Origin of the sequence: Pseudomonas sp. LFS074 (assembly GCF_047978165.1) — a bacterium.
Classification (GTDB): domain Bacteria; phylum Pseudomonadota; class Gammaproteobacteria; order Pseudomonadales; family Pseudomonadaceae; genus Aquipseudomonas; species Aquipseudomonas putida_P.
Genome location: NZ_JBFPFV010000001.1, coordinates 3,246,446 through 3,302,646, shown reverse-complemented (window position 1 = coordinate 3,302,646; position 56,201 = coordinate 3,246,446). Strand labels below are relative to the sequence as shown.

Sequence of the window (56,201 nt, the reverse complement as noted above, 5' to 3'; positions counted from 1 at the left end):
AGCTCCGGGGGCAAGGCTCGCACACTGCCGCCAATCGGGTTGAGCTGGGTGTCGAACAAGCCATAGGCATCGAAGCTGCGCTCCTCGAAGGCCTGGCTGGCGATCAGGGCGTCGTCCAGTTGTTTGCCGCTCATGTGCGCGAACAGGTGCTGACGCTGCAGCATGGAGTGGCGGGTGAGTTTGTTCAGGTAGCTGGACACCTCGAAGTACAGCACCCCCATGAGGATGCTGCTCCAGGCCACGAACAGAAAGCTGTACAGCGCCAGCAGGCGGCTGGTCGAGGAACTCCAGCCTTTAGACGGGTTCAGCAATGGCATAGCCGGAGCCCCGTACCGTACGGATCAGCGGCGATTGGCCGGGGGAGTCGATTTTCTTGCGCAGGCGGCCGATGTGCACGTCGATCAGGTTGGTGCCCGGGTCGAAGTGGTAGCCCCAGACTTCCTCGAAAATCATCATCCGCGTGATTACCTGGCCGCTGTGGCGCATCAGGTATTCCAGTAGCTTGTACTCGGTGGGCAGCAGGTTCAGCGTGTTGTCACCGCGACGCGCTTCGTGGCTGATCAGGTCCAGTTGCAGGTCGGCGACCTGCAGGCGGGTCTGGGTCATGGGCACGCTGTTGCGGCGCAGCAACACCTCGACCCGCGCGGCCATCTCGTCGGAGGCGAACGGTTTGGTCAGGTAGTCGTCACCGCCGGCACGCAGGCCGCGCACCCGCTCATCGACGTCGGAGAGGGCGCTGATCATCAGGATCGGCGTGGCGATCTTGAGGCTGCGCAGGGTGGTGACGATGGTCAGGCCATCGACCTCGGGCAGCATGCGGTCCAGGGTGATCAGGTCGTAGCCGCCGGCAATGGCCTTGGCCAGGCCCTCACGGCCATTGTCGGCCCAATCCACCTCCAGGCCGTGGCTGGTAAGTTCGGCGACGATTTCCTGGCCGGTGACGGCGTCGTCTTCGATGGTCAGTACGCGAGGCATGCTGGTTCCTGGGCATCTAATAGAGATTTGATTGTGCCAAAGAATAGACAACCGGCGATTTAAGAAAAATTCATCTAGCGTGCGCCGATACCTTCAGCATGCATGATCTGCGCAATGATCGGCACCGGGGTCATCAGGTGCGAGCGCATCATGGCGCTGGCGCGCTTGGCATCACGGGCGAGAATCACCTCGACCAGCGCTGCATGCTCCTGGCGCTTGAGCTCCAGCGCCTGCTCGGAAAACACCGTCTGCGTCAGCCACAGATGGCGGTAGCGTTCGGCCTGGTCGAACAGGTAGGTGCGCGCTTGCAGCAGGTGCTTGGAGCCGCAGCCCGAGGCGATGGCGGTATGGAACGCCTTGTGCCGTTCGTCCCACACGTCCAGGCGCTGTTCACGGGTTTTCACCTCCACCACTTTGGCCAGGGTGTGCGAGTGGGCCAGCACCGAGGCCTCCCAGGCGTCGTCGCCGCGTTCGATGGCCAGGGCGATGATCATCGCTTCCAGGTTGGCGCGGGCATCATAGATGTCGTTCATCTCGTCCAGCGACATGGGCGCCACCCGGTAGCCTTTCTGGCTTATCGCGTTGACCAGGTGCTCTGCCACCAGTTGTGACAGTGCTTCGCGCAGCGGGCCCACGCCCAGGTCGTAGCGTTCCTTGAGGGCGCTCATCAACAGTTTTTCACCGGGTTTGAACACGCCGCGGATGATGTCCTTCTTGAGCCTCTCATACCCGCTGAATGCTGAGTTTTGTCGGGGGGCGAGCGCTTCCAAGATCCTGTTCCTCAAAACGTTTTGCCGATCATACCGAAACCCTCTGCCGACGAAAAACAATGGACAAAAAAGTCTAATGTCGCTGAATGATAAAAATGTAGACATTTTGAGTTTGTAGCGATATTTTTACCTCGCCCGCACTGCTCCAGGTCACTACCGGACGGCGCCACACAACTTTTTTTGCCAGGACACTGCCATGAACGCCTTTACGCAGATCGACGAACTTGTCATGCCGCTGCCGCTCGAACCGCAGGGCTACACCATTGCCCCCTCGAAACAGTCGCCGCGCCTGCTGGAACTGACCTTTGCCCGGGAAACCGTCGAAGCGTTCGTGCAGGCGGTTGCCCAATGGCCGGTACAGGCACTGGAGTACAAGTCGTTCCTGCGTTTTCGTGTAGGCGAAATCCTTGACGAGTTGTGCCAGGGCACCTTGCGCCCGGTGTTGCTCAACACCATCCTCGACCGCGCCAGCGGCGGCATGCTGATTACCCCTGTCGGCCTGGACGACGTGAGCCAGGCCGAGGACATGGTCAAGTTCACCACCGCTTGTGCACACCTGATCGGCCGTTCCAACTACGACGCCATGAGTGGCCAGTTCTACGCGCGCTTCGTGGTGGTCAACAGCGATAACTCCGACAGCTATCTGCGCCAGCCGCACCGGGTCATGGAACTGCACAACGACGGCACGTTCGTGAACCAGATCACCGACTACGTGCTGATGCTGAAAATCGACGAAAAGAACATGGAAGGCGGCAACTCGCTGCTGCTGCACCTGGACGACTGGGAGCAGTGCGACGAATTCTTCCGTCACCCGATGGCACGCCGCGAAATGCGTTGGACCGCACCGCCGAGCAAGAAGGTGGCCGAAGATGTGTTCCACTCGGTATTCGACACCGATGCCGAAGGCCGCCCGACCATGCGCTACATTGACCAGTTCGTGCAGCCGGAAAACTACGAGGAAGGCATCTGGCTGAACGCCTTGTCCGATTCGTTGGAAGGCAGCGAGAAGAAGGTTTCGGTACCGGTGGGGGTGGGCAGCTTCCTGCTGATCAACAACCTGTTCTGGCTGCATGGCCGCGACCGCTTCACCCCGCACGAGGGGCTGCGCCGCGAACTGATGCGCCAGCGTGGTTACGTCGCTTTCCCTAAACCGCTGTACCAGCGCGGGCAATAATGACAGGGCGCGGGGCGGGCGCCCGCCCACGCGTCTTTGCACAAAACGATGCCACCTGGGCCCGCGCGGGCCTCGGTGAGCAAGCCAGGCAATGCCTGCGTGTGAGGTAAGGCTGTGTACGATTTCATCATTATTGGCGGTGGCATTGTGGGCATGTCCACGGCCATGCACCTGATCAAGGTCTACCCGGACGCAAAGATTCTCCTGCTGGAGAAAGAGTCTGGCCCGGCCCGCCACCAGACCGGCCACAACAGCGGCGTGATCCACGCCGGTGTGTATTACACCCCCGGCAGCCTCAAGGCGCGCTTCTGCCTGGAAGGCAACAAGGCCACCAAAGCCTTCTGCACCCAGCACGGCATCCGCTTCGATGAGTGCGGCAAGCTGCTGGTAGCCACGAACGACCTGGAAATGCAGCGCATGAAGGCGCTGTGGGAGCGTACTGCGGCCAATGGCCTGGAACGCTACTGGCTGTCGGCTGACGAATTGCGCGAGCGCGAGCCCAACATCGTTGGCATGGGTGGCATCTTCGTGCCGTCCAGTGGCATCGTCAATTACGCTGAAGTCACTGCTGCCATGGGCGCCGAATTCCAACGTGCCGGCGGTGAAATCCGCTATGGCGCCGAGGTGGTCGGCCTGCAGGAGCAGGCCAGTGAAGTGATCGTGCGCACTCAGCGCGACGAGTTCCGCAGCCGTTTCCTGGTGACTTGCTCGGGCCTGATGGCCGACCGAGTGGTGAGCATGCTGGGCCTGCGCACCGAGTTCGTAATCTGCCCGTTCCGTGGCGAGTACTACCTGCTGCCCAAACAGCACAACCAGATCGTCAACCACCTGATCTACCCGATCCCCGACCCGTCGATGCCTTTCCTGGGTGTGCACTTGACCCGCATGATCGACGGCACCGTCACCGTTGGCCCCAATGCTGTACTGGCGATGAAACGCGAGGGCTACCGCAAGACCGACGTCAGCCCCAGTGACTTGTTCCAGACCCTGACCACCCCTGGCATCCTCAAGGTGCTGGCGAAGAACTTCCGCCCGGGCCTGATCGAGATGAAGAACTCGTTGTTCAAGGGCGGGTACCTCAAGCAAGTACAGAAATACTGCCCGAGCATCACCAAGGCCGACCTCACGCCTTACCCGGCTGGTGTGCGTGCCCAGGCAGTATCGCGTGATGGCAAGCTGATCGACGACTTCCTGTTCGTCAACACCGCGCGCAGCGTCAACGTGTGCAACGCACCGTCGCCAGCTGCCACCTCGGCTATCCCGATCGGCGCCTATATCGTCGAGAAAGTTTGCGAGCAGGTCAGCCTCCAGGGCGGCAGCTTCCCCAAAGCAGACCTGGCTGCCAACCAGCGGGCGGCTAGCTGACACCGCCGTAGCACCTCTTGCGGTTTCGTTTTACTCAACCCGAACTGCCCTACTCACCATTTAGGGCAGGGCGGGCTTTTTCGCGCCTGCGTCGGTGACGTGCAGCCGGCGGCCCCAGCGTGGGCATGACAAAAACAACAAGGTAGCGCCATGCAAACCCACAAGAACAATTTGAGTCATGGATTGAAATCACGGCATGTGACCATGCTGTCCATTGCCGGCGTGATCGGCGCCGGCCTGTTTGTCGGTTCTGGCCGCGCCATCGCCGAAGCAGGCCCGGCCACCATCCTGGCCTACATCCTGGCAGGCGGGCTGGTGGTATTGGTAATGCGGATGCTGGCCGAAATGGCGGTTGCCTCGCCGGATACCGGCTCGTTCTCGACTTACGCCGACCTCGCCATCGGCAAATGGGCCGGCTACACCATCGGTTGGCTGTATTGGTGGTTCTGGGTGCTGATCATCCCGATCGAGGCCAATATCGCCGCTACCATCATCAACTCCTGGGTCCCGCAGATGGAGATCTGGGTCTTGTCGTTGGTGATCACCTTGCTGCTGACCGCCACCAACCTGTTCAGCGTGAAGAACTACGGCGAGTTCGAATTCTGGCTGGCACTGGTCAAGGTGGTGGCCATCGTCAGCTTCATTGCCCTTGGCGTTTGCGCTATTTTCGGCCTGTTGCCGGGGTCCGGCGTCAGCGGCGTTTCGCGCCTTTGGGATACCGGCGGCTTCATGCCCAACGGCTTTGGTGCGGTGCTGAGCGCGATGCTGATCACCATGTTCTCGTTCCTCGGGGCCGAGGTGGTGACCATTGCCGCCGCCGAATCCGACGAGGCGGGCAAGCATATTTCCAAGGCCACCAATTCGGTGATCTGGCGGATTACCCTGTTCTACATCCTGTCGATCTTCATCGTGATCGCACTGGTACCGTGGACCGACCCTCGCTTGGCTACCGAAGGTTCTTATGTCACGGTGCTGGATACACTTGGCGTGGCTAATGCCAAGGCCATCATCGATTTCGTGGTGCTGACGTCGGTGACCAGCTGCCTCAACTCGTCGCTGTACACCGCCTCACGCATGGTTTATTCCCTGAGCCGGCGCGGTGACGCCCCGGCCTGTGCCCAGGTAACCAGCCGCAGTGGTACGCCGGTGGTGGCGGTGCTGTTGTCCACGGGTGCTGCATTTCTGGCGGTGATCGCCAACTACCTGGTACCGGCCAAGGTGTTCGGCTTCCTCATGGCAAGTTCCGGCGCCATTGCCCTGCTGGTGTACCTGGTCATCGCCATTTCCCAGCTGCGTCTGCGCCAGCGCCTGACTGCACAGGGTAAGACGTTGGGCTACCGCATGTGGTTGTTCCCGTGGCTGACCTGGGGCGTGATCCTGTTCATCAGCGGCGTACTGGTACTGATGCTGTTCCGGCCGGATCACCGCCTGGAAGTGGTGTCGACCATGGTGCTGGCGGTGCTGGTGGTGTGTTCGGGGCTGCTGGTGACCCGGCGCCGGGCGCGCGCGGTGGTGGTGGGGGGCGTAGGGCAGGGCGCCTGATGCGTCCGGCCTGAAGACAGACGAGCAAGTCGCATCAGGCTGTGAGAGGATGTCCGCCAACAAAGCCAGGACCCTGAACGCAGCCTGATGAAGACACCTAAAAGAATCGAACCCCTGATCGAAGACGGCCTGGTCGACGAAGTACTACGGCCGTTGATGAGTGGCAAGGAAGCCGCTGTGTATGTGGTGCGCTGCGGCAGCCAGGTGCGCTGCGCCAAGGTTTACAAAGAAGCCAACAAGCGCAGTTTCCGCCAGGCCGCCGAGTACCAGGAAGGCCGCAAGGTGCGTAACAGCCGCCAGGCACGCGCGATGGCCAAGGGCAGCAAGTTCGGCCGTAAAGAAGCCGAAGATGCCTGGCAGAACGCTGAAGTGGCGGCGCTGTTCCGTTTGGCCGGCGCTGGTGTAAGGGTACCCAAGCCCTACGACTTCCAGGACGGCGTGCTGTTGATGGAGCTGGTGACCGATGCCGATGGCGATGCGGCCCCGCGCCTGAACGATGTGCACCTTGAAGCCGAAGATGCCCGCGTATTCCATGCCTTTGTCATTCGTCAGATCGTGCTGATGCTGTGTGCCGGGCTGGTGCATGGCGACCTGTCCGAGTTCAACGTGCTGCTTGGCCCGGACGGGCCGGTGATCATCGACTTGCCGCAGGCAGTGGATGCGGCGGCCAACAACCATGCCTTCAGCATGCTGCAGCGCGACGTGGACAACATGGCCCATTATTTCGGGCGCTTTGCCCCGGAGCTGAAAAGCACCCGCTATGCGCAGGAAATGTGGGCGTTGTACGAGGCCGGCAAATTGCTCCCTGACAGCCCGCTGACTGGGGTGTTCGAGGATGACGAGCACGAGGCTGACGTGACCGGGGTAATGCGGGAGATCGACGCCGCCCGGATGGATGACGCCCGCCGTCGTGCGGCGCGCGCCGAGGCGGAGCATGGGCCGGCCAAGGCAGAGGAGCCGACGCCGCCCTGGCTGCAGTAACCGCTTGACTCACCGGCCTCTTCGCGGGCTCGCCCGCGAAGAGGCCGGCGCATGAGCGCACGCGACCGAAGCAGCCCTTGCCATTGACGCAAGACATAATCTCGTCATTTGGCCTTTTCACTGGCGCGCGACAGGCATAAGGTATACGCCGTTCAAAATGCCCTGGAGCTGTCATGTCCAACCAATTCCCGTCCGTTCGTCCCCGCCGCCTGCGCCAGAACGAGTCCCTGCGCACGATCTTCCAGGAAACCGAGTTCCGCCTGGAAGACCTGATCCTGCCGATCTTCGTCGAGGAGGGTATCGATGATTTCGTGCCGATCACCAGCATGCCCGGTGTCAACCGCATCCCCGAGAAGCTGCTGGCCCAGGAAATCGAGCGCTATGCCCGTGCCGGTATCAAGTCGGTGATGACCTTTGGCGTCTCGCACCACCTGGACGCCACTGGTAGCGACACCTGGAACGAAAACGGCCTGGTCGCGCGCATGTCGCGCATCTGCAAGGACACCGTGCCGGAAATGGTGGTGATGTCCGACACCTGCTTCTGCGAATACACCAGCCACGGCCACTGCGGTGTGCTGCATGACCACGGTGTGGACAACGACGCCACCCTGGCCAACCTGGGCAAGCAGGCGGTCATCGCGGCGGCGGCGGGTGCCGACTTTATCGCCCCGTCGGCGGCGATGGACGGCCAGGTACAGGCTATCCGCAGCGCGCTGGATGGTGCCGGTTTCCACGACACTGCGATCATGGCCTACTCGACCAAGTTCGCCTCGTCGCTGTATGGCCCGTTCCGCGAGGCCGGCGGCACTGCGCTGAAAGGTGACCGCAAGAGCTACCAGATGAACCCGATGAACCGCCGCGAAGCGGTGCGCGAGTCGCTGCTCGACGAGCAGGAAGGTGCGGATGTGCTGATGGTCAAGCCGGCCGGTGCCTACCTTGACGTGATCGCCGACATTCGCGCAGCCTCGCGCCTGCCGCTGGCGGCGTACCAGGTGAGTGGCGAGTACGCGATGATCAAGTTTGGCGGCCTGGCCGGCGCCATCGATGAAGGCCGGGTGGTGCGTGAAAGCATCGGCGCGATCAAGCGTGCCGGTGCCGACTTGATCCTGACTTACTTCGCCATGGACCTGGCCCGCGAAGGTATCTGAAGCCCAGCCTTCAGCAAACAAATGCCGCTGCTATTGCAGCGGCTTTTTTATGCCAATGCACAAAAAATCAGTAAGCGCTGAATTATTTAGTGTCCCGTTGTATCTGATCCCTTAGAGCATTCATCGACAGGGATACGGGTATGAAACCTCGCAAGAAAAGCGTCCAGCCAATCGGCCTGAAGGACATCACCATCGTCGACGACGCCAAGATGAAGAAGGCGATCACCGCCGCTGCGCTGGGTAACGCCATGGAGTGGTTCGACTTTGGCGTGTACGGCTTCGTCGCCTACGCCCTGGGCAAGGTGTTCTTCCCCAATGCCGACCCCAGCGTGCAGATGATCGCGGCCCTGGCCACCTTCTCGGTGCCGTTCCTGATCCGGCCATTGGGCGGGTTGTTCTTCGGCGCCTTGGGCGACAAGTTCGGGCGGCAGAAAATCCTCGCTGCGACCATCGTGATCATGTCGCTCAGCACCTTCGCCATCGGCCTTATACCGTCCTACGCCAGCATCGGCATCTGGGCGCCGATACTGTTGTTGCTGGCCAAGATGGCCCAGGGTTTTTCAGTGGGGGGCGAGTACACCGGTGCCTCGATCTTCGTTGCCGAATACGCCCCTGACCGCAAGCGCGGTTTTCTCGGTAGCTGGCTGGACTTCGGCTCGATTGCCGGGTTTGTGCTAGGTGCTGGAGTGGTGGTGCTGATATCCACCATTCTCGGTGAAGAGAAGTTCCTTGAATGGGGCTGGCGGCTGCCGTTCTTCCTGGCCCTGCCGCTGGGCATCATCGGCCTTTACCTGCGCCATGCGCTGGAAGAGACACCCGCGTTTCAGCAGCATGTCGACAAGCTGGAGCAGGGCGACCGTGAAGGCCTGGCTTCTGGGCCCAAGGTGTCGTTCAAGGAGGTGGCTACCCAGCACTGGCGCAGCCTGGTGACCTGCATTGGTGTGGTAATCGCCACCAACGTCACTTACTACATGCTGCTCACCTACATGCCCAGCTACCTGTCGCACAACCTGCACTACAGCGAAGACCATGGTGTGCTGATCATCATCGCGATCATGGTCGGCATGCTGTTCGTGCAGCCGATGATCGGCCTGCTCAGCGACAAGTTTGGCCGTCGGCCATTCATCATCGTTGGCAGTGTTGGCCTGTTCGCCCTGGCCATTCCGGCATTCATGTTGATCAACAGCGGCGTGCTGGGGGTGATTTTCGCCGGGCTGCTGATCATTGCTGTGCTGCTGAACTTTTTCATCGGCGTGATGGCCTCCACGTTGCCAGCGATGTTCCCTACGCACATCCGCTACAGCGCCCTTGCCGCTGCATTCAACATTTCGGTGCTGATAGCCGGGCTTACCCCGACCCTCGCCGCCTGGCTGGTGGAGAGTACCGGCGACCTCTACATGCCGGCCTACTACCTGATGGTAATCGCCGCCATTGGCCTGCTGACCGGCCTGACCATGAAGGAAACCGCCAACAAGCCGCTGCGCGGCGCAGCACCGGCGGCATCGGACATCGAGGAAGCGCGTGAGCTGCTGCAGGAGCACCACGACAACATCGAGCAGAAGATCGAGGACATCGATGCGCAAATCGCCGAACTGGAAGCCAAGCGCGAGACGCTGGCCCAGCAGCACCCGCGCATCGAATGATCAGCGCGGCATGTAGCCACGCTGCCAGGCGCGCGGGATGAACCGCGACACCAGGGCCAGCAGGCAGGCCAGCGCGCAACTGCCGGCCAAGGCCTGCAGGCCCAGGTGTTGTTGCAACCAGGCGCCGAGCGCAGCCCCCAGCAGCATGCCGGCCCAAGGCACCAGCTGCACCCGCCAGCCGTTGCGCCGCTCACCCAGCAGCCAGCGCCCCAGGCCACGGCCGAAACGCGACAGGGCGCCGGTCACGTAGGTCAGGCCGATGGGCAGGCCATTCACCTGTTCGACCACAGCATTGATCATGCCCATGGCCAGCGTTGCGGCCAACAGCGCCGGGAAGGTGGCTGGCAATGGCCACGCTGCCGCGAACGCCAGCAGTGCGGCAACCACCAGCAGCACCGGCCAGGCCCGACGGCCCAAACCACGCGCCATCAGCACGCCCAATGCATTGCCCGCGACAAAACCCAGCACTGCGCCACTCAGGCGCAGCACCAGGGCCAGATCTGCCTCACTGATGGCCACTGCCAGGCGTGTGGTGTTGCCACTCATGAACGACACGAAGTCGCCCAGTGCCAATAGGCCAATGGCATCGGTCATGCCGGCCAGCACCGACAGCGCGGCGACCAGGCCGAGGCCGACGCGGCCACGCAGTACTTGCAGGCGTAAACGCTTGGCCGTGCGCGCGGTGAGGGCGTTAGGCAGCATGTGCAGGCCTCAAGGCAGCTGTTTTTCGCGGGCCAGGGTGCCTTTGATGGTGCGCTCCACCACATCGACCAGCACCATGGTCTGGTGGTCGACCTCGATGTTTAGCAGCTCGCCGGCCTTGTAGCTGGCGAAGGTGGTCTGACGCAGGGTTTCCGGGATCAGGTTGATGGTGATGACGTTGTCCTCCACATCAGCGACGGTCAGGCTGCAGCCATTGACCCCGATGAAACCACGCGCAAACACGTACTTGCCCCATTCCGGCGGCATGCGGAACTTGATGAAGGCGCCGGTTTCCTTGATCGACAGCTCGACGATTTCGGCAGTGGTGGCGATGTGGCCAGCCATCAGGTGGCCGCCAACTTCGGCGTTCATCTTCGCTGAACGTTCGATGTTCACCCCTTGGCCTGCCTTGAAGTTACGCAGGTTGGTGCGTTCGAGGGTAGCGGTCATGGCGTCGAACCTGACCTGGCTGCCGTCGATTTCGGTGACCGACAGGCAAGTGCCTTCGACGCTGACGCTGGCGCCGATCTTCAGCGCTTCGAGCAGTTCTGGGGTGAGGTCGATGGTGAACTGGTTGTGGCCCGGGTAGGTGGTCACATCAAGCAGAGGGCGGACGGCCTGGACGATGCCGGTGTACATGGAGTTGCTCCTGGGCGCGGAAAAGAAAACACCCGAACGCTATGCCCGTAGCGCTGTAAATGCAAGGCTTCGCACGACCTTGCTTTGCTACTGCCAATTTGTAAAAGCCCCCGCCTGGCTTCCCTCCGTGCAGTCATGCGTGAGAACCAGCCCCTCGGCGGGACAACGTTCCATCCGCAGGAATACTGATAAGTAGTTCAGGCGCGGATGCAATTGGCAACCACACTTCGTTCAGGTTGAAATACAGCGTGACGTCTAGTTTTAACATTGCGCTTTTTGAGGATGGGGTCGTGTGATTGAACCACTGCATGAATCCATCCGCCAATTGCTCGACCAGCGTGGCAAAAGAGTGGGCGTTGTCGGCGATAGTTTCAGAGTCACCGTTCGCAATACTCACATTGTCTACCAGCAGAATCGGAACCTCGCACCAAGCGTCCAATGCAGCAGCACTGGGGGCGGTAATCTGAGAGCGCAAACCCATGGCTATACTGAGGCAACATTCCCGGGGCCGTGCACGGCTTGCATTGGCGAACGGCGTCAAGGCAAGCTCGATAGCAGTGAACAAGTTGCCATCGCAGGCGAACTGGCGGCTTGGTAGGATGATATTTGGCACAACGGGAGCGCTGAAAGCAGATGCCGGCGACTGATAGACCAAGGCTGAGTTGGTCCGCGCCCCCGCAGAACCTTCAAGATTCGCGTTTCGCACCATCCACCAGGTCGAGCAAGCACTCTGGTATGTTCCGATATCGATATTCGCCCAGACGAATTCGAAGGAAGGCTCGTCCATCGCTGAAAGCGCTTGATCATCGTACTGTGCCACATACCAGCATGAGTCGTTATTGAGTGCCGCTACTTCACCTGCAAACGCTACGCCGCAGGGGTGTTGGCCATTGATGGTTGGCCAGCCCATCTTCGAAAGGCCACACCCTGCCTCCACTTGTGAGCTTTGAGCGAACAGGCGCAGCGTCTTGCGCCCATTGGAGGCGCACGCGAAATCCAAAACATACAGAGCGCTTGCCTGATCAGCGGGAGGAGGAGCCGTTGACGCTCTCGGCACAGTTGCGCATGTGGGCCAACGCCAGTTAGCCCATGTTTGGATGACGTGTTCAAACTGATTCAGCAATGCAGTAGTTACCCGTTGCTTTGCGGGACCATCGGTATGCCGTTCTGATGCCTCTTGTTGCAATGCCTGCATCTGTGGCCACAAGACCGGCCAGGCAACATTGAATGACGCAAGCGCGGCAAACATTTCCTGGTGATCACCTATGTCAGTTGAGTCGCAATCCTGTAGCGGCTCATCGATTGGCTTGTTGTAGGCCAGTCTTACCCAAAGCTGGTCTTGAGCACCGTGTGCGGGCAACTCCACTTGCGCCTCATAACTCCACTGCAGCGCTGTGCAGGCAGAGGCCTGGACACGCGCCTCGTGGGACAGTTTTGCTCGTTGACTCAACAGCGACGGTTGATGAGGGAATTCCCGCCTAGGCATTGGTACTTCAAGCATGGACATCGTTGTGAACTGGGGACCAGCCTGGTGACCCAGTACACAACGATTTCCATGCGAGTGCGTATAGCCAAACTCCATGAGTGTACCTATGAAACGCGGGACGCTCGATTCAGCTCGCAATGGAACCGGCGTGCTGACAGCGGCTGGTATTTGTACAATCGAGGCATGCAGATACGCATTTGAGAACGACGTTTGCACATGCTGCTCAAACTGATCCCGTGCGGCGCTCAGGTCGCCGTCTGACTGCATGGCGAAAACCGGAGCGACACCTGTGGCAAGCACTTTGGCAAGGGTTTCCTTCAACGTTACAAGCCGCTGATAGACGGTATCGTCGAACGAGGTGGGTGCGCCGTTGGTCATCAATGCGAGGAAATCGTCGAATGCGGACATGAAGGATTGCGCCCAGATGTCGAGGTCTAAGTCCCTGAATGTGAGCGTGTTGTAAGTCGGTTCCAATGTGCAGGTTTCATAATTTGGTACCACTGCCGTGCCGCTTATCAATCTATTGCTGATGGGCAACAGGGTGAAATAGCTTGCCGTTCTGCTCCGTGTAACAAAGTCCACATGGTAGGGCTCACCCCAGCGCATGCCCCATAGTGACACCTGCGGCGTGAGCAGCTTGGCGAACAAGCCCGCATAGCGGTCGAGTGCCTCGCGCATTTGCTGGCAGACACAATTATCGTTGTTCGCAGTACGGCAACCGCTCATGCACGAAGCGGGTTGCTCGCATGGCAATTGTTGCCAATTCACGCTTGGTACGCTGTACATTGCAGTCAGTGTGTACATGTGCCTGTATTCAGCTCCATCGAATTACTGGTTTATCGAGCGCTTGTTGCCAGGGGAAAATCTTCGCGTACCGATTTTCTCTCACTGGGGCGCTCAGCAATGCCGACTTTTGAGGGGGTAGATGGCCTGGCGACTGCCATCACATTAGGTCACGGACACTGTGCAGACAAACCAAAACCAGAAATTCTCAAGCGCAATGTTGACTGTACGAATAGTGGGCAAGGCCACTGCCGTACGCAGTGACCGTACTCTGAAATCAGAATTTCAACTGCCACTGCCCAACCACCGCATGGTTACGGCTGTTGCTGCCCAGTTCACCGCTATACCCGATGCCTACGCTTTGCCGCGCACTCAGCCCCAGGTCCAGCCCGGCCTCGACCAGCAAGCTGTCGCGGTCGATCGCACTGCCTTCGACACTGAACGCATCACCCCCTGCGATAAACGCCTGCCGCGTGCGGGTATCGATGCTGCCGTAAGTGTGCCGCCAGCCCAGGGTCGCCCGTGGCGTCAGGCTCATGCCGTTGTCCAGCTGCCCCAGGTGCGCCAGGCGCACACCGAAGGTGCTGCTAACGTTGTCCTGGGTATCGGCGTCCACGGCCAGCGCCGCATCGCCGCCTTGTTCCCGGTAATTGTCGCGGTGGTAGCGCTGGTAGCCGAGGTTGGCGAACGGCTCGGCGCTCAGGCGACCGCTGCCCATGGCGTAACCCAGCTCGATGAAGGCCTGCTGACTGTCGGCGTCGTAGTCACCCTTGAGGCGCTCTTTGAAACCGGCAAACGCCACGTCGCGCTTGCTGTCGCCGTCGTGGCTGCTGTACGCCGCACCCAGGCGCACGGCCAGTGGGCCGCTCTGATGCTGGGCGTAGACGCCAGCGTGCCAGCTGCGCACCGTGCCATCCAGGCCAGTGGCGTCCAGGCGGGTGTGCGAGTAGCCACCCAGCAGGCCCACGCGCCAGTCACCAGCCAACGCCCAGTCGACGCCCAGCACACCACCGCCGGTACGCTGCTCCAGTGTGCTGGCGCCATGGCTGCCATCGACCTTGCCGTAGCTGCCCAGCGCCTGTGCCCAGACGCGCCCCTGGGCAGTCGGGTCGTTGAGGCTGCGCGCTTCACGCGGCACGCCGGTGGCGGCCAGCGCCGGGCCGTCGCTGTCGTTCAGGCCAACCAGCAGGCCGCCAGCGCTGCCCATTGCCTGCATCGCGCCGAGCATGCTGCTGCCGACCTGCAACGCGCCAGCCAGGGTGGCGGCCGCGAGGTTGGCGGTATTGCTGCCGGACAGCTGCTCGATGGCATTGCCGGCACCGGCTGCGGTGGTACCGAGCACGGCGTTGTACAGGTTGCTGTTCTGCCCGAGGCTGGCCAGGCTGCGCGCGGCGACAGCCGCGTTGGCGGACGGTGCATAGTGCTCGAAGGCTACGTCGTTGCGGGTGTAGTCCAGACCTACCGAGGTGTTGTTGTAGCGCAGGGTAGGGGTGAGGAAGGCATAGTCGCTGCTGACTTGGGTGAAGGTGCCGTTCACGGCACCGGCGGTCAGCACGGTGTAGTGGCTCTGCCACGGGTATTCGCCGGCGCTTGGCTGCACATGCAACGTGGCGCCATCGAGGTTGGCAGTACCGCTGACATGGATCGGTGCACTGCTGCCGTCAGCGTTGACGCCATACACCAGGCTTGAACCCTGGCCAAAGCCCAGGTCCCCCGCAACGGCGGCGACGCCCAGGCCGGTGTTGGTGAGCAGGGTGCCGTTCACTTGCAGCCCGCCGACCGACCCGCCACCGGCATACGTGGCGCCTTTTTCAATCAACATCGAGCCGAGGATGCTGCCCTGATTGATCAGCGTGGCGCCCGAGTTCACCACGCCACCTTGGCTGAAGTCTTCGAGGCTGGTCAGGGTCCAACTGCCGCCGCTGACCTTCAAGGTTTCGAAGTTGGCGCTGTTGCCGAAGTTGCCAGTGCCGTTCAGGGTCAGGCTGTCGATGCCAGCACCGCCATCGACCAGGCCGTTGAACGTGCCACCAGTCAGCACGGTGAGGCTGTCGTTGCCGGCACCCATGCTCAGCGCAAGGCCGTTGCCACCGCTGATAGTCCCGCTGTTGATCACGCTGTCGTCGTACTCGCCGATCAGCTTGATGCCAAAGCCGCCTTCGCCCTCGATGCGTCCGGCGTTGCTGATAGTGGTCGCGGCCACACCGGCACCTTCGGCGCCGTCATCGACCAGGATGCCGTTGTCGACACTGCGAATGACCCCACTGGTGGTATTGACGATGCTGCCACCGCCCATGGCAATGCCTTCGCTGCCATTTGGCCGGCCACCACTGTCGACGCCCTTGGCGCCCAAACCCTGGATGGTGCCGGCGTTGTATACATGGCCGATGTTGTCGATATCGACGCCATCGCCGTCGCCATTGATCTTGCCGTCGGCGATGGCACCGGTGATGGTGCCCCAGTTGTACACCGTGCCGCTGCCGTCGGAGCCGAAACCCGAACCGTTGCGCCCGGTAACGCTGGCGCCCTCGTAGTTGTACAGCGTGGCATCGGTCTTCAGGTCGACGCCGTGGCGGTCGGCGCTGATGGTGCCGTGGTTGTACACGGTGACCCCGGTAGAAGTGCCGATCTTGATGCCGTCCCACTTCTGGTCCAGGCCGTTCTTGTCCTGTGGCGCGGTGTCGGTGTAGATCAGCCCGTAGTTGGTGATCGTGGCGTTGGAGCCGGTCTTGATCGCGTCGTTGCCTACGGCGTGGATCACGCCTGTGGCCTGGTTCTCCAGGGTGGTGGTGAACGCTGGATTGTTCAGCGTTTCGAGGTCGATGGCCTGGCCGTCGACGGTGGACGCGATGGTGCCCGCGTTGATGATGCTCAGGCTACCGCCGGCGGCAGGGTTGGTCTGCAAGCGCAAGCCGTCGTTGCTGCCTTGGATCAGCCCCCCGGCGTGGTTGGTGATGACGAAGTGGCTGAGGTCTTCGCCGTCGCCCTTGCTGTCAATGCCACGGCCATCGGTTGAGCGGATGATGCCGGCGTTATCGACGCTCACCGTTGCACCACTGGTGTGCTTGGGCAAAATCACGCCGTCGTCGTCACTGGCCACGATGCTGCCACTGGCCGTCACTATCAAGGTGTCGGACTTTTTCAGCTCCAGGGTGTCGGTGCTGGCGCGGTCGATCAGGTAATCCTTGGCAAAGGCGCTGGGGGCGAAGGCAGCACAGGCCAGGGCGATGCACAGGGCCAGGCGGTTGGGCGTGAAATGCATTGGGCGACCATGGGTGAGTGTTCAGGGGCGCCCAATATGGCCATTCGATATTACGATTTGATTGATCGGGTGGCTGTTTTCATCGCCAATTACACATGTCCGCTACTGTTGACGATGCGCAGGCACAGCGCCTCGTACGGGTCCAGGTTCACCATCAACCGCCCATCTTCGCTCAAGTCGCCTTCGACCGTTTCGTTGATCATGTCCACCACCGGCCCAGGCGTGAACCCGTCCAACAGCAGCTCCTCGGCAATCGTTTCATGGCCAAAGTTCAACGCACTGATCTGGATGCCGCGCCCGGCTGGCAGCTCATGCACCATCACCAGCAGCCCCGGGCTGATGACCTCGGGTACCAGCACCTGACGGCTGGTGGCAATGCCATAGGCCTGGCGTACCGCTAGCAGTTTCTTCACTTTGCAGGCAAACGAATCAACCGCTTCCAGCTGGCTGTCGAGGCTGCCGTACAGTGCCCGTGCACGCGGCATGCCACGCACTGACGCCTCGGCTTGCGGGTCAAGCCCGGCAAGGTCATAGCCGCCCCGGTGAATCCAGCGGGTATCGCCATCGAGCATGCGCTCGGCCACGGCTTCGGCGGGCAAGGGCAGGGCGCCGACCAAGTCCCAGCCAGACAATGCGACCACCCCGGGCTGCATGGCGTTGTACATGACCAGCAGCAGGTGCACCTTCTGGATCAGTTCGATGTCAGCCGTGCCAATCTGCTCGAGGTCGCGAATGCCCAGTGCGGCAGCGATCAGGCTGGCGGTGGTGCAGGCGATGCCATTGGTGACGAAACGCAGGTTGTAGGGCGCATGTTCGCCCGACAGCCGTTCGTAGATCTCTTCGCGGATGTGTTCGCGCAGGATGCTGCCAGGCAGGGTCTGGCCTTTGTACAGGTACATGTCGTGGGCATGCAGGGTCCAGAAGTGCACCAGTTCCACCGTCAGCTCGTCGTGGTTCTGCAGGGCATGGATCAGCGAGGCCGGGTCGATGCCGAAGGCATGCATTTCTTTGAGCATCAGGCGCAGGAACGCGGTGTCGCCGGTCAACAGCGCATGCTGATAGGCCGGCCGGGTAATGAAATCGTAGGACAGGTCGGCACCGCCCTTGGACATCTGCGCAATGTCATCAAGGGTCAGGTTGAGCTCCTGGAAGCTGAAACCACCGGCCTTGCGGATCATGCCGCCGATCAACTGGTTGCCGACGATCGACAGCGGATGGCTTTCCGACCAGGCGGTGCCGCTGGCGCGCGTTTCCACGCCGAGAAAGCCGTTGGCGTCCAGGCGCAAGCCGCGCGCACCCAGGCAATCCAGGGCGTGTAGCGCGTCGCCAATGATCATCTGCTGGGCGGCGAAGGTCGGGTCCAGCCAGTTCAGCGACGGTTGGCCTTCCTTGAAGTAGTGCAGGTACACCCAGCGCCGGGTCTTGCCGTCGACGCCTGTGACCGGCGGCGTGGCGCTCCAGTCGGTTTCCTTGACGCCCGGCTCGAAGAAAATGACCCGTTGCAACTGGCCGACGATGTAGTGGCGGGCCTTGAGCTCGTCGCACTGAGCTGGCAGCAGGTTGACCGCGTCGCGGCCGACGGGCACCTCGGGCAGTAGCGGCCAGTCTTCTTCGCGCACCTCGACCATGTGGTACAGCCCAGGGTAGGGGCCGTGGGCAAGCTCGGCGAGGCGGAAGTCGGCCCCCTTGCCGGTGTGCGAGGGGATCAGGTCGTCAATGGTCACGGCATTGTGCGCGGCGGCCATGCGGCTCATCTGGATCAACTCCTGCTCGCTGCCGTACAGCGGGTCGATGTCGAAACTGATGCGGTCGAAGTTGCCATCCACGCTGGGGGTGAGTTCGCGGCCGCGGATACCCCCGGAGCGCTTGATCGGGCCGGTGTGCAGGCCCTGTACGCCGATTTCCGACAGGCGCTTCCACAGCGCTTCGTGGGCCAGGGCACCCAGCACCGAGCAACCCTCGGGGGCGATGATGGCGTCAGGGTAGACGGTCAGCCACACCGAGGCGATTTCGGTGGCGCGCCGGGGCTGGGCCTCGGCATAGGGTTGTTGCCACAGGCGTGACTGGCCTGAATACAGGCTGGCGCGCGCCTGAGAGGCCTTGAGCATGGCGCGGTCTTCGAGCCATTTGACGTATGACGGGTCGGGCTGGGTCATTGCGCGTCCTCTTTGCGTGTCGGCACCGGCTCAGCTTAGGACGGTTGTGGCGGCTGATCGTTCGGCTTGCGATCGGTTTTGCCTTCATCAGCGCCGAGCCGACAATTGTTGCGGCGCCAGAAACGCATCGTGGAAGTAGTTGCGCACGGCCTGCATCGCCGGGCTGAACGCGCGCTCCCGGTGCCAGGCCAGGCCCACGCTCATTGGTGTGACCGGGTCACTGATGGTGACCGTCTCGATACGCTTGCCCTCAAGCGACCAAGGCCGGTGCACCAGGTCCGACAGGATCGCCACGCCGCTGCCGTTGGCGACCATGCTGCGCACGGCCTCCACCGAGCTGGTGCGTACCCGTACACTGGGCCGTTGCCCGGCCTGTTCCCAGTAGCGCATGGCACTTTGCTCGGCCTCATCGACAGTCAGCAGGATGAACGGCTCACAGGCCACATCGGCCAGGCTCACTGCCGAGCGTTCGCACAACGGGTGATGCCCGGGCAGCCACAGCCGGCGTTCGGAGTTGAACAGGGTTTCCGAGACGATGTCGGGGTGGGTGAGGTTGGCGGTGAGTACCACCGCCATGTCGAAACGCCCCTCCAGCAGGCCTTGCTCGATAGCGCTGCGCTCCTGCTCGTACAGCTCCAGGGTTACGTCCGGGTGCCAGTGCTCCAGGCGTTGCAGGTGGTGCGGCAGGAAGTAGCCGATCACTGTGTAACTGGCCGCCAGGCGCAACAGGCCGCTGGCGCGCACGTCCGGTAGCGGGCTGTTCAGCGCGTCGTCGACACTGCGCAGGATGACGTAGGCGCGGTTCAGAAAGTGCCGGCCGGCCTCGGTCAGGCTCATGCCTTGGGCCGAGCGCTGGAACAACAGCACGCCGAGCATCGCTTCAAGCTCCTTGATGGCCGTGGTCACAGCCGACTGGGAGATGTTCAAGTGAATCGCCGCTTGGGAAATCTGGCCGATTTCGGCGGTGGCGACGAAGTAGCGGACCTGGCGCAGGGTCAGTGACACGGTAGGCTCCCGGTGTATCTGTTTTTCAGAAGACACCCTATCTGTTTATAGATCTTCCCAAGGGGGTACAGAGAATCTAACGTGGCATGCATGCAGTCACAAGTGCCAGGAGATGCCGTCATGCAAGCAGTGGATTTCAATTCGGACATGGGTGAGGGCTTTGGCCCCTGGACGATCGGTGATGGCGTCGATAACGAGCTGATGGGCTACATCAGTAGCGCCAACATCGCCACCGGCTTCCATGCCGGTGACCCTGGCACGATGCGCCGCACTGTCGAGCGCGCCAAGGCCCTGGGTGTTGCGGTAGGGGCGCACCCAGGCTTTCGTGACCTGGTCGGTTTCGGTCGCCGGCACATCAATGCTCCGGCGCAGGAGTTGGTCGACGACATGCTCTATCAACTGGGCGCGCTGCGTGAAATTGCCCGCGCCCAAGGCGTGCGCCTGCAGCACATCAAGCCGCACGGGGCGCTGTACATGCACTTGGCGCGTGACCAGGAGGCAGCGCGTTTGCTGGTGGAAAACCTGCGAGTGATCGAGCCCGAGCTGATGCTGTACTGCATGCCGGGTTCGGTGATCTGCCGTATTGCCCAGGAACTGGGACAGCCGGTGGTTCGCGAGTTTTACGCAGACCGCGAGTACGACCTGAGCGGGTCGATCGTGTTCACCCGCAATGTGCGGGGGTATGAGCCCAAGGCTGTCGCCGAGCGCGTCTTGCGCGCTTGCCAACAAGGCGTGGTACGCACCGTCGAAGGCCAGGACCTGGCCATCGAATTCGATTCCATCTGCCTGCACAGTGACACCCCAGGTGCGCTCGACCTGGTCGAGGCCACGCGCAAGGCGCTGGATACGGCCGGCATCGTGGTGCGTGCGCCACGCTGAAACCGTTGGGCATCCGGCAAACTGACAAGCCGCAGCCCGTGCATTTTGTTTTTGCCTGCCTTTCTATAAAGATTCCAAGAAAAGGAACAGTCATGGCCGAACCGCTTGCTACAACCCCGATCCGCTACAGCTTCGGCGCCGACGAGCACCTGTTTGCCGAAGTCAGCGAAAGCATGTCACTGGAGGCCTTTTTCAAGGGTATGGCCGTCACCCGCGCGGTGGAGCGGCTGGCCCTGGATGGCGTGCTGGATGTGTGCCTGGCCAACGCGTCGTTCCAGATTCGCTTCGACCCGGACCGCATCGCCCCCGAGGCGTTGCTTGAGGCCGTGCGCGGCGCCGAAGCGCAGGCGGTGGCGGAGCGTTCGTTGCAGACGCGGATCATCGAGATCCCGGTGTTGTACAACGACCCCTGGACCCATGAAACGCTGATGCGATTTCGCGACCGCCACCAGGACCCGGCCAGCACCGACCTGGAGTACGCCGCACGCATCAACGGCCTGGCCGATGTCGAGGCCTTCATCGCCGCGCACAGCGGCGCGCCGTGGTTCGTGTCGATGGTCGGTTTCGTCGCCGGCCTGCCGTTCATGTTCCAGATGGTCGAGCGCGAGCGGCAGTTGCAGGTGCCCAAGTATTTGCGCCCGCGTACCGACACGCCGAAGCTCACCTTGGGCCATGGCGGCTGCTTTGGCTGTATCTACTCGGTGCGCGGGGCAGGCGGCTACCAGATGTTCGGTGTTACCCCAGCACCGATCTACGACCCGCAGCAAACCTTGAACTACCTGAAGGACCACATGGTGTTCTTCCGCCCGGGCGACATCGTGCAGTTCAAGCCCATTGACCGCCGGGCCTACGACCAGGCGGTGGCGGATGTGGAGGAAGGCCGCTTCGACCTGCGCATTCGCCCGGTGGCGTTTTCTCTGGATGCCTTCCTCGCCGACCCGGTCGGTTACCCCAAATCGTTGCAGGAGGTGCTGGTATGATCAAGGTGCTCAAACCCGGCCTCGCGACTTCCGTGCAGGACCTGGGCCGCGAAGGTTACTACCACCTGGGCATCCCACCGTCCGGCGCACTCGACCAATACGCCTTGAGCGCGGCCAACCACCTGGTGGGCAACCCGGCCGGCGCTGCGGGCCTGGAATGTGCGTTGGTGGGGCCGGAGCTGGAGTTTCAGCAGGACGCACTGGTGGCCGTTTGCGGTGCGCAGATGCCCGCGTTGCTCGATGGCCGCGAGCAGCGGCCGGATACGGCGTTTGCCGTGCGCGCCGGGCAAGTGTTGCGTTTCGGTTTTCCTACCGCAGGTGCTCGGGCCTACCTGGCAGTGGCAGGCGGCATCGACGTGCCCGAAGTACTGGGTAGCCGTTCCACCTACGCGCTGGGGGCCTTGGGCGGCTTTCATGGGCGCAAGTTGATGGCGGGCGACCTGCTACCGGTCGGCGTGCCCAGCGGCAAGACCCGTGCCGGTGCAAGCCTGCCGATGGCCTTGCGTCAGGCCCTGGGTGGCGAGGTGGTGTTGCGGGTGGTGCCTGGGCTGTACTTCCACCGCCTGACCGCACCTGCGGCACAAAGCTTTTTCACCGAAGCCTGGACAGTCGGCTCCGAGGCGGACCGTATTGGCTATCGCTACAAAGGCGGCAGTGCCTTGAGCTTCCAGCCACGGGAGCAGCCGTTCGGTGCTGGGTCGGACCCGTCGAACATCGTCGACAGCTGCTACCCAATCGGCTCGATCCAGGTGCCGGCGGGGTTGGAACCGATCATCCTGCACCGCGATGCTGTGTCCGGTGGCGGTTACGCCATGATCGGCACCGTGATCAGTGCCGACCTTGATTTGATCGGGCAGATGCAGCCTAACCAGCAGGCACGGTTCCTGGCGGTTAGCCTGGAGCAGGCGCTGGAGGCGCGGCGGTCGTACAAGAAGAAGCTTGGTTGCCTGGATAGGCTCTTCGCCTGACGTCGAGGCAAAGCCGCGGTGCTTTTTTGTGGCTGCGGCCTTGCGTCGCGGTAGGGCTGCGCCGCAGCCCTAAAAGATCAGCCTCGCTGCTGGAATCAGCGCCCGCTTTGCGGACCATCGCGGCACAAGGCCGCTCCTACACCGACCGCGTGTGCATGCTGATTTGCTTGCCGGATTGAGCGGCCACTTCAAGGGCCTGGCCGTCCCGCTGCTTGCCCTGGCGCGCCAAGCCTTCCAGCTGCGGTATCAGCATGCCTTCCGGCAAATGCCGCCAGAACCGCCCGGGCATGTGCAGGCGCAAGGCGTCCGGGTTGAGGCGGGCCGGGTTGAAGGTATGGCGGTAGTACGTGCGCCAAAGCTCGGCGCCAGGGTCGTCGGCGTTGCGCGCCCACTGGCGCCAGGCTTCGGGGCACTGGCGCTGGTAATCGAACACTTGACCGTCAAAGCGAATGCCATCCTGTGGTGTAGCGATAAGCCAGCGCAAACGCCCCAGGCGGTCGGCGAAATGCGGGCTGGCACTTTGCAGAATGTCATGCGCCGGCTCGTGATAGGCCACCAGGTCCAGCTGCAAATGCGCGACCAGTTCATCAGGCAACGGCACGAAGCGCACGAACGCATGCAGGTGATGTGCTTCGCGGCTCACCTGCTTGATGCGCCGTTGCAGCTCACTGCCCAACCTGTCACCCGCCAGCATGGCTGTGCGGTCGCCATGGGCGACGCGCCAAAGCACTTCGTACAGCAGGTTCCAACGTTGCTCTCCACGGTAGCGGGAGGCCTGTTCCAGTTGGCTCAGCAAGGCTGCCGGGACTTTGGCGCGAAAAGGGCCGGGGCCTTCCGGGGGCGCAGTCGGCATGGCCAGCAGGTCCGCCATCGGACCTTGCGACCAGGTGACTTCGGACGGGTCGATGCCATGCCCCAACAACACCCGAGCCTGATCGCGCCAAGTGGCGAACAGGTCGTCGCAGTCGAGCGCGATCACCCCCATAACCCCATCTGTACCGGTGCTTGCGGCTCACGCAAACGCGCCCTTAGCAGGCCGCTGCGCAGTTCGGCTTGGGCCGGGCGGTAGTCGCTGGTGACGATGAACGGCCGAGCCTTGTCCAGCACGCAACGCAGCTGGATCAGGTCGTCATAGCGGATACGCCGTTCCCGGCGCAGGGCGACCAGGCGTTGCACACTGCGCAGGCCGATGCCGGGGATGCGTGCCAGTAACGCTGGCTCGGCGCGGTTCACATCCAGCGGGAAGACCTCGCGGTTGGCCAGCGCCCAGGCCAGCTTGGGGTCGATGTCCAGGGCCAGGTTACCGCTCTGGCCCAGCAGCTCGCCAGCCTTGTAGCCATAGCCACGCAGCAGGAAGTCGGCCTGATACAGGCGGTGTTCGCGCAGCAGCGGAGGTGCGGCGAGGGGCACGCTGCCTGGGCTGTCGGGGATCGGGCTGAAGGCGGAGTAGTACACGCGCTTGAGGCCGTAGCCCTGGTAAAGCGACTCGGCATTGCGCAGCAAGGTGCTGTCGTCGGTGCTGTCGGCGCCGACGATGACCTGGGTGCTTTGCCCCGCCGGGGTAAAGCGTGGCGCCTTGGGCTCGTTGGCCACGGCTTGCTGGCCTTGGTGAATCACGCCCATGGCCTGGCGAATGGTGTGCGCCTGTTTTTCCGGCGCCAGGCGTTTGAGGCTGGCGTCGGTCGGCAGCTCGATGTTGACGCTGAGGCGGTCGGCCAGGCGCCCGGCCTGTTCGATCAGCAGCGGGTCGGCGTCGGGAATTGTCTTGAGATGAATGTAGCCGCGGAAGTTGTGTTCTTCGCGCAACAGCCGGGCCACGCGGATCAGCTGCTCCATGGTGTAGTCCGCCGAGCGGATGATGCCAGAGCTGAGGAACAAGCCGCTGATGCAGTTGCGCCGGTAGAAGTCCAGGGTCAGGCGTACCACTTCCTCGGGGCTGAAGCGCGCGCGTGGCACGTTGCTGGAGCGGCGGTTGACACAGTACTGGCAGTCGTACAGGCAGAAGTTGGTGAGCAATACCTTGAGCAGCGATACGCAACGGCCGTCGGGGGTGTAGCTGTGACAGATGCCCATGCCATTGGTGGCCCCCAGGCTGTCGGCACCGCGCGAGTTACGCTTGGGCGCACCGCTGCTGGCGCAGGAAGCGTCGTACTTGGCGGCGTCGGCGAGGATGCCGAGTTTGGCAATGAGTTGCATGGTACTGTCTCGCAATACTGAATATTCATACAGTATTTTGAGATGTGATGGATTGCAAGTGCTTGTGCGCCGGCCATACCTGAGCAAATCCGTCAGCTAAGCTTGTGGCTGAACTTATGGATAGGCACGAGGCACGGGAGAGGTTATGAAGATCACCATCAAGCCGAAACTGGCGCTGGCCGGGCTGGCCTTGGCAATCGGCATGCTCAATGCCCAGGCTGCGGAAACCAGAAAGGTCGATGTGCTGCTGGTGGGCGGCGGCATCATGAGTTCTACCTTGGCCGTGTGGCTCAACGAATTGGAGCCAGGCTGGTCGATGGAGATGGTCGAGCGCCTGGACAAAGTGGCTGAAGAAAGCTCCAACGGCTGGAACAATGCGGGTACCGGCCATTCGGCCCTGGCTGAGTTGAACTACACCCCGGAAAAGGACGGCAAGATCGACATCAGCAAAGCGGTGGAGATCAACGAGTCGTTTCAGATCACCCGGCAGTTCCTTGCTTGGCAGGTGAAGCAGGGGGTGCTGAAGAACCCGCATTCGTTCATCAACACCACCCCGCACATGAGCTTTGTCTGGGGCGATGACAATATCCGCTTTTTGAAGAAGCGCTACGAGGCCCTGCAGGCCAGCCCGCTGTTCAAGCCCATGCAGTACTCCGAAGACCATGAGCAGATTCGCAAGTGGGTACCGCTGATGATGGAGGGCCGCGACCCTAACCAGAAGCTGGCGGTGACCTGGACGCCGATTGGCACCGACGTCAACTTTGGCGAGATCACCCGGCAGTACGTGGGTTATCTGCAGACCCGACCGAACTTCGACCTCAAGCTGTCGAGCGAGGTGCAGGACATTACCCGCAACGGTGACGGTTCCTGGCACGTCGAGTACAAGAACCTCAAGGATGGCAGCAAGGCGGCCACCGATGCCAAGTTCCTGTTCATTGGTGCCGGCGGTGCCGCGTTACCGCTGCTGCAGAAGTCGGGTATCGACGAAGCCAAGGACTATGCCGGTTTCCCGGTCGGCGGCTCGTTCCTGGTCACCGACAACCCGGCCATCGCCCAGCGGCACATGGCCAAGGCCTACGGCATTGCCGCCACCGGTGCGCCGCCCATGTCGGTGCCACACCTGGACACCCGGGTGCTCGATGGCAAGCGCATGATCCTGTTCGGGCCGTTCGCCACATTCTCGACCAAGTTCCTCAAGCAAGGCTCGCTGCTCGACCTGCTTGCCAGTACCAGCGTGCACAACGCTTGGCCGATGGTGCGGGTAGGGGTCCGCGAGTTCGACCTGGTGCAGTACCTGATCGGCCAGGTGTTGCAGTCCGACAATGATCGCTTCGAAGCACTGCGCACCTACTTCCCCGAGGCGAAGAAGGAAGATTGGCGGCTGTGGCAGGCGGGCCAGCGGGTGCAGATCATCAAGAAAGACGAAGCTCTCGGTGGCGTGCTCAAGCTCGGTACCGAGGTGGTGACGTCCAAGGACGGCAGCATCGCCGGCTTGCTGGGGGCCTCGCCTGGTGCTTCGACCGCACCGCCCATCATGCTCGATGTGCTGAACAAGGTGTTCAAGGACAAGGTGGCCTCGCCCGAGTGGCAGGCGAAAATCAAGCAAATCATCCCGTCCTATGGCATTCGCCTGAACGACCACCCGGACCAGGTGCAAAAGGAGTGGGCGTATACCAACGAGGTGCTGCAACTTAGCCCTCCTGCGCCTTAGCCCAGGTGAAGTGGTAGACGTGGTCGGGGGCAGTGGCGCGGCACTGGCCGTTGTCGGCATCGGCACCGACCACATACCACTCGGCCCGCGAGGTCTCGCCCAGCTTGCGGGCCTTGTCGGCGTTGAAACAGCGGCCCAGCTCGGTGGCTGGAACCAATGCGAACGCAGAGGGGTGCTGGCGCAGCCAGTAGGCCGCCGCATCGGCTTTGGGTTGGCCCGTGAAGCCGAAATGCACGATGGGTTGCCGGGCGAACAGCCAATGGCCCTCGCGCCAGTTGACCAGCACCAGTTCAGCACCGTCGGTGGCTTGAGCGGCGTCGCTCATCAGCGTGTCATGCGGGTTGCGGCCTTCCTTGATCGGCTCGACGAAGCCTCGGGCGAACCACAGGGCGAACCATGTCAGGGCTACGGTAGTGAAGGCCCTGCGCCAACCCGGCCGGCGCTGCCACCAGCGCTTGAGCAGCCAAGGCACCAGCGGCGCCATGGCCAGTACCAGGCCAGGCAGGGCCGGGAAGATGTAGAGCTTGCGCTTGCCGCTGCTGAGGCTGAAAAACAGCAGCACCAACGCCACCCAGCCGAGTAACAGCAGGAAGCGGCCATCGCGTTTTTGCAGTTGCCGGCGCCAGGCCGGTATCAGCCAGGGCAGGGCCAGTATCAGGGGCAGCCAGTACTTGGGGATGACCTTGACGAAGAAGTACCAGAACGGCTCGCGATGGTCCCAGGCATTGGCGTAGCGGCTGGCGGTCTGGCGCAACAGGATTTCTTTCAGGTAGGCCAGCTCTGCCGCGCCACCGCCCTGGGCGATCGACACCAACAGTGGCAGCAGCCACACCGCGCAACCGGCCAACAACCACAGCAGCCCCAGGCTCCAGCGCCATCCCTGGCCCGGCATCGCGACCACGCCGTGCCAGCGCTGGCGTACTGCCCAGGCGTAAGGCAGCAGCATCAGCGCCGGGACAAAACCCACACCCTTACTGATGATGCCCAGGCCCATCGCCGCGCAGGCCAGGTAGAACCAGCCCCAGGCGGGCCCCAGCAGCAGGTGGCGCAGCATGCCGTAGAAGCCGAGCGCCACCCACAGGCACAGAAAACTGTCGATCTGCCCGGTGCGCAGGATGCTGTAGCTCTGGTAGGTGGCCAGGAACAGCAAAGCTGCGATTACGCCGATGCGCCGGTTCCACAGGCGCCGCCCGAGGTCATGCAGCACCCAGGTGATGGTCGCCGCCGACAGCAGCCCTGGCAGATAGAGGGCAACCTTGGGTGAGCCGGTCAGGTAGCTGAACAGTGCCACGGTCCACATGAACAACGGTGGCTTGTCGCCGTAGATCTCCGCGGCCCGGTGCGGGATGAACCAGGTGCCGCTCTGCAGCATTTCCAGGGCCACGCCGAGAAAGCGTTCTTCATCGACATTCATTGGCTGGCGCCAGCCGATACCGGCGCCCACCAACAACACGGCGAGGGCGATCAGGGCCAGGCGTTCGGCCGCAAGCGTCTTGAACTTTGGCAAAGGCCTATTCCTTCTGTTCCTGATGGCGGGCAATCAGCTGCAGGTTGCGCAGGTAAACCAGAAAGCCGAAGCTTTGGCCGATGATGAATACCGGGTCCTGGCGGTAGATGGCGTAGGTCAGCAGTAGTGCGCTGCCGAGCATGCTCAGGTACCAGAAACCCACCGGGATCACGCTGCGGCGCTTGAACTCGCTGTACAGCCACTGCAGCACGAAACGCCCGGTGAAAACGGCCTGGCCGGCAAACCCGACGATCAGCCACAGGGTTTCGCGGGTCATCCTTCAAGCTCCTGCGGGTGGCTGTCCAGGCGGGTTCGGCGGATCAGCCACCACACCCCGATCAGGTCGAGGATGCCGACCAGGGCGCGGTCCAGGTTGCCGTATTTGGAGACACCCGCGTGGCGTGGCCGGTGATTGACCGGGTGCACCAGCATGCGGCCGTTGTGGCGCAGGATCAGTGCCGGAATGTAGCGGTGCATGTGGTCGAAGTAGGGCAGGCGCAAGAAGGCTGCACGCTCGATCAGCTTCAGCCCGCAGCCGGTGTCGGGCGTGGCGTCCTTGAGCAGGCGGCTGCGCAGGCCATTGGCGAAGCGCGAGGCCCAGCGTTTGCTGGCGCTGTCACGCCGGTTGACCCGGTGCCCGGCCACCAGCTTGACGCCGCCGGCCAGGCCCTGGTTGGCACGCACCAGGGCCAGCATGCCGGGGATGTCCGCCGGGTCGTTCTGGCCGTCGCCATCCAGGGTCGCCAACCAGTGGCCGCGGGCCGCCTGGGCGGCATGCCACAGAGAGGTGCTCTGGCCCTGCGAGCGTTCGTGACGCAGGATGCGCAATTGCGTGTAGCCCTGGCTTTTCAGTTGCTGCAATACGCTCAAGGTGCGGTCGCTGCTGCCGTCGTCGACCACCAGCACCTCGTAGCGTTCGGCGGTGAGTGCAGCGCGTATCTCCATCAGCAGTGAAGGCAGGTTGTCGACCTCGTTCTTGGCGGGGATCAGTACCGAGAGGTCAAGTGGATCTGTCATGAGGCTACCTGTGATCATGTTGTTATTACGTGGATCAAACCCGGTAGAAATCCCGGTACCAGCCAACGAAAGCGTTGACGCCGTGCTCCAGCGACGTGCCTGGGGAGTAGTCGATCCAGCGTGCCAGTGAGCCGACATCGGCCCAGGTCTCCAGCACGTCGCCCGCTTGTAGCGGCAGGTAGTCGCGCTGGGCCTTGATGCCCAAGGCGGCTTCCAGGCATTCGACGAATTGCAGCAGCCTTACCGGCTGCCCACGGCCGATGTTGAACAGTTGGCAGGGCGGCTGCCCCTCGGTCGGCCGGGGTGGTTTCAGGCGCAGGCGCACGATGCTTTCGACGATGTCGTCGATGTAGGTGAAGTCGCGGCCCATCAGGCCGTTGTTGTAAACCTCGATCGGCCGTCCTTCGAGCATGGCGCGGGTGAACTTGAACAGCGCCATGTCGGGCCGGCCCCAGGGGCCGTAGACGGTGAAAAAGCGCAGGCCGGTGGTTGGTATCCGATACAGGTGCGCGTAGCTGTGCGCCATCAGTTCATTGGCACGCTTGCTGGCGGCGTACAGCGAAACCGGCTGCTCGACCGGGTCATCGATGCTGAACGGCAGCTTGGCATTGGCGCCGTACACCGAGCTGCTGGAGGCGTAGATCAGGTGGCGTGGTGGCTGCTGGCGGCAGGCTTCGAGGATGTTGAGGAAACCGACCAGGTTGGCCTGCCCGTAGGCGCCAGGGTTGTCCAGCGAATAGCGCACCCCGGCCTGGGCCGCCAGGTGGATCACTTCACTGAACGCCTGCCTGGCGAACAGCTGTTGCAGGTCGGCGCTGTTGGCGATATCGAGGGTTTGGAAGCGGAAATTGGCGAAGCCGAACAGCCGTTGCAGGCGCGCCAGTTTCAGCTCGACGCTGTAGTAGGCATTGAGGTTGTCGATGCCGACCACATCGATGCCTGCCTCGCACAGGCGGCGAGCGACATGGAAGCCGATGAAGCCGGCCACGCCGGTAATCAGTACGGGCATGCTGGCTGCACCTGGCCGCGACCAATACCGTAATAGGTGAGGCCGGCGGTGGCCATGTGCTCGGGCTCGAACAGGTTGCGCCCGTCGAATACCACTCGGTCGGCCAATTGTTGCGGCACTTTTTCCAGGTTGAGCACGCGGTAGTCCTGCCACTCGGTGATGATTACCAGCGCATCGGCACCCTCCAGTGCATCGTCCTTGCAGGGCACCAGTTGCAGGTCGGCGCGCGGGCCGTAATGCCGCAGGATTTCTTCCATCGCCTGCGGGTCATGGGCCTGTACCCGCGCGCCAGCGGCCCACAGGGCCTCCAGCAGGACCCGGCTGGAGGCCTCGCGTATGTCGTTGGTGTTGGGCTTGAACGACAACCCCCACAAGGCAAATACCTTGCCCCGCAGGCCACCGGGATAATGCCGCTGGATCTTGCTGAACAACCGGCCCTTTTGATGTTCGTTGACCGACTCCACCGCACGCAGCAACTGCGGCTCGAAGCCTTCAGCCTCGGCGCTGCGGCGCAGGGCTTGCAAGTCCTTGGGGAAGCACGAGCCGCCAAAGCCGCAACCGGCGTAGATGAAGTCATAGCCAATGCGCGGGTCGGAGCCGATGCCACGGCGCACCATCTCGATATCGGCCCCCAGGTACTCGGCCAGGTTGGCGATTTCGTTGATGAAGGAGATCTTGGTCGCCAGCATGCAGTTGGCCGCATACTTGGTCAGCTCGGCGCTGCGCGCATCCATGGTCATAAGCTTTTCGCGGTTGCGGCTGAACGGCAGGTACAGCTCGCGCAGCAATTCCACTTCGGCCGGTTCGGCGCCGCCGATGATGATGCGGTCCGGACGCATGCAATCATCCACGGCCGAGCCTTCCTTGAGAAATTCCGGGTTGCTGATGACCTGGAAACGACTGGTGTCGGCCACGGCCTGGGCTATACGCGATTTGATGCGGTGCACCGTGCCGACTGGCGCGGTGGATTTGTTGACGATCACCTTGGCGCCGTCGGCATGTTCGAGGATGCTGTCGACCACGGCAAAAACGTGCTTCAGGTCGGCGCTGCCATCGGCTTGTGGCGGAGTGCCGACTGCGATGAACTGCAGCCTGGCGAAGTGAACTGCTGCCCTGGCATCCGTGGTGAAACGCAGGCGACCGCAAGCCAGGTTTTTCTCCAGCAGCGGCGCAAGGCCGGGCTCGAAGATCGGGCAATGGCCTGCACTGAGGTTGGCAACTCGTTCGGCATCGACATCCATGCACAACACCGAATGGCCCACCTGGGCCAGGCACACTGCCTGGGTGAGGCCGACATAGCCAGTACCGAAAACCGTGACTTTCATCTAACAGCTCCTTGATAAGAAAGCTGAAAAAAAATGTCACATTGTTGTTTAGGAATTGTTACCCAGCGGATGATTCCGTGGGCTGCGCGGCCGCGATGCCACTTCACCTGGGGAGACCATCTAAACTTACAGACGGCTCGCGGTCATGTGTTTCAACGCGATCCGTAACCCTTGAACCGACCACCGCCTCCCAGGAGCGGATGTCCCTCGCTGGCGATGGCCTTCTTGCAGAGGAGGGCAGGTCATGGACGAGGCAAGGCTTCACGATTTCATGGGCAAGCTGGTGAACGACATGGGCGCAGCGGCGACACTGGCCAATGTCATCCTCGGCGATGAGCTGGGGCTGTACCGGGCCATGGCCGACAGCCAGGCGGTTACCCCCGAGCAACTGGCGGAAAAGACCGGCTGTCATCCGCGGTTGGTGCGCGAATGGTTGAATGCACAGGCGGCATCGGGCTATGTGGTGCATGACAAGGGCCGCTTCGTACTGCCTGAAGAGCAGGCCATGGCCCTGGCGCTGGAGGATTCCCCGGCTTACATGGCCGGCGGTGCAGCCGTGGTGGCGGCGCTGTTCCATGACAAGGACAAGCTGGTAGCCGCCATGCGCGGCGATGGCGGGCTGGCCTGGGGCGACCACCATCCGTGCATGTTCAGCGGCACCGAGCGGTTCTTCCGGCCGGGGTACCGCACCTTTCTGGTGGCCAATTGGCTGCCGGCGCTGGAGGGTGTGGTGGCCAAGCTGCAAGCGGGCGCCAAGGTGGCAGACGTGGGGTGCGGCCATGGTGCCTCGACGCTGGTCATGGCGCAGGCGTTTCCGGCGTCGACCTTCGTGGGGTACGACTATCACGGGCCTTCGATCGTCACCGCCAACCAGCGTGCACGTGAGGCGGGCTTGGTGGAGCGGGTGGGTTTCCAGCAGGCCAGCGCCAAGGACTACCCTGGGCATGACCACGACCTGGTTTGCTTCTTCGACTGCCTGCACGACATGGGTGACCCGGTGGGGGCAGCCAAGCATGCCTATCGTGCTTTGAAACCTGACGGCACGGTGATGTTGGTAGAGCCTTATGCCGAGGACTCGCTGGACGGCAACCTGACGCCGGTCGGGCGGTTGTTCTATGCGGCGTCGACGTTCATCTGCACGCCAAACTCGTTGTCGCAGGAAGTGGGGCTGGGGTTGGGCGCGCAGGCCGGCGAGGCGCGTTTGCGGGCAGTGTTCGAGGAGGCGGGGTTCAGCCGGTTCCGGCGGGCGACGCAGACGCCGTTCAACCTGATTCTGGAGGCCCGCAAGTAGGGGCCTGGCCTGCAAAAGCAGAAGGGGCGCCCTGTTGGCGCCCCTTCTGTTTACGGCTTAGGCTTCAGCGTCCCAAGGACGATCGCCTTTTTCATCTTTGACGCGGGTCGGCAAGCCCATCACATCCAGCGCCTTGAGGAACGGCTCTGCTGGCAGCTCTTCGACGTTGACCATGCGCTTGGCATCCCATTCACCACGGGCAACCAGCAGGGCGGCAGCCACTGGCGGTACACCGGCGGTGTAGGAAATGCCCTGGCTGTCGGTCTCGGCGTAGGCTTCTTCGTGGTCGGCCACGTTGTAGATGAACACTTCGCGCGGCTGGCCATCCTTGGTGCCTTTTACCAGGTCACCGATGCAGGTCTTGCCGGTGTAGCCAGGGGCCAGCGAGGCTGGGTCTGGCAGTACGGCCTTGACCACTTTCAGCGGTACCACTTCCAGGCCTTCGGCGGTTTTCACCGGTTGCTCGCTGAGCAGACCCAGGTTTTTCAGCACGGTGAACACGTTGATGTAGTGCTCGCCGAAGCTCATCCAGAAACGCACGTTCGGCACGTTGAGGTTCTTCGAAATCGAGTGAACTTCATCGTGGCCGGTCAGGTACAGGTTTTGCGAGCCTACCACTGGCAGGTCGTCGGTACGCTTGACCTCGAACATGGTGTTGCTGGTCCACTGGCTGTTCTGCCAGCTCCACACTTGCCCGGTGAACTCGCGGAAGTTGATTTCCGGGTCGAAGTTGGTGGCAAAGTACTTGCCATGCGAACCGGCATTGACGTCGAGGATATCGATCGAATCAATGCTGTCGAAATACTGCTGCTGCGCAAGCTTTGCGTAGCTGTTCACCACACCCGGGTCGAAACCGACGCCGAGAATGGCGGTAATGTTCTTTTGTTGGCACTCTTCGAGGTGTTTCCACTCGTAGTTGCCGTACCACGGCGGGGTCTCGCAAATTTTGCCCGGCTCTTCGTGGATGGCGGTGTCCAGATAGGCGACACCGGTATCGATGCAGGCACGCAGCACCGACATGTTGAGGAAGGCGGAACCCACGTTGATCACGATCTGCGATTCGGTTTCGCGGATCAGTGCCTTGGTCGCCTCGACATCGAGGGCGTTGAGCGAGAAGGCCTGGATGTCGGCGGGTACCTTGAGGCTACCCTTGGCCTTGACGCTGTCGATGATGGCCTGGCATTTGGAGATGTTCCGTGACGCGATAGCGATACGACCCAGTTCGTCGTTATGCTGTGCGCACTTGTGGGCCACCACCTTGGCGACACCTCCTGCACCAATGATAAGAACGTTCTTCTTCAATTTACCCTTTGCTCCTTACTTGGAAAGCCGGTCTTACGACAGGCTGGAAACGTAGTCTTCAAAACCGAACTCGCGGACGACTTCGACGCTGCCGTCGAGTTGCTTGACCACGATGGAAGGCATTTTCAGACCGTTGAACCAGTTTTTCTTGACCATGGTGTACCCCGCCGTGTCGATGAACGACAGGCGATCGCCAATGGCCAACGGACGATCGAATTGGTACTCGCCGAAGATGTCACCGGCCAGGCACGACTTGCCGCAGACCATATAGGTGTGCTCGCCGTCGTTGGGGGCCATCTTGGCGTTGAGGCGGTAAATCAGCAGGTCGAGCAGGTGCGCTTCGATCGAACTGTCGACCACGGCCAGGTGCTTGCCGTTGTACAGGGTGTCGAGCACGGTCACTTCCAGCGAGGCGCTGTTGGTGATGGCGGCTTCGCCGGGTTCCAGGTACACCTGCACACCGTAGGTTTGCGAGAAGGCCTTGAGGCGCGCGCAGAAGGCGTCTACCGCATAATCTTCACCGGTGAAGTGAATGCCGCCACCGAGGCTGACCCACTCGACCTTGTGCAGCAGGTGGCCGAAACGCTCTTCGATGTGCGTGAGCATCTTGTCGAACAGGCCGAAGTCACCGTTCTCGCAGTTGTTGTGGAACATGAAGCCGGAGATCTGTTCGATCACCTGTTCGATCTTGGCCGGGTCCCATTCGCCCAGACGGCTGAACGGGCGGGCCGGGTCGGCCAGCAGGTAGTCGGAGCTGCTGACCTGCGGGTTGACGCGCAGACCACGCACTTTACCTTCGGACTGTTCGGCAAAACGCTGCAGCTGGCCGATCGAGTTGAAGATGATCTTGTCGCAGTTCTCGAGCATCTCCTCGACCTCGTCGTCGGCCCAGGCCACGCTGTAGGCGTGGGTTTCGCCGGCGAACTTCTGGCGGCCGAGCTTGAGCTCGAAGAGGGAGGACGAGGTGGTGCCGTCCATGTACTGCTGCATCAGGTCGAACACCGACCAGGTGGCGAAGCACTTGAGGGCGAGCAGCGCCTTGGCACCGGAGTGTTCACGCACGTAGGCGATCTTCTCCATGTTGCTGAGCAGCTTGGTTTTATCGATGAGGTAATACGGCGTCTTGATCATTTAAAGGCCCCCGGCCAGGCCGGCCAAAAAAAGGACACGCATTGTGCCTTCACTTGCCGCAGACCGAAAGGGTGGGATACGCATTTCGTCAGGGTTGACGCCATTGCGAGGGCAATTTCGGTTGCGGCGGGCCTAGTAGATCAGGTGCATATGACTATCGTAATCACCACCGACAGGTGGCAGCTTCAATCTGCCTGCCGCAACCACGCCTGAATTTGCTCAAGCGTTGCCGTAGCGCCGCCACACACCACCACCAGCACATTCTGGTATTGCGCCAGGGCGCCCGGCGCATACGCTAATGCCAATGCTGCGCCACAGGCGGGTTCCACCAGCAGGCGATGGTCCAGCAGGAATCGCTCACAGGCCTCCAATGCCGCACGATCGGTGACCAGGTGGCTGTGTACCGGGTGTTGCTGTGCGCAGGCTAGCGCCTGATCGGCGACCCGCTTTGCCCCCAGCGAGGTCGCCACCGAGGCGATGCGCTCCAGCTCAACCGAATGCCCCGCCTGAAGGGCCGCGTGCAGCGACGCGGCGCCATTGGTTTCCACCGCCAGCACCGGTACATCACCCCAGCCATTGCGCTGCAGCCCCTCCACCACGCCGCTGAGCAACCCGCCACCGCCTACCGACAGCACCACGGCGTCCGGTTTCACGCCGGCTTCGGCGACTTCATCGATCAGGCTGGCATGCCCGGCCCACAGCAGCGGGTCGTCAAACGGGTGGATAAACGCATCATTCGGCCCTACCAAGGTCTGCGCCAGTGCGTTCGCCTCCTGCCAGGAACTGCCATGCACCACCACGTTGGCGTCTTCCAGGCGCAGCAACTCCTTGGCCCGCTCGGTAGTGGTCTCGGGGACGACCACGGTCACCGGCACACCCAGCTTGCGGCCCGCATAGGCCACCGCCAGGCCGGCGTTGCCGCCCGAGGAAGAGATGAACTGCCGGGCGCCACGGGCTTGATGCACTTCGCAGGCGTGGCCCACCCCACGCAGCTTGAACGAGCCGCAAGGTTGCAGGGCGTCGAGCTTGAGCCAGATGTTTCGGCCCGCGACCAACGACAGCGAGCGGGATTCGATCAGGGGTGTGTGGATATGCAAGGTCATTGGCTGGCTCCGCGCAGTTGTTCAAGGTAGTTGTAAATGGTGTAGCGGGTTACGCCGAGGGCACTGGCGGCCTTTTCCACGCCGCCTTTGACGATGAACAGGCCGCGCTCCTGCATGACCTGTACGGCCTCGACCTTGGCCTGTTTGTTCATCCGGCCCTGGCCGCTGCGTTGCAAGGCAGCCTGAATGATCTCGCTCATCAGCAGTTCCATGTCGGCGGGTTCGTTGACGGCAGGCGTGGCCCCCAGCGGTTGGAACTGCTGGAGAAAGCTCATGGCGGCGTCCAGGCCGGTGACGTCGGTGTTGACGCAGAGGCTGGCGAAGGGGTGGCCGTTGCTGTCGCGAAAGATTGCGGTGGCGCTGCGCAGCGTGCGGCCCTTGAGCGTGGTGGGGTAGTCGGGCAGTACCACCGGCTCGCAGCCATGCTGCTCGGCCGAGGCCTGCATCAGCGCCTTGAAGCCTTGGTCCTGCTCCGGGGCGGCGAGGATCGGGCTGCCGACGCTACGGCCGGAGAGATGGCCGTTGACGATCGCCACCACGGAATGCTCCGGGTGGTCCAGGTCGTGCAGCAGGATTTCCATGTTGCGTGCGGCAACGCTGCCCAAGGCCTGGATGGCGGCTTTGAGCACGGTGAGGGTGAGGTGGCGTTCTTCAGCGGGGGGAATGGGCATGGCAAATTGCACAATTCAACTTTTTGTGCATTTTTACACAAAAAGTTGAATTGTGCGATTTGCTTTTTCAGGCCCATTCGCGGGCAAACCCGCCCCCACAGGATCGCCACAAGCCTTGAGACCTGCGCAGTACCTGTGGGAGCGGGTTTGCCCGCGAATGGGCCGCAAAGCGGCCGCTGTAAATTCAGCCCAGAGCTGGAGTGCGCGGCGGGATCATGCGGCGCGAGCCGGTCGCCTCGAAGGCCGCACCAAAGCTCAGCAGCGCATTGTCGCTGTAGGCTCGGCCGGCAAAGGTCAACCCCACCGGCATGCCGATATCGGCCATCACGCCCATTGGCACGGTCACGGTCGGTACGCCCAGGTGGCGGATCGCCAGGTTACCGTTGGCCACCCAGATGCCGTTGCTCCAGGCGATGTCCGCCGACGCCGGGTTGACGTCGGCGTCAGCCGGGCCAACGTCCGCTACGGTTGGGAACAGCACCGCATCCAGGCCCAGCTTGTCCATCCAGTCTTCCAGGTCCAGCTTGCGGGTCTGCTCCAGGCCGCGCAGGCCATCTGGCAGGGTCTCGATCTGGTCCCAGGTCTTCAGGCCGCGCTTGGCCATGTTGACGTACTCGTCCATGCCCGCCGCCAGGTCGTCCTCGCGGTTGGGCAGGGTGCCTGGGTCGTGTGGGAAAATCTGTGGGCCATCGACATCGGCCAGGCGGTTGAGCTTGGGGTCGTCATTGGCACGCAGGAAGTCGTCGAAGCCCCAGCCCGAAAGCTCCCACAGTTCGTCATGGAGGAACTCCTTGCTGACGATACCGCGGTTGTAAACGGTCGGTGCGCCCGGGCGGTCGCCTTCGCAGTTGGACACCAGCGGGAAGTCCACTTCCAGCACTTGCGCACCGGCCGCTTCCAGGGCCTGGCGCGCTTGCTGCCACAGGTCGATGACCGTGGCGCGGGTGTTGATGCGTTGGCCAGTCGGGCCGCCGATGCCTGGTTTTTCGGAGGTACCGGCCTCGGTGTCGGCATTGATGTACATGCGTGGCACGCCAAAGCGCTTGCCCTTGAGCGCGCTGGCATCTACCGCCAGGTCCAGGTACGACGCCGGGCGCACCTTGGAGGCCGCCGGAATCGGCACCCACGGTTGCAGGCGCCACAGGTCGCCGCGCTTGTCGACGTCATCGGCGACCACCACGTCGAGAATTTCCAGCAGGTCGGCCATGGTGCGTGCATAAGGCACCACCACGTCCATGGTCGGGGTCAGCGGCCAGTTGCCACGCACCGAAATCACCCCGCGCGATGGGGTGTAGGCGCACAGGCCGTTGTTGGACGCCGGGCCACGGCCGCTGGACCAGGTTTCTTCGGCCAGGCCGAAGGCACTGAAGCTGGCGGCGGTGGCGGTGCCGGCGCCGTTGGACGAGCCCGAGGCGAACGGCGCGGTCAGGTAGTTGGCGTTGTAAGGGCTTTCGGCGCGGCCATAGACACCGCGCTGCATGCCACCGTTAGCCATGGGCGGCATGTTGGTCTTGCCCAGGCACACGGCACCCGCGGCGCGCAGGCGCTCGATGGTGAAGGCGTCGCGCTGGGCGACCAGGTTCTTGAAGGCAGGGCTGCCGGAAGCGGCAGTCAGGCCCTTGACCAGGTAGCTGTCTTTGGCAGTGTAGGGAATGCCGTCCAGTGGGCTCAGCACCTGGCCCTTGGCACGGCGGGCGTCGGAGGCCTCGGCCTCTTTCAGCGCCTCCGGGTTGCGTACCACTACGGCGTTCAGGGCCGTGGCCGTGTCGGCGCCATCGTAGGCATCGATACGTGCCAGATAGGCCTTGACCAGCTCGACCGCCGTCGTGCGGCCCGACTCGAGCGCGTCGCGCAGCGCGGCAATGGAAACCTCGGTTACCTCGATCATGCGTTCACCAAAAAAATGTGCAGGTGGGGGCTAGTGCGAGGAGTGTACAAGAAGGGCTTGGTGGGCGCAGGTTTGCGCAGGGGCAAATGGTTTTATGCAGGCGGGCATTGTCGGGGTCGCGCAGCGACCCCGGCCAGCAGTTAATCCAGGTCTGCCGCTGAATGGCGCTCCGGCACCTGGCTGTCTTCATCGCCCCAGGTACGGTTGACACGGGTACCGCGTTGTACCGCCGGGCGCAGGGCAATTTCCTCGGCCCAGCGCTGTACGTTGGGGTATTCGTCAACCGCCAGGAACTCAGCGGCGCCGTACAAGTTGCCGCGCACCAGCTGGCCATACCAAGGCCACACGGCAATGTCGGCGATACTGTACTCCTCGCCGCCCAGGTAGCGGCTCTCGCCCAGACGGCGGTCGAGTACATCCAGTTGACGCTTGGCTTCCATGGTGAAGCGGTTGATGGCGTACTCGAATTTTTCTGGGGCATATACGTAGAAGTGGCCAAAGCCACCGCCCAGGTAGGGTGCAGCGCCCATCTGCCAGAACAGCCAGTTCAGGCTCTCGGTACGTGCAGCTGGCGATTTTGGCAGCAGTGCACCGAACTTGTCCGCCAGGTACAGCAGGATCGAACCCGATTCGAATACCCGTACAGGCGGTTCGACGCTGCGGTCGAGCAGGGCAGGGATCTTCGAGTTGGGGTTGACCTGGACAAAGCCACTGGAAAACTGGTCGCCTTCGCCGATGCGGATCAGCCAGGCATCGTATTCGGCATTGGCGTGGCCCAAGGCGAGCAGTTCTTCAAGGGCAATGGTGACCTTCACCCCATTGGGCGTGGCAAGGGAATACAGCTGCAGCGGGTGCTTGCCTAGCGGTAGCTCCTTGTCGTGAGTCGGGCCGGCAACCGGGCGGTTGATGCTGGCGAACTGGCCGCCGGACGCTGCGTCGTTGCGCCAGACCTTGGGTGGCACGTAGGCGGGCTTGCTCATGCATGAATCTCCTTCATTGGCGCGAAACGGTCACGTAAGACGTGGACCTGCATCTATGCCACGGGTTCGACGCAATGCGCAAATGCATAGGGCGCAAGCGCGACATGCATGACGGCGTTTTCATCCAGTTTTCATCCGGCACAGGCCCGGCCGGTTTTATGCTGGGCCATCACTTCGCCCTGCAAGGAACCGCCGGCCGATGACCATTCCTCGCTGCTTGTTGGCGCTGGCTCTGCTCGGCGGCCTGTTGGCCCGCGCCGAAGCCGCGCCCTGGGTTGCCGGCCTGCACCACATGACCCTGGCCGACCCGGTCGATAGCCGCCCGATGCAAGCGTTGGCGTTCTACCCGGCCAATGGCGCAACCCGGAGCAGCCGCATAGATGGGTACCCGGTCGAAGTGGCCGAAGAAGCGCCCGTTGCCATGGGCCGGTTCCCGTTACTGGTACTGTCTCACGGCAATAACGGCAGCCCGTTGGCCTTGCACTACCTTGCCACGTCGTTGGCGCGCCAAGGGTTCGTGGTGGTCGCGGTGGTGCACCCAGGGGACAACGCGCGCGACCACAGTCGCCTGGGCACCCTGAGCAATCTTTATGGGCGGCCGCTGCAAGTCAGCGCCGCCATTAGCGCTGCACGCGATGATGCCGTGGTCGGGCCCTATCTGAATGAAGGCAAGGTGGGCGTGATCGGCTACTCGGCAGGCGGCGAAACCGCGTTGATCCTGTCTGGCGCGCGCCCTGATCTGGATCGGTTGCGTCAGTATTGCCTAGAGCGCCCGAATGACGCTGACGCCTGCAAGACCCACGGCATACTGATCGCCGACCGCAGCGAGCTCGCGCCTGAGGCTGATCCGCGAGTGGGTGCCGTGATGTTGATGGCGCCGCTAAGCCTATTGTTCGGTCGTCATGCACTGGCCGGGGTGCAGATACCCGCGCTGATCTACAGCGGCGACAGCGATCAACTGGTGGCCGTGGACCGAAATGCCGAAGCCTTGGCCCGCAAGCTGCCAGTCACGCCAGACTATCGCCTGTTGGCCGGTGCCGGGCATTTCGTGTTCATGGCCCATTGCGATGCCGAGCAATATGCGCGGATGCCGGCGCTGTGCAAGGACGCCGACGGCGTCGACAGGCGGCATATCCATCGCTCGCTGCAACGTGAAACGGCAGCATTTTTCAGCCAGGCTTTGGGGGCACCAGAGCCCGCCGAACGCTCAGCTGCGACGGGCACGCCGCGCCAGCAGCAACGTTAGGCCGACCCCGGCCAGGGCGAGCAGGGCCGCCACGCAGAAAATCGAGGCATAGCCCAGGTGCACGGCTACGGCCCCCATCACGGGGCCGGCGATGGCCAGCGCCATGTCGAAGAACACCGCATAGGCACCCAACCCCGCGCCGCGGCTGCTGCTGGGCACCTGCTTGATCGCCTCCACGCCCAGTGCCGGGTACACCAGCGAGAGCCCGAAACCGGTCAGCCCGGCGCCAACCAGCGCCCAGGGCGGCGAGGGCGCCAGCCACAGCAGGCACAGGCCGAGCACTTCGGTGGCCATGCAGGCTACTGCCACGTTGTAGCCACCAAAGCGGTTGACCGCGTTGACGAACAGCAGCCGCGAAATGATGAAGCACACACCGAACGCACTCAGGCACCAGGCCGCGCCTGCCCAGCCGCGCTCGAGGTAGTAGAGGGTAACGAAGGTGGTCAGGGTGCCGTAGCCGATCGAGGCCAAGGTCAGGCCCAGGCCACACGGCGCAACCCGGCCGAACGCTGACCAGAAGGGCAGACGCTCGCCGCGTACCACTACCACGTCGGGGCGCTTGCGCAGCACCAGCAGAGCAAGGGTTGCCAGTACCAGCAAGGTCGGCCCCAGTACGCTGAAGTCCAGCCCGTCCACGGCCAGTACGCCCAGCGGTGCACCGATGGCGATAGCGCCATAGGAGGCGATACCGTTCCATGAGATCACCCTGGCCGTGTGCTCGGGGCCGACCTGGCTGATGCCCCAGCTCAAGGTGGCCACCCCGATCAACCCTTGGGCGACACCCAGTAGCAAACGCCCGCCGAGTAACAGGGTCAGGCTCAGCAGTGGGGCGCTCAAGGTCCAGGCCGAGAACAACGTCAGCACACCGCAACCGGCAATCCCCAACAGGCCGAAGCGGATGGCCCGTTTACCACCCAAGGTGTCCGCCACCTTCCCCGCAAACGGGCGGCTAAGCAGCGTGGCCAGGTATTGCAGGCCAATCGTTACCCCAGCGATCACTGCGCCAAAGCCGAGTTGGTCGTGCACATAGCTGGGCAGTACTGCAATCGGCAAGCCGATGCAGAGGAAGGCAATGAAGGTGTAGAAAACGATCGACAGGATCTGCAGTGTGATGTGCAGCGTATTGCTGGTGGGGGCGGGTTGTTGCGCGGTCATGGGCTCTTCGCGGGCGGGCGGTTGGGCGTGGCCCATCATGGCCGCTGCGCGAAATAAATGAAAGCAGGCTAACGAATTATTCGTCGGGGGATACCCACCTTCAGGATTGGTAGCAGGTACTTCACCTGTAGGAGCAGCCTTGTGCTGCCAAGAGGCCGGCCCAGCCACCTCAGATGGCCAGGCCTTACCCGTCAATCAGACCAATACGCCCTGGCTACGCAGGTAATCGTCATAGGTACCGCTGAAGTCCACCACGCCATCGGGCGACAGCTCGATGATGCGCGTGGCCAGCGACGACACGAATTCGCGGTCGTGGCTGACGAACAGCAGGGTGCCTGGGTAGTTTTCCAGCGCCAGGTTCAGCGCCTCGATCGATTCCATGTCCAGGTGGTTGGTCGGCTCGTCCATTACCAGCACGTTCGGCTTCTGCAGGATCAGCTTGCCGAACAGCATGCGACCTTGCTCACCACCGGAAATCACCTTCACCGACTTGAGGATTTCGTCGTTGGAGAACAGCATCCGCCCCAAGGTGCCGCGGATCACTTGCTCGCCGGAGGTCCACTGGCCCATCCAGTCGAACAGGCTCAGGTCGTCTTCGAAGTCGTGGGCGTGGTCCTGGGCGTAGTAGCCCACCTCAGCGCTGTCGGTCCACTTCACCGAGCCTGCATCCGGGGTCATTTCGCCAACCAGGGTGCGCAGCAGGGTGGTTTTGCCAATACCGTTGGGGCCGATGATTGCAACGCGCTCGCCCGCTTCGACGGTAATGTCGAAGTTCTTGAACAGCACCTTGTCGTCGAAGGCTTTGGCCATTTTTTCGACGACCACTGCCTGGCGGTGCAGCTTTTTCGTCTGCTCGAAGCGAATGAACGGGCTGACGCGGCTGGACGGCTTGACCTCGGCCAGTTGAATCTTGTCGATCTGCTTGGCACGCGAAGTCGCCTGCTTGGCTTTCGAGGCGTTGGCCGAGAAGCGGCTGACGAAGGTCTGCAGCTCGGCGATCTGGGCCTTTTTCTTGGCGTTGTCCGACAGCAGTTGCTCACGCGACTGGGTGGCCGCGGTCATGTACTCGTCATAGTTGCCAGGGAACAGGCGCAGTTCGCCGTAATCCAGGTCAGCCATGTGGGTGCAGACGCTGTTGAGGAAGTGCCGGTCGTGGGAAATGATGATCATGGTGCTGTTACGCGCCGTGAGGATCGTTTCCAGCCAGCGAATGGTGTTGATGTCCAGGTGGTTGGTCGGTTCGTCGAGCAGCAGCACGTCCGGGTCCGAGAACAGCGCCTGGGCCAGCAGTACACGCAGCTTCCAGCCCGGTGCCACTTCGCTCATCGGGCCGAAGTGCTGCTCCAGCGGAATACCCAGGCCCAGCAGCAGTTCACCGGCACGGGATTCGGCGGTGTAGCCGTCCATTTCAGCGAATTCGGTTTCCAGCTCGGCGACGGCCATGCCGTCTTCCTCGGTCATTTCCGGCAGCGAGTAGATACGGTCACGCTCGGCCTTGACCTTCCACAATTGGCCGTGGCCCATGATCACCGTGTCGATCACGGTGAATTCCTCGTAGGCGAACTGGTCTTGGCGCAGTTTACCCAGGCGGGTGTTCGGCTCGAGCATGACCTGGCCACCGGACGGCTCCAGGTCACCGCCAAGGATTTTCATGAAGGTCGACTTGCCGCAACCGTTGGCGCCGATCAGGCCGTAGCGGTTGCCGTTGTTGAATTTGACGGAAACGTTTTCGAACAGCGGCTTGGAGCCGAACTGCATGGTGATATTAGCGGTGGAGATCAAAGGGCTTACCTATCAGTAACTTACGACGCTGGGCTTTCAGCTGATACCGATTTGATACCAATCTTGAGGTTTTCCAGCTCGCTCCAGTCGGAGCTTGAGTTAAGCCAACGGGCATACGTCGACAGCAGCATCTGAACGCTGTGACCCAGCTGTTGGGCGATAAATGCGGGGTTGAGGCCGGACATTGAGCGTATTGTCGCATAGGTGTGACGGCAGTTGTATGGGGGCGACGCCTGATCCCCAATTCATTCAGCTCGGGCACCCACGGTTTTACGTATTCGGCATTGATAGGGGCCGATCAATCGGGAGGATCAGTCCGGCGCCCTGATTACGCACATTGCCGACGGCAGTGCTCACCCGATACCACTCGAAGGCCTCGGCCGGTTCGCTTAGGTTGAGCACCAGTTGCTCTGCATGCTCGCTTGGCATGCCCGCCGCGATCCACTCGCATGCCAGTTCTGGCGAAAGCACGACAGGCCTGCGGTCGTGCACGTCAACCATTCCTCCCTGGGCGTCGGCGGTAATGATCACGAAGCCGTCGTGCTCGTTGCCAGCAAACTGGCCGATGGACGCGCAAAGGGCAGGGCGCCCGTCACGCCGATGGATGAAGTACGGCTGCTTCTTCGGGCCGCCTTCATCTTTCCACTCAAACCATCCGTCCACTGGCGTGATTGCCCGGTGTGGCCAGATCGCACGGAAGAACGCGCCGTGCGCCACCTTTTCGACCCGAGCATTGATCGGCGCAGCACGGTCAGTCGCCCAGTGCGGCCGCCATCCCCACCTCACCAAGTCAGCGCGCGGGCCTGCATCATCCTCCCGCAGCACTGCCACCGGCATGGTCGGCGCGACGTTGTACCGTCCGAGCGCCTGGTCGCCGACATTGTTGCGCCAGGCCTCTGGCATGCTCAGGGTCTCAACGAAGTCATGGATCCCGCGGTACTGGCTCAGCCTTCCGCACATTCCCATTCCTCCTACTGGAGCACAAAGGATAGCCCGCCGGGCGGTGCTGGCCTGCGCGCAATAGTTTTTGAGCCGGCTGGAAATGGCTGCACGTTGAGACGCAGGTTATCTGGAGCCACGGGTAGCAGCCATTTGCCCCATGGCAGGCTCGTCAAACGGGTGGGCCTTCTGCACAATGAGGCCGTGCAGGTAGTGCAGCGTGGTTTATCACTCGCCCCCCGACAACCACAGGAGGACACCGTAGATGAAGCGTTTGTTACTTGGCATCTTGCTCCTGGCGTCGGGCACTGCCCACGCCGGCATTCCGCTGTTGAACGCGACGTGCCCCGGAAACATCGAGGTTCATGCCGACAAGGGCGGGCCGATCTATATCAATGGCAAGGAAGGCAAACTGAAAAAATTCAACGACAACTACTACGAAGCCAAAGGCAGCGGGTTAACGGTATCGTTGTCGATCAATCCGGATGGCTCGCCTGACGTCTCATATACCGGCAAGAACAAAGCCAATGGTGTATGCCAGGTCAAGGACTAATTGCCCCACCTGTTTGCTTGGCTCCACCGGCGCCCGCAGGCTCCACCCAGTAGATGGAACGGGAATTGCTGTAGTCCTGAGACATTGATCATGCGGAGTACGCAGAAATGACTCAGGATGACCGCTATTACATGATTTTCGGCGTGGTTGCTGTGTTGGTGCTGGACCTGGCGGCAACTTACGTGTTTCTCAATGCCATTGCCTGACCCCTGTTATGGGTACGCCATACGCGTAATCGGGGCCAACCGCAGCCAGGGCCGCCGGGTAAATGAAATTATGCATGGAAGATGACCAACGGCCTGCGCCTGCCTGAACATCCCAACCCCGTGCGGTCCAACTCAGGGAAGGCATGGCTTCGCCCGCCGGAGGTTCGCACATGAAACGCAAGACTGCATGGGTTGTGGTGTTGTCCGGTTTGTTGTTGCTCAGTGGTTGTTGGCCGTACTGGCACGACGGCAGGCATCACCGCCATTACTATGACGGAGACCGTGGCGGGCAGGAATACCGTCGCTACTGATGCAGGGCGCGAGGGGGTACGCCCCAGAACCTATATAGCAAACAAACCTAATGCCCGGTTGTCATTGAGCAGTAACATGGGCATAAGAAAACCAAAAAATGGGCAGGCTGCTTGGCAACACTTTCCCAGTTTTCGATGGGGGGCAGGAGCGTGTCGCGTGAAGAGCTCAAGATCGCTTGCCGGCGCAATACTGGTGTCCGGGTTTGCCACGTTGTTAATGGCAGGCTGCGCACAAAACCCTGATGTGCGTGACAGCCACGATTATACCGCTGGCACGACCGCGAAAAGCCCACCCGCGTATCTGGGGTGCGTCAAAGGCGAACTTCCAGGGCATGTGAAAACCTATGAAGTCGATGGCGATAACTCGGTCAAGCTGTTCATCGAAAGCACCGACCCCGACAAGGCTGATGGTCTTGTAGAATTGCGCGGCACGGGAACCCAGCACCAGTTCACGGCTTATCAACGTGATGCCTGGTACGACCACGGCAGGTTGCTGGATGCCGCGCTGATGTGTTCAAAAGCGTGATCATTCAACCGACGAAACAAAAAAGCCCGCCGTCCAGAGCGGGCTTTTTGCCAATGGGCCGCGTAAACTCGCGTGCTCAAGAAATGGCAGGAGGCACCGATAAGCTGCCTGCTAGTGTCTCGCTGACGCGATCAACACCATTACCACTGTCGGATGTCTCGCTTGCTCCTATTCGTCGCAAAACTCAAAAAACACCTGTCTCCGCGTCAGTTCATGCGCCTGCTGGATACCCATGACCTGGGTAAAAAACAGTTGAATCGCCTATTGGCCAAAACCGGTGTCCGTACCCAAAGCCATGTAGTCATTCGCCCGCCGTTCTACTTCGAGCGCGGCAACCTTGAATTGGGGCAGGGCGCTTTCATCAACAGCGGGTGCGTGCTCCTCGACGAAGCAACTATCCGCATCGGCCGCATGGCCATGCTTGGCCCGCAGGTGCGTTTGTGTACGACCAGCCACGATATCAACCCCCAGCGGCGCAAGGACAATGACTACATCGCCCCGATTACCGTGGGCGACAATGCCTGGATTGGCGCGGGTGCCGTGGTATTGCCTGGCATCAATATTGGCCATAACAGCGTGATCGCGGCGAACAGCGTGGTAACCGAGGATGTTCCGCCCAATGCGCTGTATGCCGGCTCACCGGCAAAGTTCAAGAAGTGGCTGGTGGAGCCGGAGCTGGCTTGAACCGCGCCGTTTTTGCATTTGCTGGCCCCGCCCGCGATAATCGTCGCATTTGAATGGAGAACAGCGGGTGGAAGCAAGAAGCGTTGTCGCCGAAATGTTCATTGGGATCCCGACGCATTTTTGGGTGTTGCCGGTTGCTGGCCTGGTTGCTTACTACGGCCTGAAGTGGTCCGCCAGGCTCGGCAATCGTGCCACTTGGCTGCAAGCCTCGACCTACTTGTCATTGCTGGCGCTGGCTGTGCTGCCCAACGGCTTTTATGCCCTGTTTCCGCCCGCGCCTGACCCGGATGTGCTGTTGAATCACGCACCGCTGCCCAACTATGCAGGGCGCTTCTACCTCGATGCATTCTATGTCTTCAGTGGTTGGGCGCTGAGCAAAGTGTTGAAGCTCAAGTTCAGCTGAGTCGCTGTCCGGTTACCACATGGTAACTGGAGCATTAATTGCAAGCCCCCAGAGAAAGTGGTGCATTTGGGGGAAACGGCAATGCTTACTGAAGACCTGTACGTCATGGCCCTGTTTGTAGGCAGTGTACTGGCCTTGGATGTTGCGGCCATCGTACTGTACCGGGGAGCCAAGCCCTGACCCCGCGTTTGGGGGCGGCGCCTTGAACCGGGTAGATTTCCCGTTCAGATGCCTATCATCAAGCACCTTCAATGTCGTCGATTCTTGCGGCCACGGCGCGCAACTCGTGCGCCACCACATCGATGGACCTGATGTGCGCGGTAACATCGAGCTCGCTCGGAGAGCTACCTCGCGCCGCCATGAACCTGGCGTGGCCACTCATGGCTTGGCTGAGTTTGTCCAGGTGCTCGGCAGTTCTGACCAGGTCTGACTTGATGTTGTGCAGCGTCTCCATAGTGCTAAAGGCCTTCCTTGTCTTCTGCTTCGACGGGCCTGTGAGCATCGCCTCAGGGCGGGGTGAAACGCAATAGCTGTGTGAAAGGCGCTTGCTTGGAACTTCAGCTTTTCTCCTGCACCTGCAGCACCGAGCCCTTGTCGTCGGTCACCAGCAAGCCGCTGGTGTGGGTGCCGTTGGATTGTTGCTCGGCCAGTGGCACATCCGAAGAACGAAAGATGCTACGGCCCTGTTCACCGGTTTTAAGGGTGATGAGTTTGCCGTTCTGATAGAAGAACAGCGTGCTGTTGGCGTTATTTTGCATGGTAGGTTTCCTTGCCGAGTCGTAGTGATGCCCCATGGGCAGTTTCACTTTCTCAGCGTTCCGCCGCCCACGCTACTGGCAGAAATATCAGGTGTGCGCCAGTCATCGCGCTCAGGCTTCGTCTTGCAAACGCCCGGGGCTGAAGAAAAACGAGGCCACTACCACCGCTGTTATCACCCCTGTTGCATCGGCAAGGAACAGCAGTAGGGCACTGACGTCACCAGGCGCCATGTGATTGCCCAACGCAAAGTCCACGCCATGTGGGCATGCGGCGATCATTAGCAGCATGGCGGCCAGCAGGCCAGAGAGGACCTTCATGTAGGCCCTGCCGAATGCCAGGCCATAAGCCCAGAACACGAAGATACAGAGTACCGCCAAGCCGGTGGAAGTTACGTATTGGGCGAGTATTTCCAGCCACCACAACATGGGATTCTCCTTGGCGAAGCGCGCTGATCAATGCGGGTGGGTGAAGCCGGCCGGTGATTGCCGTTGCCGGATGCTAATCAGAAGCAGGGAAGAACGAATTCGTTCCCTCGCTTAAAACAATTCATTACTTTCAACCAGCCTTGGTTAATCAGCCGGCGTGTTGTTTGGTTGTCGTTGGCGCGTTGTGACTGTGTCAATTGCGCGAAAAAAACGCAGCAAGACCTTGGTTGATTAGAAACTCGGCGCAACCCCCGTTAGAATGCGGCGTATCCCTAATGGCCAATTGCAAATGCCTATTTTTCGTATCTTTGTCGCTTCTGCGCTAGTCGCCAGCCTTGCCGGCTGCGCAACGCCTGGCAAGCCCACTGCCAGCAAACTGACCAAAAAAACGCCGCAGCAGTACGCCACCTGTGTCTTGCCCAAATGGCAGGCGCTGGCGCCCCAGGCCACGCAGAAGTCGATAGCCCATGGCTACCGGCTGACGGCATCCAGCGCGGTGGCAAGTGACGATGTGCTGGACGTGGTCGACTCCCGCGATGGCAGCCGCGCGACTTTCTACAAGGGCAGCTTTCTGTCTGGCGACAAATTGCGTCAAGCTGCCAAGGACTGCCTGGACTGAATCAGTAGCCCGAGCCGCTTGAGCCGCCCATGCTGGGCAGGCGGGCCTTGTGCTGGGCATTGCTCCATTCGGCGCAGGTCATGAAGGCGGTCTTGTCCACCTTGCCGTTGCCGTCGAAGCTGACGCTGTAGGGTTGCCGTTTGCCGGCCTGGGTCAGCATGTAGTCGAAGCAGGTGCCGGGCACCACGGTACGGTCGGTCTCGGCATCAGGTTTGCCGCCTATTTGCACGACCTGGTCTTTGCTCATGCCGGTACCGACCTTGGCCACCAGTGGCTGGTCTTGGTACTGCGCAGAGTTGGATGAGCAGGCAGCAAGCGCAGCCAGGGCGAAGAGCAGCGCGTGATGGGGTTTGTTCATGGCAGTGCTCCGGTAGAGAACGGCGATGAAGGCAGGCCAGGCGAGTTGAGGCGGCAGGTAGCCCCTCATCCAGCTCGGCTTCTCATCATACGCCTGTACTGCCTTACCCGCAGTAACGTGCAGCCTTGCTCCAGCAACAAGGCGCGCAACGGTGACGCATGCGCCTTGGGCCTGTTGCCTGCTGCCAGCCGGCGCATCTGCAGTTTCACCAAGGCCATGTACGCCAGTGCGGCAAACGCCTTGCGCTTCCAGCGAATCGGCTGCAGTTCGGCGCTGGCTGTCGCTTCGCCGTTCAGCCAGCGCTGGGGCAAGCCAGGCTCTACAGCCAGGGCTGTCGCTATTCCGGCCATGGCCACGCCACTGGCGAGCACGTGCTCGACCACCGGCAGGCGGCGAATACCGCCGGTGACCATCACCGGCATCTTCGCAATGGCGGCGATCTCTCGGGCAAACTCCAGGAAGTACGCCTCGCGGGCCAGGGTCCGGCCGTCACGGGCGTCGCCCTGCATGGCCGGTGCTTCATAGCTGCCACCGGACAGCTCCACCAGGTCTACGGGCAATTGGTTCAGCCACAGCACCACCTGACGGGCATCTGCAGGTTCAAAACCGCCGCGCTGGAAGTCCGCTGAATTCAGCTTCACGGCCACGGCGAAGCCGGGCGAAACCACCTTGCGCACGGCTTTGACCACCTCCAGCAATAACCGCGCGCGGTTCTCCAGGCTGCCGCCCCAGCGGTCCCGGCGCTGGTTGCTCAACGGCGACAGAAACTGGCTCAGCAAATAACCATGGGCGGCGTGCACCTGTACACCACTGAAGCCGGCCTCTTCGGCCAGGGCCGCAGTACGAGCGAAGCGCTCGATCAGTGCGGCGATCTCGGCTTCGTCCAGTGCCTTGGGCCGAGGGAACAGTTTGGACAGGCCGCCCATGTCCAAGGCGATGGCCGAAGGCGCTACCGTGGGCTGCCCAAGGTTGGCCTGCATCTGCCGCCCTGGGTGGTTGATCTGCATCCAGAACTGCGCGCCATGGGCACGGCCTATACGGGCCCAGTCGCGAAATCGCTGCAGCGGCTGGCTGGCGTCGAGCATGACACCGCCCGGGCCGGTCATGGCGCTGGGGTCGACCATCACGTTGCCGGTGAGCAACAGCCCGGCACCGCCTTCGGCCCAGGCCTGGTACAGCCGCAGCAATGAGTCGGAAGGGGTCTGGTCCGGGTTGGCCAGGTTCTCTTCCATCGCCGCCTTGGCGATGCGGTTGGGTATGACACTGCCATTGGGCAGCAGCAGGGGTTGGAACGGCGTCATGGCGATCTCCGAATGGTGGCTACCACGCATCGGTTACTGCACGCGTGGGCTAGGTTCGGGAGAAGGCTAAGGTTAAAGTCAACTTTAAGGTCAATAGCGCAAGGGTATCGAGATGAAAATTGGTGAACTGGCGCGACGTACGGGGCTCAGTGCGTCGCGTATCCGCTTCTACGAAGCCACCGGGTTGATTGCCGCCCGGCGCCTGGGCAATGGTTACCGGGACTACCCGGAGCAGGTGGTGCGGGCGCTGGAAATCATTACCTGTGGCCAGCAGGCGGGGTTCAGCCTGGATGAAATGCGCAAGCTGACCGACGCCTCCGGTGCAGCCCCGGCTGATCATGGTTTGTTGCTGGCAAGCCTCAAGCGCAAAGTGGCAGAGATCGAGGCGATGCAGCAGCGATTGGCGCAGAACCGGGCACAGCTGCTGGCGGTGATTGCCGGTATCGAAGACAAGCCGCAGGGGATGGATTGCGAAGAGAATGCCCAGCGTCTGATTGCCGGCTTTGACAAGCATCCAGCAGGCTCATGAATAAAGCAGGTTGGCCGAACGCTGGGCGATGAACGCGCTGTCATCAAATGAAAACCCGCTGTCGTCCGATGCGAAGCACCCTGCAAGCCAAGGGCATACAGTCCAATCACCCAGAACTGACGCCTGGCGTCCAGATCGATGATTGGAGAGACAAGCATGTCCAAAGTCGTACGTTTCCATCAGACCGGTGGCCCCGAGGTACTGCGCTATGAGGACGCCGAAGTGGGCGAGCCCGGCCCGGGGCAGGTGCGATTGCGCCAGGTGGCGGTTGGCCTGAACTACGCCGACACCTACTTTCGCAACGGCACTTACCCGATCCCGCTGCCCAATGGCATCGGCGTGGAAGCTGCCGGGGTAGTGGAGGCGGTGGGCGAGGGGGTGACCCAGGTGGGTGTCGGTGATCGGGTCACCTACACCGGGTTCCTCAATACCCTGGGTGCTTATTGCACCGAACGCCTGATCCCCGCTGCGGCGCTGATCAAACTGCCGGAAACCATTGCCTTCGAGACCGCTGCCGCCATGACCATGCGCGGCCTGACCTCGGCCTACCTGTTGCGCCGCCTCTACGCCTTCAAACCCGGTGACAGCGTGCTGCTGCATGCGGCTGCTGGCGGCGTGGGCCTGATTGTCGCGCAGTGGGCACGGCTGCTGGGCTTGAACGTGATCGGCACCGTGTCCACCGAAGCCAAGGCCGAGGTCGCCCGCGCCCATGGCTGCAACCACATCATCAATTACAGCGTCGAGGACGTGGCCAGCCGTGTACGCGAGCTGACCGACGGGGTTGGGGTGAACGTGGTGTTCGACAGTGTCGGCAAGAACACCTTCACCGGCTCGCTCGACTCGCTCAAGCGCCGCGGGCTGATGGTATGCGTTGGCACGGCGTCGGGCACCATCCCGCCGTTCGACCCGCAGTTGCTGGCGATCAAGGGTTCTCTGCAGCTCACCCGGCCGGCCCTGGCCGACTTCATCGCCGACCCGGCAGAAAAAGCCGACCTGGCCGGCGAGTTGTTCGATCACGTCAGCAGCGGGCGCATCCGTATCGAAATCAACCAGCACTACGCCCTTCAGGACGCGGTTCAGGCCCACCGTGACCTGGAAGCCCGCAAAACCACCGGCTCGTCGATCTTCGTCATCTGAAGAGGGCAACAGCATGCACATCGAACAACTGACTTGCGCGATCGGTGCCGAGGTGAGTGGCGTCAACCTGGCCGACGCGATTCACGACGACGACCTGTTCGCCCAGCTGCGCCAGCAGTTGCTTCAGCACCGTGTGCTGTTCCTGCGCGACCAGCACTTCAGCCGTGCCGAACACGTGGCCTTCGCCCGTCGCTTCGGCGAGCTGGAGGACCACCCGGTGGCAGGAAGCGACCCGGAGCACCCGGGCCTGGTGCAGATCTACAAGCGCCCGGACCAGCCCAATGACCGCTACGAAAATGCCTGGCACACCGATGCCACCTGGCGTGAAGCACCGCCCATGGGTTGCGTGCTGCGCTGCGTCGAATGCCCACCGGTGGGCGGCGACACCCTGTGGGCGAACATGGTGCTGGCTTACGAAAACCTGCCCAGCGAGGTGAAGGCCAACATCGAAGGCCTGCGCGCCCGCCACAGCATCGAGGCCAGCTTCGGCGCCGCCATGCCGTTGGAAAAACGGCTGGCACTCAAGGCGCAATTCCCCGATGCCGAGCATCCGGTGGTACGCACCCACCCGGAAACCGGCGAGCAGGTGCTGTTCGTCAACGCCTTCACCACCCACTTCAGCAACTACCACACGCCGCAGCGGGTGCGTTTCGGCCAGGACGCCAACCCCGGCGCAGGCGACCTGCTGCGTTACCTCATCAGCCAGGCTTACCTGCCCGAATACCAGGTGCGCTGGCGCTGGAAGCCCAACAGCGTGGCAATTTGGGATAACCGCAGCACCCAGCATTACGCCGTCATGGATTACCCACCGTGCCATCGCAAGATGGAGCGCGCCGGGATCAAAGGCAGCCGCACCTTCTAAGCCAGCCGCTGGCAACCGCACAAAAACAATAGCGAGGACTACAGCATGCAATTCTTCGACGATTCGTTGCACCCGGAAAACATGGAAAAGGTGGTGATCACCGTGGCCCCCTATGGCCCTGAGTGGATGCCCGAAGATTTCCCTGAAGACATTCCGCTGACCATGGACGAGCAGGTGCAAAAGGCCGTCGACTGCTACGAGGCAGGCGCAACCGTGCTGCATTTGCACGTGCGTGAGCTGGACGGCAAAGGCTCCAAGCGGCTGTCCAAGTTCAACGAGCTGATCGCCGGAGTCCGCGAAGCGGTGCCGGACATGATCATTCAGGTTGGCGGTTCGATTTCCTTCGCCCCGGAAGGCGAAGGCGAGGCAGCCAAGTGGTTGTCGGACGACACCCGGCACATGCTCGCCGAGCTGACACCGCGCCCCGATCAGGTCACCGTGGCCATCAACACCACGCAGATGAACATCATGGAGCTGCTGTACCCCGAATACCTCGAAGGTACCTCGCTGGCCAGCCCCGCAATCCACGCCGCCTACAGCGAAATGACCGTACCGGCCGGCCCGGCCTGGGTCCGTGAGCACCTGCGCCGCCTGCAGGCCAGCAACATCCAGCCGCATTTCCAACTGACCGGCATGCATGCCCTGGAAACCCTCGAGCGCATCGTGCGCCGTGGTGATTACATGGGCCCGCTGAACCTGACCTGGATCGGCATTGGCGGCGGTTTCGACGGCCCCAACCCGTTCAACTTCTTCAACTTCATCCACCGCGCACCGGACGGTTGCACCCTGACCGCCGAATCGTTGCTGAAGAACGTGCTGCCGTTCAACACCATGGCCCTGGCCATGGGCCTGCACCCGCGCTGTGGCAACGAAGACACCATCATCGACCAGCACGGCAAACGCTTCACCTCGGTGCAGCAGATCCAGCAGACCGTGCGCGTGGCCCACGAACTGGGGCGCGAGATTGCCAGCGGCAAGGAGGCCCGGGCCATTTACCGCATCGGGCAGCAGTACGACAGTATCGAGCAGACGCTTAAAGCCAATGGCATGGCGCCGAACCGCCAGGCGGGTGAGAAGGGTGTGCCGCAGCGTACTTGATACAAACGTTGGCACGGCCAGATGAGTGCGGCCTTGCGTCGCGATAGGGCTGCAAAAGGTGCATCTGCACTGAAATCCTGGGGCTGCGTTGCAGCCCTATCGCGACACAAGGCCGCTCCCACAGGGGCCGACCAAGCTTGAGCAGTAGTGCATAACAACAAGAAAAACCCACACCACACCCAAGGAGGCAACATGGCCACCTATCTCGCCAGTGCCGAAGACTCCGGCACCGACACCGCCCACAGCGTCCCCCGGCGCTACGCCTGGGTGGTGTTTGCCCTGACCTTCGGCCTGTTGATCTCCGACTACATGTCGCGCCAGGTGCTCAATGCGGTGTTCCCGCTGCTAAAGGGCGAATGGGCGCTCAGCGACAGCCAGCTCGGCTTGCTCAGCGGCATCGTCGCGCTGATGGTCGGCCTGCTGACCTTTCCACTTTCCTTGTTGGCCGACCGCTTCGGCCGGGTACGCAGCCTGGTGTTGATGGCAGTGTTGTGGAGCCTGGCCACGCTCGGCTGTGCCCTGGCGGAAAACTACCCGCAAATGTTCATTGCGCGCTTTTTGGTCGGGGTTGGCGAGGCAGCCTATGGCAGTGTCGGCATTGCCGTGGTGGTCGCAGTGTTCCCCCGCGACATGCGCTCGACGCTGGCCGGGGCGTTCATGGCCGGCGGCATGTTCGGTTCGGTGCTGGGCATGGCCTTGGGCGGCGTGCTGGCCCAGCATTTGGGCTGGCGCTGGGCATTTGCTGGCATGGCATTGTTCGGCCTGGTGCTGGCGATGGTGTATCCGATGATCGTCAAGGAGGCGCGCATTGCACCCAAGTGCGCGCAGCAGGCGCTCGACAAGGCCAGCCGACCGCTGCGCACGCTGTACAGCAGCCGGTCGGTCATCGCCGCCTATGTCGGCAGCGGCCTGCAACTGTTCGTCGGTGGCACCCTGATCGTGTGGATGCCCAGTTACCTCAACCGCTATTACGCCATGGGTACCGACCGTGCCGGGGCAATCGCCGCCGTCATCGTGCTGTGCAGCGGTATCGGCATGATCCTCTGCGCCATGCTCTGCGACCGCCTTGGGCGACAGCGCCCGGACCGCAAGATCAGCCTGGCCATCGCCTACTGCCTGGGCAGTTGCATGCTGCTGAGCATTGCCTTTGCGCTGCCTGCCGGCACCGCGCAACTGGTACTGATTTGCCTGGGCATGATGATCGCCGCCGGTACCAATGGCCCGTCCAGCGCCATGGTTGCCAACCTTACCCATGCATCGGTGCATGGCACGGCATTCGCCACCCTGACCCTGGCCAACAACCTGCTGGGCCTGGCCACCGGGCCACTGATCACGGGTCGGGTGTCCGACTTGATCGGGCTGCAGGCCGCGCTGCAATTGGTGCCGCTGATCAGCATCGCGGCGGCGGCCGTGTTCTTTATCGCCAAGCGTCACTACCACCGCGACATGGACCGTCTGCGCTCCAGGAGTTGAAACTGTGAAACAGCTGTTGTCCATCGAAGTGTTTTTCGATTTCGTCTGCCCTTGGTGCCTGATTGGCCAGCGGCACCTGCAAGCGGCCTTGTTGCTGCTGCAGCGTGAGCAGCCACAGGTACAGGTGCAGATACACTGGCGGGGCGTTCAGTTGCTGCCGGGGCTGCCTGCCAACGGGGTGCCTTTCAATACCTTCTACCTGCAACGCCTGGGCAGCGAGCAGGCGGTACGCGAGCGCCAGGCTCA

The 56,201-nt window shown here is 62.2% G+C and carries 54 protein-coding genes and 1 pseudogene (2 of these 55 running past the window's edge); 24 read left to right on the top strand and 31 right to left on the bottom strand.

Translation table 11 applies throughout. From position 1 onward, the window contains the following. From ACNQP3_RS15085 to csiR, 3 genes are all read right to left on the bottom strand, one after another. Positions 1–317, bottom strand: partial view of a sensor histidine kinase gene (locus ACNQP3_RS15085; RefSeq protein ID WP_012272508.1) — the beginning only. 1,075 nt of this gene lie to the left of the window's left edge; only the first 317 of its 1,392 coding nucleotides appear in the window; it begins with the start codon at positions 315–317; its stop codon lies off the left edge, out of view. Next, positions 295–975 carry a response regulator transcription factor gene (locus ACNQP3_RS15080; RefSeq protein WP_012272507.1) on the bottom strand — a complete coding sequence of 227 codons (681 nt, stop codon included), beginning with the start codon at positions 973–975 and terminating at the stop codon, positions 295–297. The genes ACNQP3_RS15085 and ACNQP3_RS15080 overlap by 23 nt, the downstream gene beginning before the upstream one ends. A gap of 74 nt (positions 976–1,049) precedes the next feature. Further along, on the bottom strand, positions 1,050–1,745 hold the full coding sequence (csiR, locus tag ACNQP3_RS15075; protein WP_012272506.1) for a DNA-binding transcriptional regulator CsiR: 696 nt from the start codon (positions 1,743–1,745) through the stop codon (positions 1,050–1,052). A 196-nt stretch (positions 1,746–1,941) separates the two neighbouring features. Here csiR and glaH point away from each other — a divergent pair, with 196 nt between their 5' ends. The 6 genes from glaH to proP all read left to right on the top strand — a co-directional run bounded on the left by glaH (position 1,942) and on the right by proP (position 9,598). After that, positions 1,942–2,919 carry a glutarate dioxygenase GlaH gene (gene glaH / locus ACNQP3_RS15070; protein WP_012272505.1) on the top strand — a complete coding sequence of 326 codons (978 nt, stop codon included), beginning with the start codon at positions 1,942–1,944 and terminating at the stop codon, positions 2,917–2,919. A gap of 114 nt (positions 2,920–3,033) precedes the next feature. Further along, positions 3,034–4,284 (top strand): L-2-hydroxyglutarate oxidase, encoded by a 1,251-nt coding sequence (gene lhgO / locus ACNQP3_RS15065; RefSeq protein WP_012272504.1) that lies wholly within the window; start codon positions 3,034–3,036, stop codon positions 4,282–4,284. Positions 4,285–4,434: 150 nt separating this feature from the next. Beyond that, the gene (gene gabP / locus ACNQP3_RS15060) at positions 4,435–5,826 is read left to right on the top strand and encodes a GABA permease (RefSeq protein WP_060493701.1); all 1,392 of its coding nucleotides are present in this window, start codon (positions 4,435–4,437) and stop codon (positions 5,824–5,826) included. A gap of 87 nt (positions 5,827–5,913) precedes the next feature. Continuing rightward, positions 5,914–6,807 carry a PA4780 family RIO1-like protein kinase gene (locus ACNQP3_RS15055; protein WP_012272502.1) on the top strand — a complete coding sequence of 298 codons (894 nt, stop codon included), beginning with the start codon at positions 5,914–5,916 and terminating at the stop codon, positions 6,805–6,807. Positions 6,808–6,980: 173 nt separating this feature from the next. Beyond that, positions 6,981–7,955, top strand: coding sequence for a porphobilinogen synthase (gene hemB / locus ACNQP3_RS15050; RefSeq protein WP_012272501.1), 975 nt, complete (start codon positions 6,981–6,983; stop codon positions 7,953–7,955). A 140-nt stretch (positions 7,956–8,095) separates the two neighbouring features. Beyond that, a complete protein-coding gene (gene proP / locus ACNQP3_RS15045) occupies positions 8,096–9,598 on the top strand; it encodes a glycine betaine/L-proline transporter ProP (RefSeq protein WP_012272500.1) in 1,503 nt (500 codons plus the stop codon). Here the strand turns inward: proP and ACNQP3_RS15040 are convergent, their stop codons facing one another. From ACNQP3_RS15040 to ACNQP3_RS15015, 6 genes are all read right to left on the bottom strand, one after another. Continuing rightward, on the bottom strand, positions 9,599–10,300 hold the full coding sequence (locus ACNQP3_RS15040; protein ID WP_069942491.1) for a YoaK family protein: 702 nt from the start codon (positions 10,298–10,300) through the stop codon (positions 9,599–9,601). A 9-nt stretch (positions 10,301–10,309) separates the two neighbouring features. Next, entirely contained in the window at positions 10,310–10,939 is a 630-nt protein-coding gene (locus ACNQP3_RS15035) for a riboflavin synthase (protein WP_060493702.1), read from the bottom strand. Positions 10,940–11,072: 133 nt separating this feature from the next. Next, positions 11,073–13,229, bottom strand: coding sequence for a hypothetical protein (locus ACNQP3_RS15030; RefSeq protein ID WP_264316140.1), 2,157 nt, complete (start codon positions 13,227–13,229; stop codon positions 11,073–11,075). A gap of 256 nt (positions 13,230–13,485) precedes the next feature. After that, positions 13,486–16,470 (bottom strand): autotransporter outer membrane beta-barrel domain-containing protein, encoded by a 2,985-nt coding sequence (locus tag ACNQP3_RS15025; RefSeq protein ID WP_264316139.1) that lies wholly within the window; start codon positions 16,468–16,470, stop codon positions 13,486–13,488. Positions 16,471–16,559: 89 nt separating this feature from the next. Next, complete coding sequence (gene treS / locus ACNQP3_RS15020) at positions 16,560–18,626, bottom strand: maltose alpha-D-glucosyltransferase (RefSeq protein ID WP_012272495.1); 2,067 nt, start codon at positions 18,624–18,626, stop codon at positions 16,560–16,562. A gap of 87 nt (positions 18,627–18,713) precedes the next feature. Then, positions 18,714–19,631: a LysR family transcriptional regulator gene (locus ACNQP3_RS15015; protein ID WP_012272494.1), complete on the bottom strand. Its 918-nt coding sequence runs from the start codon at positions 19,629–19,631 to the stop codon at positions 18,714–18,716. A 120-nt stretch (positions 19,632–19,751) separates the two neighbouring features. Between ACNQP3_RS15015 and ACNQP3_RS15010 the strand changes: the two genes are divergently transcribed. The 3 genes from ACNQP3_RS15010 (at position 19,752) to ACNQP3_RS15000 (ending at position 22,458) form a co-directional block, all read left to right on the top strand. Then, the gene (locus ACNQP3_RS15010; RefSeq protein WP_012272493.1) at positions 19,752–20,510 is read left to right on the top strand and encodes a 5-oxoprolinase subunit PxpA; all 759 of its coding nucleotides are present in this window, start codon (positions 19,752–19,754) and stop codon (positions 20,508–20,510) included. Positions 20,511–20,602: 92 nt separating this feature from the next. Continuing rightward, entirely contained in the window at positions 20,603–21,490 is an 888-nt protein-coding gene (locus ACNQP3_RS15005; protein ID WP_012272492.1) for a 5-oxoprolinase subunit B family protein, read from the top strand. Further along, positions 21,487–22,458: a biotin-dependent carboxyltransferase family protein gene (locus tag ACNQP3_RS15000; protein WP_060493706.1), complete on the top strand. Its 972-nt coding sequence runs from the start codon at positions 21,487–21,489 to the stop codon at positions 22,456–22,458. The genes ACNQP3_RS15005 and ACNQP3_RS15000 overlap by 4 nt, the downstream gene beginning before the upstream one ends. Positions 22,459–22,594: 136 nt before the next feature. On the opposite strand, the gene ACNQP3_RS14995 is transcribed toward ACNQP3_RS15000, so the two are convergent. Both ACNQP3_RS14995 and ACNQP3_RS14990 read right to left on the bottom strand, forming a co-directional pair. Then, the gene (locus ACNQP3_RS14995; RefSeq protein ID WP_264316138.1) at positions 22,595–23,443 is read right to left on the bottom strand and encodes a TIGR03915 family putative DNA repair protein; all 849 of its coding nucleotides are present in this window, start codon (positions 23,441–23,443) and stop codon (positions 22,595–22,597) included. Next, positions 23,434–24,654 carry a putative DNA modification/repair radical SAM protein gene (locus ACNQP3_RS14990; protein ID WP_012272483.1) on the bottom strand — a complete coding sequence of 407 codons (1,221 nt, stop codon included), beginning with the start codon at positions 24,652–24,654 and terminating at the stop codon, positions 23,434–23,436. Before ACNQP3_RS14990 ends, ACNQP3_RS14995 begins: the two co-directional genes overlap by 10 nt. A 145-nt stretch (positions 24,655–24,799) precedes the next feature. Between ACNQP3_RS14990 and mqo the strand changes: the two genes are divergently transcribed. Next, positions 24,800–26,365 carry a malate dehydrogenase (quinone) gene (mqo, locus tag ACNQP3_RS14985; protein ID WP_060514120.1) on the top strand — a complete coding sequence of 522 codons (1,566 nt, stop codon included), beginning with the start codon at positions 24,800–24,802 and terminating at the stop codon, positions 26,363–26,365. Here the strand turns inward: mqo and ACNQP3_RS14980 are convergent. The 5 genes from ACNQP3_RS14980 to ACNQP3_RS14960 are packed head-to-tail and all read right to left on the bottom strand — an operon-like array spanning position 26,346 to position 31,223. Then, positions 26,346–27,872 (bottom strand): ArnT family glycosyltransferase, encoded by a 1,527-nt coding sequence (locus tag ACNQP3_RS14980; RefSeq protein WP_069942497.1) that lies wholly within the window; start codon positions 27,870–27,872, stop codon positions 26,346–26,348. The genes mqo and ACNQP3_RS14980 overlap by 20 nt on opposite strands. 4 nt (positions 27,873–27,876) lie before the next feature. Continuing rightward, complete coding sequence (locus tag ACNQP3_RS14975; RefSeq protein ID WP_012272480.1) at positions 27,877–28,149, bottom strand: lipid-A-disaccharide synthase N-terminal domain-containing protein; 273 nt, start codon at positions 28,147–28,149, stop codon at positions 27,877–27,879. Beyond that, on the bottom strand, positions 28,146–28,889 hold the full coding sequence (locus ACNQP3_RS14970; protein WP_012272479.1) for a glycosyltransferase family 2 protein: 744 nt from the start codon (positions 28,887–28,889) through the stop codon (positions 28,146–28,148). Before ACNQP3_RS14970 ends, ACNQP3_RS14975 begins: the two co-directional genes overlap by 4 nt. A gap of 34 nt (positions 28,890–28,923) precedes the next feature. Then, entirely contained in the window at positions 28,924–29,898 is a 975-nt protein-coding gene (locus ACNQP3_RS14965) for an NAD-dependent epimerase/dehydratase family protein (RefSeq protein ID WP_012272478.1), read from the bottom strand. Then, complete coding sequence (locus tag ACNQP3_RS14960; RefSeq protein WP_060493711.1) at positions 29,886–31,223, bottom strand: UDP-glucose dehydrogenase family protein; 1,338 nt, start codon at positions 31,221–31,223, stop codon at positions 29,886–29,888. The genes ACNQP3_RS14965 and ACNQP3_RS14960 overlap by 13 nt, the downstream gene beginning before the upstream one ends. A gap of 244 nt (positions 31,224–31,467) precedes the next feature. Here ACNQP3_RS14960 and ACNQP3_RS14955 point away from each other — a divergent pair, with 244 nt between their 5' ends. After that, positions 31,468–32,514 (top strand): class I SAM-dependent methyltransferase, encoded by a 1,047-nt coding sequence (locus tag ACNQP3_RS14955; protein WP_060493712.1) that lies wholly within the window; start codon positions 31,468–31,470, stop codon positions 32,512–32,514. A gap of 57 nt (positions 32,515–32,571) precedes the next feature. Here the strand turns inward: ACNQP3_RS14955 and ACNQP3_RS14950 are convergent, their stop codons facing one another. From ACNQP3_RS14950 to yghU, 6 genes are all read right to left on the bottom strand, one after another. Next, positions 32,572–33,816, bottom strand: a complete 1,245-nt coding sequence (locus ACNQP3_RS14950; protein ID WP_016394970.1) for a saccharopine dehydrogenase family protein — start codon at positions 33,814–33,816, stop codon at positions 32,572–32,574. Positions 33,817–33,849: 33 nt separating this feature from the next. Beyond that, positions 33,850–34,947, bottom strand: a complete 1,098-nt coding sequence (locus tag ACNQP3_RS14945; protein ID WP_060493713.1) for a carboxynorspermidine decarboxylase — start codon at positions 34,945–34,947, stop codon at positions 33,850–33,852. A gap of 185 nt (positions 34,948–35,132) precedes the next feature. Then, positions 35,133–36,050, bottom strand: coding sequence for a pyridoxal-phosphate dependent enzyme (locus ACNQP3_RS14940; RefSeq protein ID WP_060514123.1), 918 nt, complete (start codon positions 36,048–36,050; stop codon positions 35,133–35,135). Beyond that, the gene (locus tag ACNQP3_RS14935; RefSeq protein ID WP_060493715.1) at positions 36,047–36,721 is read right to left on the bottom strand and encodes a helix-turn-helix transcriptional regulator; all 675 of its coding nucleotides are present in this window, start codon (positions 36,719–36,721) and stop codon (positions 36,047–36,049) included. Before ACNQP3_RS14935 ends, ACNQP3_RS14940 begins: the two co-directional genes overlap by 4 nt. 184 nt (positions 36,722–36,905) lie before the next feature. Continuing rightward, entirely contained in the window at positions 36,906–38,609 is a 1,704-nt protein-coding gene (locus tag ACNQP3_RS14930) for an amidase (RefSeq protein WP_060493716.1), read from the bottom strand. A gap of 140 nt (positions 38,610–38,749) precedes the next feature. Next, positions 38,750–39,589 (bottom strand): glutathione-dependent disulfide-bond oxidoreductase, encoded by an 840-nt coding sequence (yghU, locus tag ACNQP3_RS14925; protein WP_012272471.1) that lies wholly within the window; start codon positions 39,587–39,589, stop codon positions 38,750–38,752. A gap of 199 nt (positions 39,590–39,788) precedes the next feature. Here yghU and ACNQP3_RS14920 point away from each other — a divergent pair, with 199 nt between their 5' ends. After that, positions 39,789–40,835 (top strand): alpha/beta hydrolase family protein, encoded by a 1,047-nt coding sequence (locus tag ACNQP3_RS14920; RefSeq protein ID WP_012272470.1) that lies wholly within the window; start codon positions 39,789–39,791, stop codon positions 40,833–40,835. Here the strand turns inward: ACNQP3_RS14920 and ACNQP3_RS14915 are convergent. The 4 genes and pseudogenes from ACNQP3_RS14915 to ACNQP3_RS14900 all read right to left on the bottom strand — a co-directional run bounded on the left by ACNQP3_RS14915 (position 40,797) and on the right by ACNQP3_RS14900 (position 44,732). Beyond that, positions 40,797–41,990 (bottom strand): MFS transporter, encoded by a 1,194-nt coding sequence (locus ACNQP3_RS14915; protein ID WP_012272469.1) that lies wholly within the window; start codon positions 41,988–41,990, stop codon positions 40,797–40,799. The genes ACNQP3_RS14920 and ACNQP3_RS14915 overlap by 39 nt on opposite strands. A gap of 195 nt (positions 41,991–42,185) precedes the next feature. Then, on the bottom strand, positions 42,186–43,772 hold the full coding sequence (locus ACNQP3_RS14910) for an ABC-F family ATPase (protein WP_012272468.1): 1,587 nt from the start codon (positions 43,770–43,772) through the stop codon (positions 42,186–42,188). Between the two features lie 20 nt (positions 43,773–43,792). After that, positions 43,793–44,058, bottom strand: a pseudogene (locus ACNQP3_RS14905) (site-specific integrase); the annotation flags it as partial. Beyond that, a complete protein-coding gene (locus ACNQP3_RS14900) occupies positions 44,043–44,732 on the bottom strand; it encodes an SOS response-associated peptidase (protein ID WP_069942563.1) in 690 nt (229 codons plus the stop codon). The gene ACNQP3_RS14900 and the pseudogene ACNQP3_RS14905, both read right to left, overlap by 16 nt. 244 nt (positions 44,733–44,976) lie before the next feature. Between ACNQP3_RS14900 and ACNQP3_RS14895 the strand changes: the two genes are divergently transcribed. The 5 genes from ACNQP3_RS14895 to ACNQP3_RS14875 all read left to right on the top strand — a co-directional run bounded on the left by ACNQP3_RS14895 (position 44,977) and on the right by ACNQP3_RS14875 (position 47,394). Next, positions 44,977–45,264, top strand: coding sequence for a hypothetical protein (locus tag ACNQP3_RS14895; RefSeq protein WP_060493082.1), 288 nt, complete (start codon positions 44,977–44,979; stop codon positions 45,262–45,264). Positions 45,265–45,640: 376 nt separating this feature from the next. Beyond that, positions 45,641–45,781, top strand: a complete 141-nt coding sequence (locus ACNQP3_RS14890) for a hypothetical protein (protein WP_171577247.1) — start codon at positions 45,641–45,643, stop codon at positions 45,779–45,781. 157 nt (positions 45,782–45,938) lie between these two features. Further along, complete coding sequence (locus ACNQP3_RS14885; protein ID WP_060514546.1) at positions 45,939–46,307, top strand: hypothetical protein; 369 nt, start codon at positions 45,939–45,941, stop codon at positions 46,305–46,307. Between the two features lie 153 nt (positions 46,308–46,460). Continuing rightward, on the top strand, positions 46,461–46,991 hold the full coding sequence (locus ACNQP3_RS14880; protein ID WP_012272462.1) for a DapH/DapD/GlmU-related protein: 531 nt from the start codon (positions 46,461–46,463) through the stop codon (positions 46,989–46,991). Positions 46,992–47,085: 94 nt separating this feature from the next. After that, complete coding sequence (locus ACNQP3_RS14875) at positions 47,086–47,394, top strand: hypothetical protein (RefSeq protein WP_041166499.1); 309 nt, start codon at positions 47,086–47,088, stop codon at positions 47,392–47,394. Between the two features lie 238 nt (positions 47,395–47,632). Here the strand turns inward: ACNQP3_RS14875 and ACNQP3_RS14870 are convergent, their stop codons facing one another. The 3 genes from ACNQP3_RS14870 to ACNQP3_RS14860 form a co-directional block, all read right to left on the bottom strand. Then, positions 47,633–47,848, bottom strand: coding sequence for a hypothetical protein (locus tag ACNQP3_RS14870; protein WP_069942565.1), 216 nt, complete (start codon positions 47,846–47,848; stop codon positions 47,633–47,635). A 103-nt stretch (positions 47,849–47,951) separates the two neighbouring features. Further along, positions 47,952–48,152, bottom strand: a complete 201-nt coding sequence (locus ACNQP3_RS14865) for a hypothetical protein (protein WP_012272458.1) — start codon at positions 48,150–48,152, stop codon at positions 47,952–47,954. Positions 48,153–48,263: 111 nt separating this feature from the next. Next, positions 48,264–48,578, bottom strand: a complete 315-nt coding sequence (locus ACNQP3_RS14860) for a hypothetical protein (protein WP_060493085.1) — start codon at positions 48,576–48,578, stop codon at positions 48,264–48,266. 259 nt (positions 48,579–48,837) lie between these two features. On the opposite strand from ACNQP3_RS14860, the gene ACNQP3_RS14855 reads away from it, so the two are divergent. Continuing rightward, positions 48,838–49,197 carry a hypothetical protein gene (locus ACNQP3_RS14855; protein WP_264316137.1) on the top strand — a complete coding sequence of 120 codons (360 nt, stop codon included), beginning with the start codon at positions 48,838–48,840 and terminating at the stop codon, positions 49,195–49,197. Position 49,198: 1 nt separating this feature from the next. Here ACNQP3_RS14855 and osmE read toward each other — a convergent pair whose 3' ends face one another. After that, a complete protein-coding gene (gene osmE / locus ACNQP3_RS14850) occupies positions 49,199–49,555 on the bottom strand; it encodes an osmotically-inducible lipoprotein OsmE (protein WP_012272455.1) in 357 nt (118 codons plus the stop codon). Between the two features lie 65 nt (positions 49,556–49,620). Beyond that, positions 49,621–50,856, bottom strand: a complete 1,236-nt coding sequence (locus tag ACNQP3_RS14845; RefSeq protein ID WP_060493087.1) for an NADH:flavin oxidoreductase/NADH oxidase family protein — start codon at positions 50,854–50,856, stop codon at positions 49,621–49,623. 112 nt (positions 50,857–50,968) lie between these two features. Here ACNQP3_RS14845 and ACNQP3_RS14840 point away from each other — a divergent pair, with 112 nt between their 5' ends. The 6 genes from ACNQP3_RS14840 to ACNQP3_RS14815 all read left to right on the top strand — a co-directional run. Continuing rightward, positions 50,969–51,385, top strand: coding sequence for a MerR family transcriptional regulator (locus tag ACNQP3_RS14840; RefSeq protein WP_012272453.1), 417 nt, complete (start codon positions 50,969–50,971; stop codon positions 51,383–51,385). Between the two features lie 156 nt (positions 51,386–51,541). After that, positions 51,542–52,522 carry a quinone oxidoreductase family protein gene (locus ACNQP3_RS14835; RefSeq protein WP_012272452.1) on the top strand — a complete coding sequence of 327 codons (981 nt, stop codon included), beginning with the start codon at positions 51,542–51,544 and terminating at the stop codon, positions 52,520–52,522. 13 nt (positions 52,523–52,535) lie between these two features. Further along, positions 52,536–53,384 (top strand): TauD/TfdA dioxygenase family protein, encoded by an 849-nt coding sequence (locus tag ACNQP3_RS14830; RefSeq protein ID WP_012272451.1) that lies wholly within the window; start codon positions 52,536–52,538, stop codon positions 53,382–53,384. Positions 53,385–53,429: 45 nt separating this feature from the next. Further along, on the top strand, positions 53,430–54,482 hold the full coding sequence (locus ACNQP3_RS14825; protein ID WP_012272450.1) for a 3-keto-5-aminohexanoate cleavage protein: 1,053 nt from the start codon (positions 53,430–53,432) through the stop codon (positions 54,480–54,482). 192 nt (positions 54,483–54,674) lie between these two features. Next, positions 54,675–55,955 (top strand): MFS transporter, encoded by a 1,281-nt coding sequence (locus tag ACNQP3_RS14820; protein ID WP_012272449.1) that lies wholly within the window; start codon positions 54,675–54,677, stop codon positions 55,953–55,955. A 4-nt stretch (positions 55,956–55,959) separates the two neighbouring features. After that, positions 55,960–56,201, top strand: the start of a protein-coding gene (locus ACNQP3_RS14815) for a DsbA family protein (protein ID WP_264316136.1). 412 nt of this gene lie beyond the right edge of the window; the window shows 242 of its 654 coding nt (coding positions 1–242); the start codon lies at positions 55,960–55,962; its stop codon lies off the right edge, out of view.

Coding starts and splice junctions, on each gene's coding strand:
- ACNQP3_RS15040 (WP_069942491.1), bottom strand. CDS start 10,300: ATGCTGCCTAACGCCCTCACCGCGCGCACGGCCAAGCGTTTACGCCTG.
- ACNQP3_RS14975 (WP_012272480.1), bottom strand. CDS start 28,149: ATGACCCGCGAAACCCTGTGGCTGATCGTCGGGTTTGCCGGCCAGGCC.
- ACNQP3_RS14860 (WP_060493085.1), bottom strand. CDS start 48,578: ATGTTGTGGTGGCTGGAAATACTCGCCCAATACGTAACTTCCACCGGC.
- ACNQP3_RS14945 (WP_060493713.1), bottom strand. CDS start 34,947: ATGATCAAGACGCCGTATTACCTCATCGATAAAACCAAGCTGCTCAGC.
- yghU (WP_012272471.1), bottom strand. CDS start 39,589: ATGAGCAAGCCCGCCTACGTGCCACCCAAGGTCTGGCGCAACGACGCA.
- osmE (WP_012272455.1), bottom strand. CDS start 49,555: ATGAACAAACCCCATCACGCGCTGCTCTTCGCCCTGGCTGCGCTTGCT.
- ACNQP3_RS14995 (WP_264316138.1), bottom strand. CDS start 23,443: ATGGGGGTGATCGCGCTCGACTGCGACGACCTGTTCGCCACTTGGCGC.
- ACNQP3_RS14900 (WP_069942563.1), bottom strand. CDS start 44,732: ATGTGCGGAAGGCTGAGCCAGTACCGCGGGATCCATGACTTCGTTGAG.
- ACNQP3_RS14835 (WP_012272452.1), top strand. CDS start 51,542: ATGTCCAAAGTCGTACGTTTCCATCAGACCGGTGGCCCCGAGGTACTG.
- ACNQP3_RS14895 (WP_060493082.1), top strand. CDS start 44,977: ATGAAGCGTTTGTTACTTGGCATCTTGCTCCTGGCGTCGGGCACTGCC.
- ACNQP3_RS14845 (WP_060493087.1), bottom strand. CDS start 50,856: ATGACGCCGTTCCAACCCCTGCTGCTGCCCAATGGCAGTGTCATACCC.
- ACNQP3_RS14840 (WP_012272453.1), top strand. CDS start 50,969: ATGAAAATTGGTGAACTGGCGCGACGTACGGGGCTCAGTGCGTCGCGT.
- ACNQP3_RS15030 (WP_264316140.1), bottom strand. CDS start 13,229: ATGTACACACTGACTGCAATGTACAGCGTACCAAGCGTGAATTGGCAA.
- ACNQP3_RS14970 (WP_012272479.1), bottom strand. CDS start 28,889: ATGACAGATCCACTTGACCTCTCGGTACTGATCCCCGCCAAGAACGAG.
- ACNQP3_RS15035 (WP_060493702.1), bottom strand. CDS start 10,939: ATGTACACCGGCATCGTCCAGGCCGTCCGCCCTCTGCTTGATGTGACC.
- ACNQP3_RS14890 (WP_171577247.1), top strand. CDS start 45,641: ATGAAACGCAAGACTGCATGGGTTGTGGTGTTGTCCGGTTTGTTGTTG.
- ACNQP3_RS14955 (WP_060493712.1), top strand. CDS start 31,468: ATGGACGAGGCAAGGCTTCACGATTTCATGGGCAAGCTGGTGAACGAC.
- ACNQP3_RS14960 (WP_060493711.1), bottom strand. CDS start 31,223: ATGAAAGTCACGGTTTTCGGTACTGGCTATGTCGGCCTCACCCAGGCA.
- ACNQP3_RS14880 (WP_012272462.1), top strand. CDS start 46,461: ATGTCTCGCTTGCTCCTATTCGTCGCAAAACTCAAAAAACACCTGTCT.
- ACNQP3_RS14865 (WP_012272458.1), bottom strand. CDS start 48,152: ATGCAAAATAACGCCAACAGCACGCTGTTCTTCTATCAGAACGGCAAA.
- ACNQP3_RS14820 (WP_012272449.1), top strand. CDS start 54,675: ATGGCCACCTATCTCGCCAGTGCCGAAGACTCCGGCACCGACACCGCC.
- mqo (WP_060514120.1), top strand. CDS start 24,800: ATGAAGATCACCATCAAGCCGAAACTGGCGCTGGCCGGGCTGGCCTTG.
- ACNQP3_RS15080 (WP_012272507.1), bottom strand. CDS start 975: ATGCCTCGCGTACTGACCATCGAAGACGACGCCGTCACCGGCCAGGAA.
- proP (WP_012272500.1), top strand. CDS start 8,096: ATGAAACCTCGCAAGAAAAGCGTCCAGCCAATCGGCCTGAAGGACATC.
- ACNQP3_RS14830 (WP_012272451.1), top strand. CDS start 52,536: ATGCACATCGAACAACTGACTTGCGCGATCGGTGCCGAGGTGAGTGGC.
- glaH (WP_012272505.1), top strand. CDS start 1,942: ATGAACGCCTTTACGCAGATCGACGAACTTGTCATGCCGCTGCCGCTC.
- hemB (WP_012272501.1), top strand. CDS start 6,981: ATGTCCAACCAATTCCCGTCCGTTCGTCCCCGCCGCCTGCGCCAGAAC.
- ACNQP3_RS14825 (WP_012272450.1), top strand. CDS start 53,430: ATGCAATTCTTCGACGATTCGTTGCACCCGGAAAACATGGAAAAGGTG.
- ACNQP3_RS14915 (WP_012272469.1), bottom strand. CDS start 41,990: ATGACCGCGCAACAACCCGCCCCCACCAGCAATACGCTGCACATCACA.
- ACNQP3_RS14930 (WP_060493716.1), bottom strand. CDS start 38,609: ATGATCGAGGTAACCGAGGTTTCCATTGCCGCGCTGCGCGACGCGCTC.
- ACNQP3_RS15005 (WP_012272492.1), top strand. CDS start 20,603: ATGGCCGAACCGCTTGCTACAACCCCGATCCGCTACAGCTTCGGCGCC.
- ACNQP3_RS14935 (WP_060493715.1), bottom strand. CDS start 36,721: ATGCCCATTCCCCCCGCTGAAGAACGCCACCTCACCCTCACCGTGCTC.
- ACNQP3_RS15010 (WP_012272493.1), top strand. CDS start 19,752: ATGCAAGCAGTGGATTTCAATTCGGACATGGGTGAGGGCTTTGGCCCC.
- ACNQP3_RS14990 (WP_012272483.1), bottom strand. CDS start 24,654: ATGCAACTCATTGCCAAACTCGGCATCCTCGCCGACGCCGCCAAGTAC.
- ACNQP3_RS14920 (WP_012272470.1), top strand. CDS start 39,789: ATGACCATTCCTCGCTGCTTGTTGGCGCTGGCTCTGCTCGGCGGCCTG.
- ACNQP3_RS14855 (WP_264316137.1), top strand. CDS start 48,838: ATGCGGCGTATCCCTAATGGCCAATTGCAAATGCCTATTTTTCGTATC.
- ACNQP3_RS14940 (WP_060514123.1), bottom strand. CDS start 36,050: ATGACCTTGCATATCCACACACCCCTGATCGAATCCCGCTCGCTGTCG.
- treS (WP_012272495.1), bottom strand. CDS start 18,626: ATGACCCAGCCCGACCCGTCATACGTCAAATGGCTCGAAGACCGCGCC.
- ACNQP3_RS14870 (WP_069942565.1), bottom strand. CDS start 47,848: ATGGAGACGCTGCACAACATCAAGTCAGACCTGGTCAGAACTGCCGAG.
- ACNQP3_RS14965 (WP_012272478.1), bottom strand. CDS start 29,898: ATGCCCGTACTGATTACCGGCGTGGCCGGCTTCATCGGCTTCCATGTC.
- ACNQP3_RS15000 (WP_060493706.1), top strand. CDS start 21,487: ATGATCAAGGTGCTCAAACCCGGCCTCGCGACTTCCGTGCAGGACCTG.
- ACNQP3_RS15025 (WP_264316139.1), bottom strand. CDS start 16,470: ATGCATTTCACGCCCAACCGCCTGGCCCTGTGCATCGCCCTGGCCTGT.
- ACNQP3_RS15055 (WP_012272502.1), top strand. CDS start 5,914: ATGAAGACACCTAAAAGAATCGAACCCCTGATCGAAGACGGCCTGGTC.
- ACNQP3_RS14875 (WP_041166499.1), top strand. CDS start 47,086: ATGTTCATTGGGATCCCGACGCATTTTTGGGTGTTGCCGGTTGCTGGC.
- gabP (WP_060493701.1), top strand. CDS start 4,435: ATGCAAACCCACAAGAACAATTTGAGTCATGGATTGAAATCACGGCAT.